This window comes from Amycolatopsis acididurans (assembly GCF_012328925.1).
Taxonomy (GTDB): domain Bacteria; phylum Actinomycetota; class Actinomycetes; order Mycobacteriales; family Pseudonocardiaceae; genus Amycolatopsis_E; species Amycolatopsis_E acididurans.
In genome coordinates this window covers 168,926-224,831 of the sequence record NZ_JAAXLS010000005.1, presented here as the reverse complement: position 1 = coordinate 224,831, position 55,906 = coordinate 168,926, and the positions used below count along the sequence as shown (strand labels likewise).

The 55,906-nt window shown below is 69.8% G+C and carries 55 protein-coding genes and 1 tRNA gene (2 of these 56 cut by a window edge); 21 read left to right on the top strand and 35 right to left on the bottom strand.

Going from position 1 to position 55,906, the window contains the following annotated elements:
* Positions 1 to 1,059, bottom strand: partial view of an FUSC family protein gene (locus HFP15_RS11215; RefSeq protein WP_312871537.1) — the 5' portion only. The gene continues 6 nt to the left of window position 1, outside the view; the window shows 1,059 of its 1,065 coding nt (coding positions 1-1,059); the start codon lies at positions 1,057 to 1,059; the stop codon falls past the left edge of the window.
* A gap of 43 nt (positions 1,060 to 1,102) precedes the next feature.
* Between HFP15_RS11215 and HFP15_RS11210 the strand changes: the two genes are divergently transcribed.
* Entirely contained in the window at positions 1,103 to 1,591 is a 489-nt protein-coding gene (locus HFP15_RS11210; protein ID WP_312871536.1) for a MarR family winged helix-turn-helix transcriptional regulator, read from the top strand.
* Here HFP15_RS11210 and HFP15_RS11205 read toward each other — a convergent pair.
* Genes HFP15_RS11205 through HFP15_RS11185 form a run of 5 tightly spaced genes read right to left on the bottom strand, consistent with a single transcriptional unit; the run spans position 1,581 to position 5,803 of the window.
* Complete coding sequence (locus tag HFP15_RS11205; RefSeq protein ID WP_168514361.1) at positions 1,581 to 2,585, bottom strand: ABC transporter substrate-binding protein; 1,005 nt, start codon at positions 2,583 to 2,585, stop codon at positions 1,581 to 1,583. The two genes, HFP15_RS11210 and HFP15_RS11205, sit on opposite strands and share 11 nt — an antisense overlap.
* Positions 2,578 to 3,405 carry an ABC transporter permease gene (locus tag HFP15_RS11200; protein ID WP_168514359.1) on the bottom strand — a complete coding sequence of 276 codons (828 nt, stop codon included), beginning with the start codon at positions 3,403 to 3,405 and terminating at the stop codon, positions 2,578 to 2,580. Before HFP15_RS11200 ends, HFP15_RS11205 begins: the two co-directional genes overlap by 8 nt.
* Positions 3,402 to 4,166 carry an ABC transporter ATP-binding protein gene (locus HFP15_RS11195; protein ID WP_168514357.1) on the bottom strand — a complete coding sequence of 255 codons (765 nt, stop codon included), beginning with the start codon at positions 4,164 to 4,166 and terminating at the stop codon, positions 3,402 to 3,404. The genes HFP15_RS11200 and HFP15_RS11195 overlap by 4 nt, the downstream gene beginning before the upstream one ends.
* The gene (locus HFP15_RS11190) at positions 4,163 to 5,101 is read right to left on the bottom strand and encodes a DUF6282 family protein (protein WP_168514355.1); all 939 of its coding nucleotides are present in this window, start codon (positions 5,099 to 5,101) and stop codon (positions 4,163 to 4,165) included. The genes HFP15_RS11195 and HFP15_RS11190 overlap by 4 nt, the downstream gene beginning before the upstream one ends.
* A 57-nt stretch (positions 5,102 to 5,158) precedes the next feature.
* Positions 5,159 to 5,803 carry a GntR family transcriptional regulator gene (locus HFP15_RS11185; protein ID WP_312871535.1) on the bottom strand — a complete coding sequence of 215 codons (645 nt, stop codon included), beginning with the start codon at positions 5,801 to 5,803 and terminating at the stop codon, positions 5,159 to 5,161.
* A gap of 81 nt (positions 5,804 to 5,884) precedes the next feature.
* Between HFP15_RS11185 and HFP15_RS11180 the strand changes: the two genes are divergently transcribed.
* A complete protein-coding gene (locus HFP15_RS11180) occupies positions 5,885 to 6,655 on the top strand; it encodes a DUF1932 domain-containing protein (RefSeq protein WP_168514353.1) in 771 nt (256 codons plus the stop codon).
* Here the strand turns inward: HFP15_RS11180 and HFP15_RS11175 are convergent.
* The 4 genes from HFP15_RS11175 to HFP15_RS11160 form a co-directional block, all read right to left on the bottom strand.
* Complete coding sequence (locus tag HFP15_RS11175) at positions 6,622 to 7,794, bottom strand: GAF domain-containing sensor histidine kinase (RefSeq protein ID WP_168514351.1); 1,173 nt, start codon at positions 7,792 to 7,794, stop codon at positions 6,622 to 6,624. The two genes, HFP15_RS11180 and HFP15_RS11175, sit on opposite strands and share 34 nt — an antisense overlap.
* 8 nt (positions 7,795 to 7,802) lie before the next feature.
* A complete protein-coding gene (gene cydD / locus HFP15_RS11170; protein ID WP_168514349.1) occupies positions 7,803 to 10,979 on the bottom strand; it encodes a thiol reductant ABC exporter subunit CydD in 3,177 nt (1,058 codons plus the stop codon).
* Positions 10,976 to 11,983 carry a cytochrome d ubiquinol oxidase subunit II gene (cydB, locus tag HFP15_RS11165; RefSeq protein ID WP_168514347.1) on the bottom strand — a complete coding sequence of 336 codons (1,008 nt, stop codon included), beginning with the start codon at positions 11,981 to 11,983 and terminating at the stop codon, positions 10,976 to 10,978. Before cydB ends, cydD begins: the two co-directional genes overlap by 4 nt.
* Positions 11,984 to 12,046: 63 nt before the next feature.
* Positions 12,047 to 13,528, bottom strand: a complete 1,482-nt coding sequence (locus HFP15_RS11160; RefSeq protein ID WP_168514345.1) for a cytochrome ubiquinol oxidase subunit I — start codon at positions 13,526 to 13,528, stop codon at positions 12,047 to 12,049.
* Between the two features lie 151 nt (positions 13,529 to 13,679).
* Between HFP15_RS11160 and HFP15_RS11155 the strand changes: the two genes are divergently transcribed.
* Complete coding sequence (locus HFP15_RS11155) at positions 13,680 to 14,507, top strand: NmrA family NAD(P)-binding protein (protein ID WP_168514343.1); 828 nt, start codon at positions 13,680 to 13,682, stop codon at positions 14,505 to 14,507.
* 123 nt (positions 14,508 to 14,630) lie between these two features.
* Positions 14,631 to 15,233 carry a TMEM165/GDT1 family protein gene (locus HFP15_RS11150; protein WP_168514341.1) on the top strand — a complete coding sequence of 201 codons (603 nt, stop codon included), beginning with the start codon at positions 14,631 to 14,633 and terminating at the stop codon, positions 15,231 to 15,233.
* A 3-nt stretch (positions 15,234 to 15,236) separates the two neighbouring features.
* Here HFP15_RS11150 and HFP15_RS11145 read toward each other — a convergent pair whose 3' ends face one another.
* Positions 15,237 to 15,863 carry an IclR family transcriptional regulator gene (locus HFP15_RS11145; protein ID WP_168514339.1) on the bottom strand — a complete coding sequence of 209 codons (627 nt, stop codon included), beginning with the start codon at positions 15,861 to 15,863 and terminating at the stop codon, positions 15,237 to 15,239.
* Complete coding sequence (locus HFP15_RS11140; RefSeq protein ID WP_168514552.1) at positions 15,860 to 16,714, bottom strand: hypothetical protein; 855 nt, start codon at positions 16,712 to 16,714, stop codon at positions 15,860 to 15,862. Before HFP15_RS11140 ends, HFP15_RS11145 begins: the two co-directional genes overlap by 4 nt.
* Positions 16,715 to 16,867: 153 nt before the next feature.
* Here HFP15_RS11140 and HFP15_RS11135 point away from each other — a divergent pair, with 153 nt between their 5' ends.
* Positions 16,868 to 17,632 (top strand): DUF2470 domain-containing protein, encoded by a 765-nt coding sequence (locus tag HFP15_RS11135; RefSeq protein ID WP_312871534.1) that lies wholly within the window; start codon positions 16,868 to 16,870, stop codon positions 17,630 to 17,632.
* Positions 17,633 to 17,860: 228 nt separating this feature from the next.
* Here HFP15_RS11135 and HFP15_RS11130 read toward each other — a convergent pair whose 3' ends face one another.
* Positions 17,861 to 18,325, bottom strand: a complete 465-nt coding sequence (locus tag HFP15_RS11130; RefSeq protein ID WP_168514337.1) for a PPOX class F420-dependent oxidoreductase — start codon at positions 18,323 to 18,325, stop codon at positions 17,861 to 17,863.
* Between the two features lie 23 nt (positions 18,326 to 18,348).
* On the opposite strand from HFP15_RS11130, the gene HFP15_RS11125 reads away from it, so the two are divergent.
* On the top strand, positions 18,349 to 19,155 hold the full coding sequence (locus HFP15_RS11125) for a CPBP family intramembrane glutamic endopeptidase (protein WP_168514335.1): 807 nt from the start codon (positions 18,349 to 18,351) through the stop codon (positions 19,153 to 19,155).
* Between the two features lie 9 nt (positions 19,156 to 19,164).
* The gene (gene arcA / locus HFP15_RS11120) at positions 19,165 to 20,370 is read left to right on the top strand and encodes an arginine deiminase (protein ID WP_210717035.1); all 1,206 of its coding nucleotides are present in this window, start codon (positions 19,165 to 19,167) and stop codon (positions 20,368 to 20,370) included.
* 21 nt (positions 20,371 to 20,391) lie between these two features.
* Here the strand turns inward: arcA and HFP15_RS11115 are convergent, their stop codons facing one another.
* Positions 20,392 to 21,624, bottom strand: a complete 1,233-nt coding sequence (locus HFP15_RS11115; RefSeq protein WP_246271590.1) for an alpha/beta hydrolase — start codon at positions 21,622 to 21,624, stop codon at positions 20,392 to 20,394.
* A 49-nt stretch (positions 21,625 to 21,673) separates the two neighbouring features.
* Here HFP15_RS11115 and HFP15_RS11110 point away from each other — a divergent pair, with 49 nt between their 5' ends.
* The 3 genes from HFP15_RS11110 to HFP15_RS11100 are packed head-to-tail and all read left to right on the top strand — an operon-like array spanning position 21,674 to position 23,144.
* Positions 21,674 to 21,985 (top strand): PadR family transcriptional regulator, encoded by a 312-nt coding sequence (locus HFP15_RS11110; RefSeq protein WP_168514333.1) that lies wholly within the window; start codon positions 21,674 to 21,676, stop codon positions 21,983 to 21,985.
* A complete protein-coding gene (locus HFP15_RS11105) occupies positions 21,982 to 22,578 on the top strand; it encodes a hypothetical protein (protein ID WP_210717034.1) in 597 nt (198 codons plus the stop codon). Before HFP15_RS11110 ends, HFP15_RS11105 begins: the two co-directional genes overlap by 4 nt.
* 17 nt (positions 22,579 to 22,595) lie before the next feature.
* Complete coding sequence (locus HFP15_RS11100) at positions 22,596 to 23,144, top strand: ferritin (RefSeq protein WP_168514548.1); 549 nt, start codon at positions 22,596 to 22,598, stop codon at positions 23,142 to 23,144.
* A gap of 66 nt (positions 23,145 to 23,210) precedes the next feature.
* Here the strand turns inward: HFP15_RS11100 and HFP15_RS11095 are convergent, their stop codons facing one another.
* The 4 genes from HFP15_RS11095 to HFP15_RS11080 form a co-directional block, all read right to left on the bottom strand.
* Entirely contained in the window at positions 23,211 to 24,038 is an 828-nt protein-coding gene (locus HFP15_RS11095) for a hypothetical protein (RefSeq protein WP_168514331.1), read from the bottom strand.
* Entirely contained in the window at positions 24,035 to 24,529 is a 495-nt protein-coding gene (locus HFP15_RS11090) for a SigE family RNA polymerase sigma factor (protein ID WP_168514328.1), read from the bottom strand. Before HFP15_RS11090 ends, HFP15_RS11095 begins: the two co-directional genes overlap by 4 nt.
* A gap of 189 nt (positions 24,530 to 24,718) precedes the next feature.
* A complete protein-coding gene (locus HFP15_RS11085; protein WP_168514326.1) occupies positions 24,719 to 25,060 on the bottom strand; it encodes a DUF952 domain-containing protein in 342 nt (113 codons plus the stop codon).
* Complete coding sequence (locus HFP15_RS11080) at positions 25,057 to 25,917, bottom strand: DUF5926 family protein (RefSeq protein ID WP_168514324.1); 861 nt, start codon at positions 25,915 to 25,917, stop codon at positions 25,057 to 25,059. The genes HFP15_RS11085 and HFP15_RS11080 overlap by 4 nt, the downstream gene beginning before the upstream one ends.
* A 45-nt stretch (positions 25,918 to 25,962) precedes the next feature.
* Here HFP15_RS11080 and HFP15_RS11075 point away from each other — a divergent pair, with 45 nt between their 5' ends.
* Positions 25,963 to 27,111: a cytochrome P450 gene (locus tag HFP15_RS11075; protein ID WP_168514322.1), complete on the top strand. Its 1,149-nt coding sequence runs from the start codon at positions 25,963 to 25,965 to the stop codon at positions 27,109 to 27,111.
* Here HFP15_RS11075 and HFP15_RS11070 read toward each other — a convergent pair.
* From HFP15_RS11070 to HFP15_RS11030, 9 genes are all read right to left on the bottom strand, one after another.
* Positions 27,103 to 27,984 (bottom strand): DUF4328 domain-containing protein, encoded by an 882-nt coding sequence (locus tag HFP15_RS11070; RefSeq protein ID WP_168514320.1) that lies wholly within the window; start codon positions 27,982 to 27,984, stop codon positions 27,103 to 27,105. The genes HFP15_RS11075 and HFP15_RS11070 overlap by 9 nt on opposite strands.
* Before the next feature lie 33 nt (positions 27,985 to 28,017).
* Entirely contained in the window at positions 28,018 to 28,359 is a 342-nt protein-coding gene (locus tag HFP15_RS11065; protein WP_168514318.1) for a rhodanese-like domain-containing protein, read from the bottom strand.
* A 91-nt stretch (positions 28,360 to 28,450) separates the two neighbouring features.
* Positions 28,451 to 30,067 carry a monocarboxylic acid transporter gene (locus HFP15_RS11060; RefSeq protein WP_168514316.1) on the bottom strand — a complete coding sequence of 539 codons (1,617 nt, stop codon included), beginning with the start codon at positions 30,065 to 30,067 and terminating at the stop codon, positions 28,451 to 28,453.
* Positions 30,064 to 30,414, bottom strand: coding sequence for a DUF485 domain-containing protein (locus HFP15_RS11055; protein ID WP_168514314.1), 351 nt, complete (start codon positions 30,412 to 30,414; stop codon positions 30,064 to 30,066). Before HFP15_RS11055 ends, HFP15_RS11060 begins: the two co-directional genes overlap by 4 nt.
* Before the next feature lie 235 nt (positions 30,415 to 30,649).
* On the bottom strand, positions 30,650 to 32,437 hold the full coding sequence (locus HFP15_RS11050) for a sodium/solute symporter (RefSeq protein ID WP_168514312.1): 1,788 nt from the start codon (positions 32,435 to 32,437) through the stop codon (positions 30,650 to 30,652).
* Between the two features lie 47 nt (positions 32,438 to 32,484).
* Positions 32,485 to 32,988, bottom strand: coding sequence for a hypothetical protein (locus tag HFP15_RS11045; protein WP_168514310.1), 504 nt, complete (start codon positions 32,986 to 32,988; stop codon positions 32,485 to 32,487).
* The gene (locus HFP15_RS11040) at positions 32,985 to 33,806 is read right to left on the bottom strand and encodes a LytR/AlgR family response regulator transcription factor (protein ID WP_168514308.1); all 822 of its coding nucleotides are present in this window, start codon (positions 33,804 to 33,806) and stop codon (positions 32,985 to 32,987) included. Before HFP15_RS11040 ends, HFP15_RS11045 begins: the two co-directional genes overlap by 4 nt.
* 48 nt (positions 33,807 to 33,854) lie before the next feature.
* Positions 33,855 to 34,706 (bottom strand): S49 family peptidase, encoded by an 852-nt coding sequence (locus tag HFP15_RS11035; RefSeq protein WP_168514306.1) that lies wholly within the window; start codon positions 34,704 to 34,706, stop codon positions 33,855 to 33,857.
* 9 nt (positions 34,707 to 34,715) lie between these two features.
* Positions 34,716 to 35,990, bottom strand: a complete 1,275-nt coding sequence (locus HFP15_RS11030; RefSeq protein WP_168514547.1) for a histidine kinase — start codon at positions 35,988 to 35,990, stop codon at positions 34,716 to 34,718.
* A gap of 142 nt (positions 35,991 to 36,132) precedes the next feature.
* Here HFP15_RS11030 and HFP15_RS11025 point away from each other — a divergent pair, with 142 nt between their 5' ends.
* Positions 36,133 to 37,041: a serine hydrolase domain-containing protein gene (locus HFP15_RS11025; RefSeq protein WP_312871533.1), complete on the top strand. Its 909-nt coding sequence runs from the start codon at positions 36,133 to 36,135 to the stop codon at positions 37,039 to 37,041.
* On the opposite strand, the gene HFP15_RS11020 is transcribed toward HFP15_RS11025, so the two are convergent.
* From HFP15_RS11020 to HFP15_RS11010, 3 genes are all read right to left on the bottom strand, one after another.
* Positions 37,034 to 37,885 carry an Fpg/Nei family DNA glycosylase gene (locus HFP15_RS11020; RefSeq protein WP_168514304.1) on the bottom strand — a complete coding sequence of 284 codons (852 nt, stop codon included), beginning with the start codon at positions 37,883 to 37,885 and terminating at the stop codon, positions 37,034 to 37,036. The genes HFP15_RS11025 and HFP15_RS11020 overlap by 8 nt on opposite strands.
* Before the next feature lie 4 nt (positions 37,886 to 37,889).
* Positions 37,890 to 38,330 (bottom strand): DUF983 domain-containing protein, encoded by a 441-nt coding sequence (locus tag HFP15_RS11015; protein ID WP_168514302.1) that lies wholly within the window; start codon positions 38,328 to 38,330, stop codon positions 37,890 to 37,892.
* Between the two features lie 95 nt (positions 38,331 to 38,425).
* Positions 38,426 to 39,943, bottom strand: coding sequence for a sigma-70 family RNA polymerase sigma factor (locus HFP15_RS11010; RefSeq protein ID WP_168514300.1), 1,518 nt, complete (start codon positions 39,941 to 39,943; stop codon positions 38,426 to 38,428).
* A 186-nt stretch (positions 39,944 to 40,129) separates the two neighbouring features.
* Here HFP15_RS11010 and HFP15_RS11005 point away from each other — a divergent pair.
* A tRNA-Gly gene (locus tag HFP15_RS11005) sits at positions 40,130 to 40,202 on the top strand.
* A 250-nt stretch (positions 40,203 to 40,452) separates the two neighbouring features.
* Here HFP15_RS11005 and HFP15_RS11000 read toward each other — a convergent pair.
* Positions 40,453 to 42,792, bottom strand: coding sequence for an oxidoreductase (locus HFP15_RS11000; protein WP_168514298.1), 2,340 nt, complete (start codon positions 42,790 to 42,792; stop codon positions 40,453 to 40,455).
* 106 nt (positions 42,793 to 42,898) lie between these two features.
* Between HFP15_RS11000 and HFP15_RS10995 the strand changes: the two genes are divergently transcribed.
* A complete protein-coding gene (locus HFP15_RS10995; protein ID WP_168514296.1) occupies positions 42,899 to 43,909 on the top strand; it encodes a hypothetical protein in 1,011 nt (336 codons plus the stop codon).
* On the opposite strand, the gene HFP15_RS10990 is transcribed toward HFP15_RS10995, so the two are convergent.
* From HFP15_RS10990 to HFP15_RS10975, 4 genes are all read right to left on the bottom strand, one after another.
* On the bottom strand, positions 43,893 to 44,666 hold the full coding sequence (locus HFP15_RS10990; protein WP_168514294.1) for an amino acid ABC transporter ATP-binding protein: 774 nt from the start codon (positions 44,664 to 44,666) through the stop codon (positions 43,893 to 43,895). The two genes, HFP15_RS10995 and HFP15_RS10990, sit on opposite strands and share 17 nt — an antisense overlap.
* Positions 44,663 to 45,592 (bottom strand): amino acid ABC transporter permease, encoded by a 930-nt coding sequence (locus HFP15_RS10985; RefSeq protein WP_168514292.1) that lies wholly within the window; start codon positions 45,590 to 45,592, stop codon positions 44,663 to 44,665. Before HFP15_RS10985 ends, HFP15_RS10990 begins: the two co-directional genes overlap by 4 nt.
* Before the next feature lie 3 nt (positions 45,593 to 45,595).
* Positions 45,596 to 46,519: an ABC transporter substrate-binding protein gene (locus HFP15_RS10980; RefSeq protein ID WP_312871532.1), complete on the bottom strand. Its 924-nt coding sequence runs from the start codon at positions 46,517 to 46,519 to the stop codon at positions 45,596 to 45,598.
* A gap of 202 nt (positions 46,520 to 46,721) precedes the next feature.
* Positions 46,722 to 48,149: a M20/M25/M40 family metallo-hydrolase gene (locus tag HFP15_RS10975; protein WP_168514290.1), complete on the bottom strand. Its 1,428-nt coding sequence runs from the start codon at positions 48,147 to 48,149 to the stop codon at positions 46,722 to 46,724.
* Positions 48,150 to 48,499: 350 nt separating this feature from the next.
* Between HFP15_RS10975 and pdhA the strand changes: the two genes are divergently transcribed.
* From pdhA to HFP15_RS10940, 7 genes are all read left to right on the top strand, one after another.
* Positions 48,500 to 49,708 (top strand): pyruvate dehydrogenase (acetyl-transferring) E1 component subunit alpha, encoded by a 1,209-nt coding sequence (pdhA, locus tag HFP15_RS10970; RefSeq protein WP_168514288.1) that lies wholly within the window; start codon positions 48,500 to 48,502, stop codon positions 49,706 to 49,708.
* Positions 49,708 to 50,733, top strand: coding sequence for an alpha-ketoacid dehydrogenase subunit beta (locus HFP15_RS10965; protein ID WP_168514286.1), 1,026 nt, complete (start codon positions 49,708 to 49,710; stop codon positions 50,731 to 50,733). The genes pdhA and HFP15_RS10965 overlap by 1 nt, the downstream gene beginning before the upstream one ends.
* Positions 50,734 to 50,736: 3 nt before the next feature.
* A complete protein-coding gene (locus HFP15_RS10960) occupies positions 50,737 to 51,999 on the top strand; it encodes a dihydrolipoamide acetyltransferase family protein (RefSeq protein WP_168514284.1) in 1,263 nt (420 codons plus the stop codon).
* Positions 52,000 to 52,122: 123 nt separating this feature from the next.
* On the top strand, positions 52,123 to 52,680 hold the full coding sequence (locus HFP15_RS10955) for a TetR/AcrR family transcriptional regulator (protein ID WP_168514544.1): 558 nt from the start codon (positions 52,123 to 52,125) through the stop codon (positions 52,678 to 52,680).
* Positions 52,680 to 54,626, top strand: coding sequence for an ABC transporter ATP-binding protein (locus HFP15_RS10950; RefSeq protein WP_246271606.1), 1,947 nt, complete (start codon positions 52,680 to 52,682; stop codon positions 54,624 to 54,626). The genes HFP15_RS10955 and HFP15_RS10950 overlap by 1 nt, the downstream gene beginning before the upstream one ends.
* A 16-nt stretch (positions 54,627 to 54,642) precedes the next feature.
* Positions 54,643 to 55,467 carry a DUF72 domain-containing protein gene (locus HFP15_RS10945; protein WP_168514282.1) on the top strand — a complete coding sequence of 275 codons (825 nt, stop codon included), beginning with the start codon at positions 54,643 to 54,645 and terminating at the stop codon, positions 55,465 to 55,467.
* Positions 55,468 to 55,540: 73 nt separating this feature from the next.
* Positions 55,541 to 55,906, top strand: the start of a protein-coding gene (locus HFP15_RS10940; RefSeq protein WP_168514280.1) for a hypothetical protein. Its footprint extends 672 nt past the window's final position; 366 of the gene's 1,038 nt are visible here — the first part of the coding sequence; its start codon is at positions 55,541 to 55,543; its stop codon lies off the right edge, out of view.

The window sequence follows — 55,906 nt, the reverse complement described above, 5'->3', positions numbered from 1 at the left end:
CGCCGCGAGCTGGTAGCCGCGGCCCGGCCGGATCAGCGCCACGCCCAGCCCGGCGACCGCGCCGAGCACCGTGTCCAGCAGCCGGTCCGACGCCATGCCCACCGCGCCGGCGTTGCTGATCAGCGAGCCGAGCAGCAATGTCAGCGGGGTCACGAACAGCATCGCGAGCGCGTAGTTGCGCACGACCGTGAGTTCGGCGCACAGCAGCGCGGCCACGATCATCGCGAGTTTGACCGGCATCGGCAGGTCCAGCCCCAGCAACAGCCACGCGATCACGACGCCCGCGAGCGTTCCGGTCACGCGCTGGATGGTGCGGTGCACGGTGTGCCGCAGGTGGGTCGACTGCAGCACGGCCGCCGCGGCGATCATCGCCCAGTACGGGTGGCCTAGGCCGCACAGGTCCGCGAGCAGGCCCGCGATCAGCACCGCGCCGCCGACCTTCGCCGCGCGCGGAAGTTCGTGCGACGAACGGGAGAACGCGGCACGGACCCCGGCGCGCCACGCGGTGGGCTGCTCGTGCCCGCTGCGGGAGAACAGCCAGCCGACGTGCGCGACGAACCATGCCGTGAGCGCGCCCGCCGCGGCCACCCCGACCTGCACACCCGCCGTTCCCCAGTCCGCGGGCAGCACCGCCGTGGTACCCGCGGCGAACACGAAGATCAGCCCGCCGGGCGGCCCCGACCGGATCGCGTCGGTCAGCAGCTTCGCGGCGGCGGCCACGCATGCGACGAGGAGCGTCCCCGGCAGCGGTCCCCATCCGGCCGCCGAGGCGAGGCTGCCGAGCGCGACGGCCAGCACGAGCCCGCCGCCGATCGCCGCGAGCATCCTGGCCCGCACCGGGTACGGCTCGAACCGGGCGTGGATCGCGGTCATGCCGCCGAACGCGGCCGCGGGCGCCAAGGCGGTATGCCCCGCGAGGACGACGGCGACGAGGACTATGTTCGCCCCGGTCATGGCCCGCAACGCCGAGATACCGACAGGCCCGCTCACCGGTCGCAGCCGCCACCACCCGTGGGGTGCGAGCGCCCGGCGGAGGTCATGACCATCCAGATATTTCACGAGTAAAATACTAACGAAACATCCCTCGCGAAGGAGCGACGTGGTGAGCGATCTCATCGACCGAGTGCGACGGCAGTGGGGGGAGGTGCGCCCCGAACTCGACACGACCGGCATGGCCGTGATCGGCCGCGTCCTGCGCCTGGCCTCGCTGATCAGGCGCGACACCGACGACCTGCTCGCCGGGCACGAGCTGACCAGGGCCGAGTTCGACGTGCTGTGCGCGCTGCGCCGCAACGGCGTGCTCAACCCGGGGCAGATCAGCCGCGAAATGCTGTCCTCGGGTGCGGCGATCACCAAGCGACTCGACCGGCTGGCCCGGCTCGACCTGATCTCCCGCGCCTCCAGCGAGCGCGACCGGCGCGTCGTGCAGGTGCGGCTCACCGACAAGGGCGTCGCGCTCATCGACGAGCTGCTGCCGAAGCAGCTCGAAGCCGAACGCGCCGCGCTGGCGAACCTGCCCGACGCGGAACGCGCTCAGCTCGCGAGCCTGCTCGGTGTCGTACTGCAGACCGTCGAGGGCATCAGCTCTTGACGAGTACCGCGGTGTAGTCCGGCGCCTTGCGCACCAGGTGACTGTCGAGATGGAAGGCGCGGGCCGTGTCGTAGGACGCGCGCTGCACCTCCGGCGTCACGGGCACCTCCTGGCGCAGGATCGGCACGAGCGCGTCGAGCGCCTTGCCGTCCGTGCCCTTCAGGTACTGCCCGAGCAGCTGACGCACCTGCGCGGGATCGCCGTGGATGTCCGACAGCGCTCTGGTCATCGCCCGCTGGAACGCGGCCAGCTCGTTCTTCTTGCGGTCGAGCAGTTTCTGCGTGCTGAACACCACGCCGTGCAATGCGCCGCGCAGGCTCGGCACGTCCCCGCGCGCGGGTGAGATGTAGGTCCTGCCCACGTTCGCCGCGGCCGCCTGCTGCGCGATCGGCTGGAAAAAGGACAACGCGTCCACCCGGTTCGCCTTGAGCGCACCGATCGCGGATGTCGTCGCGCTGCCGAGGTTGACCAGTGTCGCGTCGGTCGCCGCGTCCAGACCGATGCTGCTGAACAGGTAGTCGACCAGCGCCTCGGTGCCGCTACCCGGCCCGGTGATGCCGATATTCCTGCCCCGCAACGCTTTGATCTTGTCCTCGAGGCTCGCGGGTTCCGGAAACGAGGGCGGCACCACGATGTCCACGTAGTACTCGGTGACCAGGCTGCTCACGATCCGGGTGCCGTCGTCGATCTTGGCGAGGTTGAACGCGTCGGTGATGACGGCGGCGCCGAGGTCGATGCTGCCGGACTTCAGCGCCGCGGCCACCTTCGCACCGGTGCCCAGCCGCGGCCGTTCGCCGAGTTCGAGACCCTCGTCGGTGAAGTAGCCCTTCTTCTCCGCGATGAACAACGGGAAGAAGGCCACCGAATCACTGATCTGCCCGACGTTGAGCACCCCGGCGGGAGTGGTCGACTCGCGTGTCGCGCAGCCCGCCGTGGCGACCCCCAGTAACGGCGCCGCGGTAAGCGCTTTCAGAAACGTGCGACGGCTACTCATCGAGCGGCTTCCAGCGGTTGACGCGCTTGCCGATCAGTCCGACGACAACGTTGAGCAGACCGGCGATCACACTCAGCACGACCAGTGTCGCGAACACCCCGGCGGTGTCGAACTGCGCGGCCGCGTCGTTGATCAGGTAGCCGAGCCCACGGTTGGACGCGACCAGCTCACCGATCACGGCGCCGATCAACGCGTACGGGATCGCCACCTTGAGCCCGGTGAGCAGCCCGGTCATCGAGGCGGGCAGCACGACCTTCAGCGCGATGTCGCGGCGGCCGCCGCCCATCAGCCGCACCGCGTCGATCAGCCCGCGATCCACCTCGCGCACGCCGGCCGCGGTGTTGAGGAACACCAGGAAGAACACGGTGACCGCGGCGAGCAGCACCTTCATGTGCACGCCGATGCCGAACCACACGATGAACAGCGGCGCCAGCGCGACCTTCGGAATCGAGTACAGCGCCAGCATGAACGGGTCGAGCACCCGGTAGACGAGGTTCATCGAGGCGAGCACGAACCCGGCGAGCGCACCGGCCGCGGCGCCGAGCAGGAAGCCGTAGACGATCTCCTGCACGGTGATCCACGCGTTCGTCCACAATGTACCGTCGCCGCTCCACTCCGCGAGCCGCCGGACGATGTCGGACGGCTTGCTGGTGAACGTGCTGTCGATCCAGCGGTCGGCGGCGATCTGCCACAGCACGAGGATCACGGCGAGCAGGGCGAGCCGCGAGACCCACACGATCGTCGTGTTCCCGTGCCGCTGCCACCAGCTCCGGTCGAGGCCGACCCGGACCGGGCCCGCCTCCATCGCCGTCGCGGTCATGACGCGTCCCCCTTCAGGGAGGCGGAAAGTTCCCTGTGCAGCGCGACGAACTCGGGATCGACGCGCGATTCGTCGGCCGAGCGCGGACGGGACAGCCCGATCTTGCGGTCCAGCAGGATGCGGCCGAGCTTGCCGAGCACCACCACCCGGTCGCCGAGCAGCAGCGCCTCCTCGATGTCGTGCGTCACGAACACGACGGTCTGCCCGCTGCCCTGCCACAACCGCAGGAGCTCCTCCTGCAGTTCGGTGCGCAGCTGGGCGTCCAGCGCGCCGAACGGCTCGTCCATCAGCAGCGTTTCCGGGGCGCCGGCGAGCATTCTGGCGAGGCTCGCGCGGCGGCGCATCCCACCGGAAAGCTCGCGCGGGTAATGCTTTTCGAAGCCGCCGAGCCCGACGCGTTCGATGAGTTCCGCGGCGACGCGACGGCGTTCGGCGGCGGGCACGCCCTTGATCTCCAACGGCATCTCGACGTTGCGAAGCACATCCCGCCCCGGCATCAGGGTGTCGTGCTGGGTCAGGTACCCGATGCTGGTGTCCGGGCCGGACAACGTGCGGTCGCGGTAGCGGACCCGGCCGGTGCTCGGCGCGGTCAGCCCGGCGAGCATGTTGAGCAGCGTCGACTTGCCGCACCCGCTGCGGCCGAGCAGTGTGACGAAGCTGCCCTCTTCGATGTCGAGGTCGAACTCGCGCAGCGCGACGATCGCCTCGTCGTCCTTGGCGAACTGCTTGGTCACCGCGTCCGCGGTCAGTACGGCGGTCACCGCGCGTCGGCCAATGCCTCGGCACCCACCAGCCGACGGGTGTTGTGCACGGTCATCAGCCGCACCTCCTCGTCGCTGAAACCGGCCGCCAGCAACCGATCCGCGGCCAGCGCGAGCCCGTCCTCGACCGGCGGGTTGAACGGCTGGCCGAGGTCGCTGGAGATCACCGAGTGTTCCGGGCCGACCTCGCGGATGTTGTGCAGCCAGACATCCCAGGCGACCTTGCCGGTGTAGGGAGTGGTGAAGCACCGCTCCATCAGCGCGCCCTTCTCGGCGAGCGCACGCTGCCGTTCCACGCCGATGCGCTGCGAGGTGAACTCCGGATGGGTCACCACCATGCGGCGCACGCCCTCCTTCAGCGCGGCGTCGATGACCGCCGCGGACTCGTCCTGGTGCAGGTGCCCGGTCGCGAGCGTCATGTCGTGCTTGGCGATCAGCCGCAGCACCTTGCGGGCCAGTTCGCCGACCTTGCCGTCACCGTCGAGCACGTCCACCGGATCGGCGGCCATGCCCTCCTCGGCGAGTTCGGCCTGGATCCGGGCCCACATCGGCGGGGTCGCGCCCTCGGGTTCGGCCGCCTGGCAGGCCCGCTGGTTCGCACTGTCCACTGTGGGCAGCCAGACGAAACGCGCGCCGCCGCGTGCGGCGATCTCGACCGCGATCGGATTGAGGCCGCCCACGGAGGCGTTCAGCGTGATCGCGCCCAGCGCGTCGATGTCCGGGTGCACCCTGCGGACCACTTCGGCGCGTTCGGCCGTTGGGGCGTAGTGCGATTTCAGGACGAACCCCGCCATGCCGACGGCGGTGAACCGCTGGGCGAGGGTCACGTCGTCGATGCGTCGCCGCATGACGTCCGGGGCGACATGAATGTGCACGTCGTAGGCGCCGCGGACGAGCTCACGCGCATGGTCGGACGGCTGCGGATGGTCGGTCATGTCGCTCCCTTGCGCCATTTTTTCCGACCAAATTGTTAACAATCTTGGCGACGGGCGTCAAGGCGCGGTCTCGCGTAAGGCCTCGATGACGCTCGCCAGGTGCGCCCGCACCGCCGACTGTGCGGCCTCGGGATCGTGGGCGCAGATACCGTCGATGATCGCCAGATGCTCGGGCAGGGAGACCGACGGGCGACCGGGGCGCATCGCCAGCCGGAACTGGTGCCGCACGCTCTGCCCACGCAGCCGTTCGAGCAGTTGCTCCGCGGTGCGCTGCCCGCTGATCTCGCGGACTCGCCGGTGCAGTTCCTGATTCAGCCCCGAGTACCCGATGACGTCGCCGCCCGCGACGGCCTTGCGCATCGCCTTGCCGAGCGCCTTGAGTTCCTTCACCTCGGCGTCGGTGATCCGCTCCGCGGCCTTCGCCGCGCACAGCGACTCCAGCATCATGCGAACCTCGGAGATCTCGACCGCCTCGTCGATCGAGACCGCCCGGACGCGCGCGCCGCGGTTCTGCACACGCTCGACCAGGCCTTCGTTGGTCAGTTCGATGAGCGCGGCGCGGACGTTCGCGCGGCTCGCGCCGAACTGTGCCGACAGATCGGACTCCACGAGCCGCTGGTTCGGCACGAATTCCCCGTGCATGATCGCGTCCCGGATCGCGACGACCACCGGCTTGCCGAGTTCGGCCTGGCTCTCGGTCACGGCTACCCCTGCTTTGTTGACAATTTTGTTGAGTACATCGTCTACTCAAGACTAATACCCGCATTTCGATGGGAGTCTGCTATGCCGGAAACGATCGCGATACTCGGCCTCGGCGAGGCGGGCGGCCACCTGGCCCGTGACCTTGTCGCGGCGGGTGCCGTGGTTCGTGGCTACGACCCGGCCGTCACCGCCGGCGACGGTGTGCTCGACACGGATTCCGAGGCCGAGGCCGCGCGGGGCGCGGACCTGGTACTCAGCGTGAACAGCGCGTCAGTGTCGGTCGACGCACTGCGTGCGGGACTGGCGGGTGCCTCCGGCGCCGTCTGGGCGGATCTGAACACGTCTTCCCCCGGACGGAAGCGCGAACTGGCGGCCATCGCCGCGGAGCACGGGGTGCCCTTCGCGGACGTCGCGATCATGGCGCCGGTACCGGGCCGCGGGTTGAAGGTGCCGCTGCTCGCGACCGGCGTCGCGGCCGCGGACGTGGCACGGATCCTGACCTCGTTCGGTGCGTCGGTCGAGGTCATGGCGGGTGCGGCCGGTCTGGCCGCCGAGCGCAAGCTCCTGCGCAGCGTGTTCTTCAAGGGCATGTCGGCGGCGGTGGTCGAGGCGCTGGAAGCCGCCCGCGCCGCGGGGTGCGAGGACTGGCTGCGCCAGGTCATCGTCACCGAACTGACCTCGGCGAACGAGTCCACTGTGGACCGATTGGAGAGCGGTTCGCGCAAGCACGCCGTGCGGCGCAGTTCGGAGATGGCCGCGGCCGCCGAAATGCTCGCCGAGCTGGGCGTGCCGTCGGAGGTGGCGGCCGCATCCCGCGATCAGTTGACCCGGCTGGCCGCGCTTCGTTCCTGAGCGGGCGGGTTGAGCGGCAGATCGAACGCGACGAGCGTGCCGAGGCTCGGTGAGGAGTTGATGTAGAACTTCCCGCCCGCACTCTTGGCACGTTCGGCGAGGTGGCGCAGACCCCTGGTGGCGACGCCGTGCGGGACGCCGGCCCCGTTGTCCCGGACCCGCAGCCGGATCTCGTGGGCGTCCCGGTGCAGGGTCACCCTCGTCTCGCTCGCCCCCGAATGCCTGACCACATTGGACAGTGCCTCGCGCAGTGCGGCGCGGATGTGGTCCGCGCGCTCGGCGGGAATGTCGGCGAACTCGCCGGAAAGCTCCAGCGTGGGCGGGTAGCCGAGCAGCTCCTCGGCGATGCGCACCTCGTCGCGCGCGGACTGCGCCAGATCCGTCGCCGGGTTCGACTCGGGCTCCGGCGCCGGGGACCGCAGGCCGCGCACGGTCGCGCGGATCTCCTCGATCGTCTGGTCGAGCTGGTCGATCGCCTCGCCCAGCTTCACCGCGTCCGTGCCGGCGAACCGCTTGCGCATCCGGCGCCGCACCCGGTCCAGCTGCATCCCCGCCGCGTACAGCCGCTGCACGATCACGTCGTGCAGTTCGCGGGCGATGCGTTCCCGTTCCTGGTACAGCGTCACCTCGTGCCGCGCGGTCGCGCCCTCCGCGAGCGCCAGCACCACGCCGACCTGCGCCGCGAACGCGGTCAGTACGTCGATCGTCTCCGGCAAGAAGCCCGGTTGCCCCTTGAGCCGGTACACGGCCAGCGAGCCCAGCACCCGGCCGCCGGCGCCGAACGGGGTGGCCGCGAAGGGGCCGTAGCCGCTGAGTTCGTCCGGGACGTACGGCGCGGTGCGCGGGTCGATGGTGAAGTCGTCGGCGACGATGGCTTCGCCGCCGCGCGCGACCGTGCCCGCGGCCGAATCGGGTGGCAGCAGTAGTCCGCGCACGTCGGCCTTCGTGCCGTACCCGGCCTCGACCGACACGCTGCCGTCCTCGGCGCGGACCATCACCAGGCCGAGGTCCGCCTCGGCCATCTCCGCCGCCTTGCGCACCACGGACGCGAGTACGGCGGACGGTTCGTCGCCGGACAGCGCGGCCGTCGTGATCTCGGTGGCCGCGGACAACGCGTGGGCGGCAAGGGTCGGTTCCATGAGCGATATCAAGGGTAGACGCCCTCCCGGACCAGCACGCGGCCGTCGCGCACTTCCAGCACCACGTCGGCGTCGGCGGCCTCCTCCGGATGGTGCGTCACGTGCACGACCGTCCGCCCGGCGAGCGCCTCGCGCAGGTTGTCCCTGATCTTGCGAGCGGTCGGCTCGTCCAGATGCGCGGTCGGCTCGTCGAGCAGCACGAGTTCGGCGTCGGCGAGCAGCGCGCGGGCGAGCGCGAGGCGCTGCGCCTGGCCGCCGGATAGACCGCTGCCCCCGCTGGTGAGCACCGTGTCCAGGCTCAGGTCAAGGCAGGCGAGCCTGAGCGCCTCGGCCATGCGCTCCTCGGAGGCGTGCGGATCGGCGAGTCGCAGGTTCTCGGCGACCGTGGTCGACACGAGCCGCGGATCCTGTGGCGCCCACGCCACCTCGGCGGGCACCCGCACGCTCCCCCGCGCCGGGTCCAGAAAGCCGAGCAGGCCGGCGAGCAGCGTCGACTTGCCGGCACCCGAGGGTCCGGTCACGGCGACGTGCGTGCCCTTGGGAACGGCCAGGTTCACGCCGCGCAGCACGGGTTCGGTGTCCGGCCAGCCCAGGTCGGCGTCGTGCAACGCGAGCTCGCCGTGCTCGACGCGTGGCGCGGGGACCTCGGGCAGTTCGAGCCGGGCGCGGGCGTGCCGCAACGTGTCCCAGTGCTGGGCGACCGGCGGCAGCATCCCGAGCACCTCGGCCAGCGCGAGCGGTACGAGCGCGAGGACGGGGGCGAGCGTGGGCTCGACGCGACCGGCCGCGAGCCACACCCCGGCCGCCGCGGCGACGCCGGTGACCAGCGCGATCAGCCCGTCCGCGGCGCCCGCGCCGAACGCCTGCCGACGGGCCTGCGCGACGAGCTCGGCATCGGTGCGGGCCAAGTCCTCGCGGCGGGCGCGGTAGCCGTCGAAGGCCAGCAGTTCGGCCGCGCCCTCGAACAGTTCCAGCACCTTCGCGTTGACCGAACGGCGTCCTTCCGCCAGCGCCGAGGTGGCGCGGCGCTCGAACCGCAACGCGAGCGCGGGTCCGGCGAGCGCGCCGATCAGCACGGCCCCGGCGAGCACCAGCCCGGCCGCGGGCAGTACGGCCGCCTGCACCGCGACGGCGCACACCAGCACGATCGCCGCGACCAGCGGCGGGGTGAGCACGCGTGGGAGCAGATCGCGCACTGTATCGACGTCCGCGACGAGCCGCCGCTGTCCCTCGCCGTGCCGCAGCCCGCGCGCCGGTCCCTGCCGGACCAGCCCGCGCCACAGCTCGACCCGCAGCCTGCCCGCGGTGCGGAAGGCGGCGTCGTGCGTGACCAGCCGTTCCGCGTAGCGCAGCCCGGCGCGCCCGAGACCGAACGCCCGCACGCCCACGACGGCGACGGTCAGGGTGAGGATCGGCGGCTGCTGGGACGCCTTCGCGATCAGCCAGCCCGAGGTGGCGGTCAGCGCGAGCCCCGAGACGAGCGCGAGCGCGCCCAGCGCCGCGCCCGCGAGGAAGCGGCGGTCGAGGCGGAGCTTGCGGCTCTTGCCCTGGGCCGGCGGCACCGTCTCGCGTGGCGGCTCGGCCGACGCGGGCACGGTCACGGCGGCGGGCCGGTCGTGCGCGGCGATGACCACCGCGGCTCCGCGCCTGCGCGCGTCCTCGACGGCCAGCATGACCAGGGCCGCGTTCGCGGCGTCGAGATGCGCGGTCGGTTCGTCGAGCAGCAGGAGCCAGGCTCCCTCGCGCAGCCGCAACAACGCCCGCGCGACCGCCACCCGCTGTCGCTGCCCCAGCGAGAGCTTGTGCACCGGCCGGTCCTCGATACCGGTGAGGTTCAGCGAGGCCAGCACCTCACCGGCGTCGTCCGGCAGCTCGTCCCGGACGGTGCCGCCCGCGAAGCCCGGTGACTGCGGCACCCACGCGATGCTCCGCCTGAATGTCGACATATCGATATCGGTCACACCGTCGACGCTGATCACGCCGGAGGCGGGCCGGACGAATCCGAGCAGCGCCGCGAGCGTGGTCGACTTGCCTGCCCCACTCGGGGACCGGAGCCAGACCGCCTCGCCCGGCCGGACGGAGAAGGACTCCCCGTCGGGCGCGAACCCGCCGCGCCGCGCGACGCGCAGGTTCTCCACGCGGACCTCGCCACGGCCGGGCACCTGCGTGCCGTCGGCGGCGACCGGTTCGGCGAGCAACTCGCTGACCCGGCGAACGGCCTCGACGCCGTCCTCGCTCGCGTGGAACGCGGCCCCGACCGAGCGCAGCGGCTGGTAGCACTCGGGCGCGAGGATCAGCACCCCGAGCCCGATCACCAGCGGCAGATCGCCGGCGACCAGCCGCACCCCGATGACCACCGCGACGAGCGCCACCGACAAGGTGGCCGCCAGTTCCAGTACGAACGCCGACGAGAACGCCACACGCAGGGTCTTCATGGTCGCGCGGCGGTGTTTGTCCGACACCAGCCGCACCGTCCGCGCCTGGGCGTCGGCCCGCCGGAACGCGGCGAGCACCGGCAGTGCGCGCACGAGTTCCAGCAACTGCCCGGACATCCGGTGCATCGCGTCGGTCGCGGCGGCGGTCCTGGTGGCGGTGTAGCGGCCGACGAGGATCGCGAACATCGGCAGCAGCGGCACGGTCAGCGCGATGATCACGGCGGACGGCCAGTCCGTGAACAGCACCGCGGCACCGGCGCCGAGCGGCACCACCGCGGCGGTCACCAGCGCGGGCAGGTAGTCGGTGAAGTAGGCGTCGAGCGCGTCCAGGCCTCTGGTCGTCAGCGCGGTCAGCTCCGCGGGGCCCCGCGCGGCGATCCACTCGGGACCGAGCCGCATCGCGTGGTCGACCGCCTTCGCGCGCAGTTCCTCCTTGGCTCCGGCGGCCGCGCGGGCGGCGACCACGCGCATCGACCAGGTGACCAGCGACCGCGCGAGCACGACGCCCAGCAGCGGCGCGAACCCGTCGGGCCCACGCCCGTCGACGATCGCGGCGCACGCCGATGCGAGCAGAAATGCCTGCGCCACCAAGGCCGCCGCGTTGATCAGCGACAGCAATGCGGCGAGAACGAGCGCCCGGCGCGCCGCCGCGGAGAGAACCGGCAGCGCGCCGAGCGGTCCCTTTCCCAGGCGCCCCGTGTCCGTTGTGGACACATCTGCGGGAAGGGTGGAACGTCCGGGAAAGCTCATGGGGTGTGCACCGGCGGAATGTGACCGGCGCTGATGCGCTTGCGGAACACCCAGTAGGTCCAGCCCTGGTAGACCAGCACGGCCGGAGCGCCGAACGCGCCGACCCAGGTGATCACCTTCAGCGTGTACGGACTGGATGCCGCGCCCGCGACCGTCAGCGAGTTGGCAGGGTCCACAGTAGAGGGAAGTACGTCGGGATACAGCGCGCCGAAAAGGGTGACCATGGCGGCCGCGATCGTCACACCCAGCGCCGCGAACGCCTGTCCGTCCCGGTCCACGACGAGCTTGCGCCACGCGATCGCCGCCGCGACCACGGTCACGACGAGCGGCACGACCGTCCACAATGCACCTTCGCGCCACTGGACCAGCAGCAGCAGCGCCATGAGCGGCACCAGCGCGACCGGCAGTGCCCGGACCGCCAGCGACCTCGCGCGCTCCCGAAGCTCACCGCCGGTCTTGAGGGCGAGGAAGGCCGCGCCGTGCACGAACGAGAATCCGACCACGGCGAGCGCGCCGAGCAGCGTGTCCCAGCGAATCGCTTCGAAGGCCGATCCGACACGGTTGCCGTGCGCGTCCAGTGGCAGCCCGAGCACCGTGGTGGTGAGCACGAGGCCGACGCCCAGCGGCGGGATCCACGAGCCGATCATGATCACGCGGTCCCAGGTGCGGCGCCACCGCCGCGAGTCGACCTTGCCGCGGTACTCGAACGCGACGCCCCGGCCGATCAGCGCGAGCAGGACCAGCAGCAGCGGCAGGTAGGCGCTGGAGAACAGCGACGCGTACCAGCCGGGGAACGCCGCGAACATCGCCCCGGCCGCGACGATGAGCCACACCTCGTTGCCGTCCCACACCGGACCGATCGTGTTGATCAGGACGCGCCGCTCGGTGTCGTTCCGGCCGAGGATCGGCAGCAGCATGCCCACCCCGAAGTCGAAGCCCTCGAGGAAGAGGTAGCCGAGCCAGAAGATCACGATGATGCAGAACCACACGGTTTCCAGGCTCATCGCGCTACCTCCTCACGGTTATCCACAAAGTTGTGCACAGATTCCTCAGTTGTCCACAGGCTGTTAGTAGGCGAAGGCGAGGGCATCGTCGTCATCCCGTTTCGGGTCCTTCGGCGGCGGGAGCACCCCGTCGATCCCGCCGCGGACGTACTTGCGCATCAGGAACAACTCGACCACGCCGAGCGCGAGATACAACGTGGTGAGCGAGATCAGCGAGGTCCACACCTCGCCGGTCGTCACGTTCGACACGGCCTGCGCGGTGAACATCCACACCCCGTCCACCCCCGACGGGTTGGGCACGACGACGAACGGCTGACGGCCCATCTCGGTGAAGATCCAGCCGGCGCTGTTGCCGATGAACGGTGTCGCGATGCCCAGCAGCGCGATGCGCGGGAACCACTTCGTGTCCGGGATCCGCCCGCGCCTGGTGAACCACAGGGCCAGCACGCCGATCCCGGCCGAGATCGCGCCGAACCCGATCATGATCCGGAAGCCCCAGTAGGTCACCGGCAGGCTCGGCACGTAGTCGATCGGCTTGCCCGCCAGCTCGCCGAGCGCCGGGTCGTTCGGGTAGTTGGTCCCGTACTTCGCCTGGTACTCGGTGACCAGGTCCTCCACGCCCTTGACCTGCGTCGAGAAGTCGTTGTGCGCCAGGAAGCTCAGCAGCGCCGGCACGTTGAACGTCTTGACGTCCTCGCAGTTCTGCCTGGCCACGTCGCCGATCGCGATGATCGAGAAGCTCGCGGGCTGCTCGGTGTGGCACAGGGCCTCCGCCGAGGCCATCTTCATCGGCTGCTGCTGGAACATCAGCTTGCCCTGGGTGTCACCGGTGATCGCGAGCACCGCGAAGGCCACGACACCCACCCAGCCGCCGAGCCGCAGCGAGGACCGCCAGGCCGTGCGGTGCTCGTCGTCGGTCTTGCGCTTGCGCCACAGGTGCCACGCCGCGACGCCGACGATGAACGCGGCCGCGACCGAGAAGGCACCGGCGATCGTGTGCGGGATCGCGGCGAGCGCCGTGTTGTTCGTCAGCACCGCCCAGATCGAGTTCATCGTCGGCTTGCCGTTGACGAACTCCACCCCGACCGGATGCTGCATCCACGAGTTCGCGGCCAGGATGAAGTACGCCGAGGCCACGGTCGCGAGGGAGAACGCCCAGGCGCAGGCGAGGTGCACCTTCTTGGGCAGCCGGTCCCAGCCGAAGATCCACAGGCCGAGGAACGTCGACTCGACGAAGAACGCGACGAGGCCCTCCATCGCCAGCGGTGCCCCGAACACGTCCCCGACGAAGCGGGAGTAGGCGTTCCAGTTCATCCCGAACTGGAACTCCTGCACGATGCCGGTCACCACGCCCATCGCGAAGTTGACCAGCAGCAGCTTGCCCCAGAACTTCGTCATCTTGTAGTACCGCTGCTCACCGGTGCGCACCCACGCGGTCTGCATGCCGGCGACGAGCACGGAAAGGCCGATGGTCAACGGGACCATCAGGAAGTGGTAGACGGTCGTGATTCCGAACTGCCACCTGGCGAGTTCCAGTACATCCACGCTGATCAGTCTTGTCGCGCGGGCGCGCGGGCAGCAGGTGCCGGGGTCCCGATCTTGACAGGACCAAGGTCCTGCCACCTCTTTTGACAACCGGGGCGATCGTTCCGTATCGTCGAAAGCGGAACTGATAACCCGGTTATTGGAGGACCCCATGCTCGCGTTCGTCACCGGCGCCACCGGACAGCAGGGCGGCGCGGTCGCCAGACGGTTGCTCGCCGACAGCGTGCCGGTGAGAGCCATGACCCGCGATCCGGCCAAGGCACAGGGGCTCGCCGGCGCCGAGATCGTCGCCGGCGGTCTAGGCGACCGGAACGCGATCAAGGAGCACGTACGCGGCGCCGACGTGGTGTTCTTCGTGCACCCGGGACCGCTGGCCCCGGACGAGGACGAGTCGCAGGCCGCGCGGGACATCGCCGACGCGGCACTCGAGCACGGCGTCCGGCACCTCGTGTACAGCTCGGGCATGGGCGCGCTCGGTGCGAAGGCGGACGCGGAGCGGATCATCGCCGGGTCCGGCGTCTCGGCGACCGTGCTGCGGCCCGCGTCGTTCATGGAGAACTACCTCAACCCGCTGTTCGGCCTGCACAACGGCGCCTTGCGCGCCGCGCTCGAACCCGACACCTTGGTCGAACTCATCGCCGTCGACGACATCGCCGCACTGGCGGCCCTCGCCTTCGCCGACCCGGCGCGATTCCGCGGCCGGACCATCGAACTCGCCGGCGACGCGCTCCGGCCCGGCGAGATCGCGGCCGCGATCAGCGCGGCCCTCGGCCGGACCGTTCCCTACGAGCAAATGCCCATCGACGAACTGGCTTCGATCAACGAGCGATTCGCACAGGGCTACCGGCTGCTGAACCAGATCAAGACGCCGACGATCGACGTCGCCGCGCTCCGTGAGACCCATCCCGACCTGCTGACTTTCGCCGGATGGCTCGACAAGGGCGGGGCGGCGAAAATAGCCCGGATCCTCGACAAATAATTCTTTTCGGCACGCCGAAGAAAATTTGGTCGCGGCCCTGAACAGGCAATTCGCGATTCCCATCTGCTGGTTTTCTGACTCGATCCCCTTTATCGTGTAAGTGAAAGGGGTGGAAAAACCGCGATGAGCACCGCGTTCCTGGCGCTGGCCAGCACGTTCGCACTCGTACTTGCCGTCGAACTGCCGGACAAGACGCTGATCGCCACCCTCGTTCTCACCACTCGCTTCCGCGGCTGGCCGGTGTTCGCCGGAGTGGCCGTCGCGTTCGCCGTGCAATGCGTTATCGCTGTTTTGTTCGGACACGCGCTGACGATGCTGCCGGACGGGGTGGTGGCCGCCGTGGTCGCCGCGCTGTTCGGGTTCGGTGCGTTCATGCTGCTGCGCGAGGGCTTCTCGGTGGAACGGGAGGCGGGCGAGGACGCGGCCCGCACCGGCCCCGGCCCGGTGTCGTTTCTGCGCGCGGCGATGACCTCGTTCGGAGTGCTGTTCGCCGCCGAGTGGGGCGACGCGTCGCAGCTGGCCACGGCCGGTCTCACGGTGCGCTACGGCCAGCCCCTCGCGGTCGGCGCCGGTGCGTTCCTCGCGCTGCTGGTCGTGGCGGCGGTCGCGGTGTTCGTCGGGCACAAGGTGCGCGCTCGCATCCGGCCCAAGATCCTGCAGCGCGTCGCCGGGTTCGCCTTCGCCGCGTTCGCCGCGCTCGCGGTCGTGCAGGCCTTCGTCGGCTGACGCCTACTTCAGCACTTCGGCGAGTCGCCCGGCGGCGGTCATCACCTGCGGGCCGACGGTGTCGCCGCGGATCGGCCCGAAGTACACGACGCCGACGCTCGCCCGCAGCCCGGGAACGCCCCGTACCGGCGCCGCGAGGCCGCTCACGCCGCGGCGCGGCTCCCCGCTGGAGGCGACCCAGCCCCGGCCGCTCTGCCGCAGCGCCAGCGCCTTTCCCGCCGCGGCCACCCCGATCGGATGCCGGGCGCCGACGCGGTAGGCGACGTGGAAGTCCGTCCACGAGGGCTCGACGACGGCGACACACTCCATCTGGTCGCCCTGCGCGATGGACAGGTGCGCCGTGGCACCGACGAGATCGGCCAGTTCCCGCAGCACCGGGCGCGCGGCCTCGCGCACCTGGGGAAGGACCTGCTGGCCGAGTCGCAGCACGCCGACGCCGAGCCGCACCTTGTTGTCGTCGCGGCGCACCAGGCCGCGTTCGGACAGCGGCACCAGCAGCCGGTAGATCGCCGCCCTGCTGGCACCGATCGCGACCGCCAGTTCGGAAATCGTCGCCGCCTCGCCGTCGGCGTCGGCCACCGCCTGGAGCAACGCGAGGCCGCGGTCGAGCGTGAGCGACCCCTCGCTCACAGCAGGTCGAGCGCCTCGAGGTCGGCGACGGGCTCGTCGAAGCTCGCCGACGCGTAGGAGGCGAACAGCGCGCGCACGGCCTTACAGGCCTGCTCGGACAGTTCGCGCGCCTCCTTGGCGAGCGCCTCGCCGTCGGTGCTCGACAGCGCCTCGCGCACGTTGCCGCCGGACAGGCAGCGGGCGACGGCGACCAGCAGGTTCAGGAAACCGTGGTGCATGATGCCGGTCTCCGGGTCCTCGTGCCGCACCGCGCGGTGCAGGCTGTTGGTCGCCTTGAACGACGCCCCGGAGAAACTGCTGACCACGGACAGGAAGTCGGCGACCTCGTCGATACTGGGGAAGTTCTCGCTGGACACGCCGCCGCACCGGATCTTCGGCCAGCTGCCGTGCTCGATCACCTTGCGCACGCCGTCGAGCCAGCCGACGCCACGGCGTGGCTCGACGACCCTGATCACGTCCTCGGGCACGAACTCCGAGACCCGCTCCAGCCACACTTCGTCCACATCGGACGGTGCGGGCATCTCCACCATGCGCAGCGACAACAGCTCGCTGCGGGACTCGACGATCGAGATCGCCTTCGGAACGCCGCCGAGTCCGGTGTCGATGATGAGCGAGAGCGGCAGTGGCTGCTTCGGCTTCACCTTGATCAGCTCGGTGATCAGTTCCGGCAGGCGGGAGGCCTGGCACAGGAACACCCCCAGCAGCCCCGAGCGATCCCCTTCGCGCGTGGCGAAATGCGCACGCAGCGCCTCGGGCATGGTCGCGGTACCCGGCGGAAACAGCGCCGAGTCGTCTACGAGCCGCGCGAACAGGGGAGGAATTCCACGGGGGCCGGGGGGCGTGAGTTCCACAGCGCTTGACACAAGGGACACGCTAGTAGCGTACGACAGCCGGACAAACGGGTCCGCAGGGCGGACACTTGACCATTCCGCCAGTCGGCCCAATCGAATATCTTCCGCTTTTCCCGAAGGCAGGTTAGGCTCACCTAAGTAGGAGGTGGGCCAGTGACCGAGACAACCCTGCGCCGCCCGCCGGCGCCGACCGCGGCGGAACGCGCGAAGACGATCGCGTCCCGCGACTGTCCAGGAAACGTCATGCCGACAGGCGGGCACGGCGGTGAGCGCGTCGTGCCGCATCTGCATCATGTGCATGCCAGCGGCAGCGTCAGCCTGCTGCTGGCGGACGGGCACCCGCTGGTCGAACGGGCCACCGAGGCCGAGGTCGCGGTGATGTTCGAGCTCGCCGACTGCGCCCCGATCGATCTCCGCGAACCCGTGCGCGGGCTGCTGTGGATCACCGGCTGGCTGCGCCCGCTGACGCTGGCCGCGGCACGCGCCCGGGCCGTCGCGATCAGCGAGACGCGTACGGACCCTCGGCTGCTCGACCTCGGGCACGGGATGACCCTGCTGCGGCTCACGCCGGCCTCGCTCGTGCTCGCCGACGCCGAGGGTACGCAGTCGTTGCGGCCGTACATGTTCAGCGCCGCCTCGCCCGACCCGTTCCACAGTTACGAGCGGAACTGGCTGCGCCATCTGGAATCCGACCACCCGGACGTGGTCGAACAACTCGCGCGGCACGTCCCCGAGGAGCTGCGCGGCGGGAAGATCCGGCCGCTCGGGCTCGACCGGTTCGGGCTGCGGCTGCGCGTGGAGGCGGAGTCCGGCGACCACGACGTGCGGCTGGCCTTCGCCAAACCAGTGCACAGCCCGCCACAGCTCGCCGCCGAACTCCGCCGCCTACTGGGCTGCCCCTTCTTGCGGGGCCGCTGACGGCGCGTGGAAGCCTCGTTTCGGGCGCACGCAAAGCCCCGACTCAGGCGCACGCAAAGCCCGACTCGCGCGCACCGAAGGCCCAACTCACGCACACGGGAAGCCCGACTCGGGCGCCCGCAAGCCTCAACTCGCGCACACACAAACCCCGACTCGCGCACGCACGCAAAGCCCGACTCGGGCACACGCAAGCCCCGACTCGGGCGCACGGAAGTCCCGACTCGCGGGTTAGTTGGGGAGATCTGGGGGGAAGCCGCCGGTGGCGATGGGGCCCCAGTGCTCGATGGTGACGCGGATGATGCTCTTGTTCTGCCTGCGCATCGCCTCGCGGTACTCGTCCCAGTCCGGGTGCTCGCCGGAGATGCAGCGGAAGTAGTCCACCAGCGGCTCCAGCGCCTCGGGCATGTCGAGCACCTCGGCCTGCCCGTCGACCTGGACCCACGCGTCGTTCCACTCGTCGGAGAGCACGCAGACCGACACGGCCGGGTTGCGCTTGGCGTTGGCGGTCTTCGCGCGCTTCGGGTAGGTCGAGGCGACAAGCCGGCCCTCTGGGTCGATGCCGCAGGTGAGCGGGGAGAGCTGCGGGCGCCCGTCGGAGCGGGTGGTCATCAGGATGGCGCGGTGCCGGGGGCGAAGGAACTCGAGCAGTTCCTCGCGGCCGACCCGGTCCGCGGTCGCGATCTTCGGTGCCATGCTGCAGACGGTAGCGTGCGTACGTGACGTCCCTCGCCCGCGACTGGCTGCGCCCGGACCGGCCCGAGCGGCCCGAACCGGTCCTCGAGGACGACGAGCGCCGCCGGATCAGGATCGAGATCTGGATCGTCTTCGGCATCACCCTCGGCCTCTCCGGCGCACGCAGCCTCGTCTCGCTCATCGACTCGCTCGTCCGGCCGGAGCCGCTGAGCCGGCAGCACGTGGCGCTCAACGCGCCGCAGGCCGCCGCCGACCTCCTCGATCTGCTCGCCCAGCTGCTGAGCGCGCTGCAGCTGCTCGGCTGGGGTGCGCTCGGCGGCTACCTGCTCGTGCGCGCCGGCATCCGGCTCACCTCGGTCGGGCTCGGCTGGCGGCGGCGCGACGTCCTGTGGGGCGTCGGGCTGACGGCACTGATCGGCATCCCCGGGCTCGCGCTCTACTTCGCCGCCTGGAAGCTCGGCTTCAACCTCGCCGTGCAGCCGTCCACATTGGACGACACGTGGTGGCGGCCGGTCGCGCTCGTGCTCTCGGCGTTCGGCAACGCCTTCGCCGAGGAGATGCTGGTGATCGGCTACATGCTGACCCGGCTTCGGCAACTGTCCTTCCGCGAGAACTCCGGGCTGCTCGCCGCGGCCGTGCTGCGTGGTTCCTACCACCTCTACCAGGGCTTCGGCGGGTTCGTCGGCAACGTCGTCATGGGCCTTGTCTTCGGGCGGGTGTGGCAGAAGACGAACCGGCTGTGGCCGTTGATCGTCGCGCACACCCTGCTCGACGTGTGCTCGTTCGTCGGCTACTCGCTGCTGAAGGGACACCTCTCGTTCCTGCCCTAAGCTGCGGGAATGACCACGAAACCCAGGGTGGACAGCGAGGTCGGGCCGCTGCGGACCGTTCTGCTGCACCGGCCGGGCAACGAGCTCAAGAGGCTCACCCCGCGCAACAACGACCAGCTCCTGTTCGACTCGATCCCCTGGGTCGACCGTGCCCAGCAGGAGCACGACGCGTTCGCCGAAGTGCTGCGCGGCCGCGGCGTCGAGGTCCTGCTGCTGACCGACGTGCTCACCGAGGCACTGGCCGACGCCCGCGCGCACGCCGCCGGGGTGCATGCGGCGGTCAACGATCTGCGGCTCGGCGAGAACCTCGCCGACTCGCTGCGCTCGTACCTGTCCCGCGTGGACCCGCCCACCCTCACCGAGGTGCTCACCGGCGGGATGACCTTCGAGGAACTGCCCGCTGCCGAGGGCCCGTCGCTGGTGCGCAAGATGCACCATCCGCACGACTTCGCGGTGGATCCGCTGCCGAACCTGCTGTTCACCCGTGACTCGTCGGTGTGGATCGCCGACCGGGTGGCCATCTCGTCGCTGGCCATGCCCGCGCGGCGCCGGGAGACCGCGCTGCTGGACCTGATCTACGCCTATCACCCGCGGTTCCGGCACGCCGCCCGTGCCTACGGCGCGCATTCGGCCCCGGTCGAAGGCGGGGACGTCATGCTGCTCGCGCCGGGCGTGCTGGCCGTCGGCGTCGGCGAGCGGACCACACCGGCGGGCGCGGAATCGCTGGCCCGATCCGTGTTCGCGGACGACCTCGCGCACACCGTGCTTGCCGTGCCCATCGAGCAGGAGCGCGCCACGATGCACCTGGACACCGTGTGCACGATGGTGGACAGCGACGCCGTGGTGATGTACCCGCTGGCTCGGGACTCGCTCGTCGCGTATCCGATGCGGCCGGGCGACGACGGCTCCGTGCGGGTCGACGGTCCGGAGCCGTTCCTGCACGCCGCCGCGGAGGCCATGGGGATCGAGAAACTGCGGGTGATCGACACCGGCCTCGATCCGGTGACCGCCGAGCGCGAACAGTGGGACGACGGCAACAACACGCTCGCGCTCGCGCCCGGCGTGGTGGTCGGCTACGAGCGCAACGTCGAGACCAACGCGCGCCTGGAAGAAGCCGGGATCGAGGTGCTGGCGATCGCCGGTTCCGAGCTGGGCTCGGGCCGCGGCGGACCGCGATGCATGTCCTGCCCGATCGTGCGATCCCCCGCGGATTGAGTGTGGTGCGCACCGTGCTGGTCAGCCGGTGTGCTGGACGTGGACCTGGGGATAGGGTGTGGGGCCGGTCAGCAGCGGTTCGGGACGGCCCTGGGTCACGTGGTCGGTGAACGCGGCGAGGTAGGTGCCTGCGATGGTGAGCGCTTCGGTGCCGTCGATGGGACCGAGCGGGACCTGAGACCGGATCGGTGCGGCGAGGTAGTAGCCGCCGTAGTCGCTGAAATTGAAGTGCTCGGCTCCGGTGATCTGGTAGCACCAGGCGCCCCCGGTGCTGGCGGCCAGCAGGGTCCGGGCGGAGTCCTGGCCGGCCTGTTCGCCGGCGTCGGCCGGCTGGCAGGTGCCGGTGATACAGGAGTTCTGGCTGCCGATGAGCATCATCGGTTTGGCAAGCCCGGTATGGACGACCGTGCCGTACTGGGTGCCGTCGAGGTCGGCCGCGCCTGCGCATTGGGGGTCGGTGCGGCACGCCTCCAACGCTGCGGCGCCGCCGAAGGAATGACCGGCATAGACGATCGCGCCCGCGTTGATGTGCCCGGCGAAACGGCCACTGGTGCTCAGTGCCGTGACCTCCGTGGCCGCGAATCGGGCATCGTCCGCCCAGACGCCGACCAGTCGGTCACCGTCGGCCTGGGCCTGACCCGCGTGCTCGTTCGCGGCGTCGGTCGCCGCCGGTTTACCGGCTTCCGTGGCGGATACGGTCTGTCCGTTGAGGACGGTGAGGTTCGCGCTGTAGGTGGGGGTGACGCCGGCGACCAGGTAGCCGTGACTGGCCAGGTCTTCCGCGAGCGCGGTGTATTGCGGCGCGGCGAGGCCCATGCCTGGTTCCAGCACGACGACGGGGAACCTGCCGGTGGCGATCGGAACGTCGGCGAACGAGTGGCCGCGAACCTCGGTGAAGCCGGTCTCGCCGAGCCTGGCCGGGCCGCTCAGATGCAGTCCCGCCCAGGCGCCCGGGGTGTAGGGCGCGCGCTGCGCGCCGGGAGCGGGGACACCCGGATACCACAGCCAGACCGAAAGCTCCCGCGGCTTACCCGGTTGCGGGGCAAGCGGATCGGTACGGGTGCTGTCGGTCCATTCGACGATGGTTCGGCCGACCTGGTAGGGACCGGTCGGAGCGGGCAGCGTGACCGGCTGCGCGGCTCGGATCGCGACGTAGCCGACGTAACCGCTGAGTACGACAACGAGTGTGAGCGCGATCCAGAGAACCCACCGCGGCCACCGGCGTTGCTGCTTACCCTGTGCGCCTTCACCCATGCCGGAATAGTACGCGACGCGTAGCATCGAGTCGCGTACTATTCGACGCATGCACAGCAACGACGCGCAGATGCTGGTGCTCACCGCGCTCGCGGGCGGCCCGCTGCACGGGTATGCGATCAACACCGCGATCGAGAAGCTGACCGGGGCCCGGCTCGGCCCGGGCAGCCTGTACGGCGCGCTCGCCCGCCTCGAGGCACGGCACCTGATCGAACCCGTCACGGGCCGCGCCGACGCGCGGGACAGGCAGCGCACCGTCCGCATCACCGCGGCCGGGCGGGAGACCTTGCGCGCGGAACTGGAACAGATGACCCGGGTCGCACAGGCGGGGCTTCGCGCATTGGGGGTCACACCGGCATGAACGTGCCCGCGCTTCTGCCGCGGCTCTACCCGCCCGGGATCCGCGAGCGATGGGGCAGCGAGATCGTGCGCGAGGCTCGACTGGCCGGGCCTCGCGCCTGGTTCGATACAGCCGCCGGGGCCGCGAAACTGTGGCTGCACCCCAGCGACTGGCCGGAAACCGCGAGCGGGCAGACCACCCGCGTCCTGGCCACCACGTTCGTCGCGGTCACCACCGCAGCCGCACTGCTGGTGCGCGCGGCAGGCTCCGACGTGCTCACCGCGAGCGTCGACCGTCCCGCCACCAGCGCGTGGCTCGCACCGATCCTGGCCGGGGTGGCGCTCGCCGCACCATTGCCGCCGCCACACTGGGCCGCGCTCGGGCGCCTGGCGGCCGCGGCGGCCCGCACTCTCATCGCACCCGGCCTCGCGTTCGGCATTCTGTTCCTAATCGCGCACAGCGGATCATCACCGGCCTCGACCGCCGCGGTATCACACGGCGATCCCCGCGAACTAATTAGGAAAGCCTTACCGAAACAATTCCCAACAGGTATTGGTAAGGCTACCCAAATAGGGTGGAGATCACCAGACCCAGGTGGAGAACCGAATCGATGATCTTTATTCTTGAGGGCATGGCCACGAAGAAGCGAGAACCGCGATCCAAGTTCTATGAGCTGCTGCAACAGCAGGTGCAGAACGAGTTCAACGCATCCCAGCAATACATCGCGGTGGCGGTTTGGTTCGACAACGAGGACCTTCCCCAGCTCGCCAAGCGCTTTTACCAGCAGGCCGTCGAGGAACGCAATCACGCCCTCGCGATCGTGCAGTACCTGATGGACACCGACCACCCTGTGGAAATTCCCGCGACCGGGGAAATCCGCAATGAATTCTCCGAGGTGACCGAGCTCATCGAGCTGGCGCTGGAGCAGGAGAAGGGCGTTTCCGCCGACATCCAGACGCTCGCGAGGGCCGCCCGGGACGAGGACGACTACCAGGGCGAACAGTTCATGCAGTGGTTCCTCAAGGAACAGGTCGAAGAGGTCGCTCAGATGACCACGCTGCTGAACGTCGTGCGCCGCGCGAACGGCAACCTGTTCGACGTGGAGAACTTCCTGGCGAGGGAGTCGGTCGCCGAGGACGCGGACCCCTCGATGCCTCCGGTTGCCGGCGGCAAGCTGTAACCCCGTGACCACGAGAAGCCCGGACCGTCCCCCTGGATCGGCCCGGGCTTTCTCATGCGGCCGGACCTAGCAGGAGCCCGATCCGACAAGTTGCAGGCCGACCACCTTGTTGCCGTCGACCCCGAACACGTAGGTGCCACCGCTGCCCGATGCGGCGCTGTAGCCGCTTCCGCTGCTCGACGCGTTCGGATACGCCGCTTCGAGCTGGTCGGTCGTCGAGCCGATCTTGATCTTCTCCGGGGTGCGCGCGCCGGTGGCGTCGAAGCCGACGATCCCGTAGGTCGAGGAGATCCGCACGTCGTTCAGCGCCGCCGACCCCTCGGCCAGCTTGTAGTCGGCGCAGCCCTGCGGCGCGGTGTCGGTGCCGGTGAGCATTCCGGTCGCCTTGGCGTTCTCGAACGTCATGCCCAGCTGCAGCTTGCCGTAGCCGCTGGGGCCGAGCACGGGGCCGGTGGCCTGCGGGATCGACTCCACGCGCGGGGTCGTGGTAGCCGACGGCGTCGGGGTGCGGGTGGTGCGGCCGGACGTGGACGGGGCCGTCGAATCGGACGTGCCGCCGACGGTGGCCGTGTCACTCGACGGGACGGCCGGGGGCGGGACCTGTGGCGCGGGCGCGATCGTGGACGGTGAGCTGGACAGGCTCAGCAGGGTCTGGGGCGAGGGCGCGGCGGCCTGCTCGGGACCCGACCGCATATCGGAGACGACGAGCCCACCGCCGACGAGCAGCAACGCGGTGAGGGCACCGCCGGTGGCGGTCAGCGCGGTGCGGCGCCGCCGGATGCGCTGTGCACCGGTGAGGATGTCGGACTCGACACCCTCGCGCGGGGAGAGGTCCAGCCGATCGTCGCCGAACAACCTGCGCAGTTCGCGGTCCAGGTCGTCGTCCTGCGTCAACCCACTTCCCTCCCTCCGGTGATCTTGCCGCGCAGCGAGGCGATCGCCTTGCTGGCCTGGCTCTTCACGGTGCCCGTGCTGATGCCGAGCGACTGTGCGATTTCCTGTTCGGACAGTCCCTCGTAGTAACGCAGCACGATGACGGCGCGTTGCCTCGGCGGCAATTCCCGTAAGGCCTGCCACAACGGCTCGTGCTCGAACGGGTCGGGCGGGCTGACCGAACCGCCCTCGGGGACGTCGGCGACCAGCGTCTCGCGCCGCGTCCGGCGCCACCGGCTGACGTGCGCATTGGCCATCGACCTGCGGATATACGCCAGCGGGTCACCCGTCTTGCGCTGCACGTGGGTCCAGCGGGAGCCGATTTTCTCCAGTACGGACTGGACGAGGTCGGCGGCGTCGTGCGGGTTGCCGGTGAGCGCGTGGCCGTAGCGCAGGAGCCCAGGCAGGCTCGCCCGGACGAAGTCCTCGAAGTCCGCGAGCTCACCTGCCATCGGCGACCCCCTCCCAACCGGCCAGGTCGCAATGGCCGGAACGGTCGTGGTCACCGTAGCGTCTCCCTCCTCCGCGCGTCTTTCCGCCACATCGCCTTCGCTGCATGCACCACGCACCGCGGCTCCCCCAGGTTGTCTCGACCGGCTACCCGTATTGGGGACGCCTGTCCGGGGGCGGAGTTGACTCGATTACCGATTCGCGACAGCGGCGGGTAGCCGGAACACCCCATCGGGGCCGGGTGGGAAGGGATGCACCGCGACGACGGCCTCCGGCCGGATGGGGCCGTAGACGTGCGGGAACCAGACGCCGCTCGGATGCGGTGGGTCGCCTTCCTCCCAGCGCACGGGCACGTCGAGGCGGGACGGGTCGATCTCCAGCAGCACGAGATCACCGCGGCCGCGGTAGAGCGCGTTCGCGGGCAGGTGGGTGGTACCGGGATCGGAACAGTGGATGAACCCGGCCTCGGCGAGGGACGGGGCGCGATACTCGGCGCCCGTCCAGTCCGCCTCCGCGCAGATGTGCAGGATCACCGCAGGGTGAGCTGGCGCCCGATCAGGCCGTCGCGGGCACGCCGTTCGCCGGCGTCCAGCGGGGTGTCCTCCAGCGACGCGAGCGCCTCGTCGAGGCGGGCGCCGAGCTGCTTGGCGGGCTCTTCCCACTCGCGGGCGTGGGCCTCGGTGTCGAGGTCCCAGACCGGCACGAGCAGCCCGTGCGCACGGAACGAACCGGCGTAGCGGGAGCCCTCGCCGAGCCCGAGCTGACCGGCCGCCGACAGCCGCGCAAGCGCTTGCAGCAGGGCGTTCTCCGGTTCGGGTCGCACCCAGCGCAGGTGTGCCTTCTCGCCGGCGAGCACCCAGTACGAACCGGGGCCGAGGCGTTCGGTGGGCATGATCGCCTCGTTGGCGCGTTCCAGCGACAGCTTCACGTCGCTGCCCGGCTCGGTGTCCTCGGGCAGCCACCAGTCGAAGTTCTCGTGCATCGTGACGTCGAGTTCGGCGTCGGCGACGAGGAGGTCCTGCAGACGCTCACCCTCGGTGGACGGGGAGGTGGTGTCCGGAACCGAGAGCACGTCGCCGGGCTTGGCGTCGAGGGCCCAGCGCAGCGCGCGGCCGAGGTCGCGGCTGATGTCGGAGGAGCGGGTCTGCACCTGCAGGCCGAGGAACACCTCGCCGTCGGTGCGAACGAACGCGGCGGCGGCCATCGGCAGCACGGTGGCGAGCGTGACGTCGCGGTCACCGTCCACAAGCGACAGTTTCGCGGTGGCCGACGGGACGAACTCGCGCAGCGCGATCAGCTCGGGTTCGGCGGCGAGCCCTTCGAACGGCTGCGCCACGAACTTCTCCCGCACCTTCGGCGGCTTGTTCTTCTTACGCGAGGCCTTGCCCATGCGGACAGACGCTACCGAACCGGAGGTCACGCTAGGGTCGCAGGGGTGTTCGATCCCGCCGATCCGGATTTCCTCGCCGACCCCTATCCCCGGTTCGCCGAATTGCGCGCCGCCGGCGAAGTGCACCGGCACGACGGGCTGGGGCTCGCGGTCGCGGTGTCGCACGCCGCGGCCTCGGCCGTGCTCCGGCATCGCGGGCTCGGCCGGACCTGGCACGACGCGCAGCCGGCGGAACAGTTCGTATCGTTCAACATGCTGCACCGGAATTCCTTGCTGGAGAACGAGCCTCCCGCACACACCCGGCTCCGCCGTGTCATCTCCGGTGCGTTCAACCGCGGGCACGTCGAACGCCTCCGGCCGACGGTGGCGGCGCTCGCGGACGGCATGGTCGAGCGGCTTTCCGGCGGCGGCGACCTGCTCGAGCACCTCGCCCAGCCGTTGCCCGTCGCGGTGATCGCGGAACTGCTCGACATTCCCGAGGCCGATCGCTCACGGCTGGTGCCGTGGTCGAACGCGATCGTGAAGATGTACGAGTACGGCCTGCCGCCCGCGGCCCGCAAGGCCGCCGAACAGGCCGCGAGCGAGTTCTCCGGCTATCTGGCCGACATCGCCGAATCCCGCCGCCGCACCCCCCGCGAGGACCTCGTGAGCGATCTCGTCTCCGCCGAACTGACCGGCGACGAGGTGGTCGCGACCGCCGTGCTGCTGCTGATGGCCGGGCACGAGGCCACGGTCAACGTCATCGGCAACGGTGTCCGGGCGCTGCTGCGGCATCCGGACCAGTGGCGGCGGCTGCTCGACGAACCCGCTGTCGTCGAACCCGCCGTCGAGGAGCTCATCCGGTTCGACTCGCCGCTCCAGCTGTTCGAGCGCACCGCCACCGAGGACGTCGAGATCGCGGGATTTCCCGTGCGCGAAGGCGAAAAGATCGCCGCGCTGCTCGGCGCCGCCGCGCGGGACCCGGAGGTCTTCGACCGGCCCGACGTGCTCGACGTCGGCCGCTCCCCCAATCCGCACATCGGCTTCGGCGCCGGGATCCACTACTGCGTCGGCGCGCCGCTGGCCCGCATCGAGATCGCCGCGGCGTTGCGTGCGCTCACCGCGCGGATGCCGGGATTGCATCTGACCGGGGAGCCCGAACGACGGCCCGAGTTCGTCATCCGGGGGCTGCGGACGCTGCCGGTTTCAGCGTGAGGCGCTCGCCGGGCGCGGCGGCCTGCCCGTGAATTCCGGAGCACCCTTGACCGCGACCACCCGGCGCAGCCGCAACCGGTCGAGCGAAACGGGTGCCAGCAGTGTCGTCAGCCGGTGCACCACGACCGCGGTCAGTCCCGCCAGCACCGCGGCCGAAACGTTCAGCCATCCGCTCAGCAGCACCCCGTCCGCTTGCGCCTGCACGCCGTCCCGGAACCGCCACACGATGACGAGGATCATCAGCACCTCGTTGAGCGCCCAGGCGGCCCACCAGGCCAGCACCAGCCGCGACGGCCGGGGCCGGCGATCGGCGGGGCGGCGCAGGACCGCGTGCTCGACCTCGGCGAGGATCGAGCCCGCCATCGCCAGGTTCAGGACCGGCACCAGCACGCCGACGACCACCTGCCACGACGCCCGCGCCGGCTCCTGGCCGGACTCCGCGGCAGCGGCCTGCCTCGCGATCAACAACCACCACACCACGGAGCCGACCGCCATCAGCCCGAACACGACGCTGAGCAGCGAGGCGATGACCTCCAGCGCGTCCGACATCATCACCACGTCGGTGTCCAGCGCCGAGGTCCGGCTGATCACCAGCAGCGCGTAGCGCCAGAACTCCGCGACCGCCGCCACCGCGGACAGGCCGACCAGGAACCACAGGATCGTGACCGCGTTGCGGGACAGCATCCGCATCCGCTCGACCGGCGTGGGCAAGCTCGACGGCGTGCCCGGCACGGTCGTCGGCGGCCGCCAGGTCAGGTTCGGGAAACCCCAGCGCGGCGGCGCCGGGTACGCGGGCGGGCCGGTGTAGCGCTCGGGCGGCCGCACGGGCCGGGGGCCGGACACGCCCGGCGGCGGTGCGGCGACCCACCGCACGCGGGGACGGAAGTTGTACCGGCCGGGCTGCACTTAGAGGATTTCCGGTTCCGCGCCGGGTCGTTCGGCCACGACGGAACGGCCTTCGGTGTGCCAGGACTTCATGCCGCCCGCCACGTTGACCGCGTCCCAGCCGCTCGCGTTGAGCCAGGCCGTCGCGCGTGCGGAGCGCCCGCCGGTGCGGCAGACGACGTACAGCGGGTTGTCGTCGGACAGCTTCGCCAGCTCCTCGACGCGCGCGGGCAGCTCGCCCAGCGGGATGTGCACGGCGTCGGGCGCGTGGCCCGCGTCCCATTCGTCGTGCTCACGCACATCGATCAGCGTCAGCCCCTCCGCGGGCAGGTCGGACACCGAGGCCGTAGGCACTCCACCCATATCCACGTCCGCCATCCTGCCATTTCGCGCCGTGGATACGCAGTGAAGGGCGCCGCCACGATCGTGGCGGCGCCCTTCGACCTGCTGCTTTTCAGTGCGCGGAGGCCTTCTCGGCGTGGGCCCCGGTCAGTGCCCTGACCTCCATCTCCGCGTACTTCTCCGCCGTCCGCTCCTTCGAGGAGATCGTGCCGAGCCAGCCGAGCAGGAACGAGGCCGGGATCGACACCAGGCCCGGGTTCTGCAGCGGGAACCAGGCGAAGTCCGCGCCCTTGATCATCGCGCTCGACGAGCCCGAGACCGCCGGGCTGAAGATGATGAGCACGATGCAGACGAGCAGACCGCCGTACATCGAGAACAGCGCGCCGGTCGTGTTGAACCGCTTCCAGAACAACGAGTACAGCAGCGTCGGCAGGTTCGCCGAGGCCGCGACCGCGAACGCCAGCGCGACCAGGAACGCGACGTTCTGGCTCTTGGCGAGGATGCCGCCGACGATGGCCAGCGCGCCGATCACGAGCGCGGTGATCCTGGCGACCCGCACCTCCGCGTTCTTGCTGTCGACCTTGCCCTTCTTGATCACGTTGGCGTACACGTCGTGCGCGAACGACGCGGACGCGGTGATCGTGAGCCCGGCGACCACGGCGAGGATCGTCGCGAACGCGACGGCGGCGATGAACCCGAGCAGCACCGGGCCACCGAGTTCGAGCGCGAGCAGCGGGGCCGCCGAGTTCGTCGTGCCGGGTGCCTTGCTGATCGTCTCCGGCCCGACCAGCGCGCCCGCGCCGTAGCCGAGCACCAGCGTGAACAGGTAGAAGATGCCGATCAGGGCGATCGCCCACACCACCGACTTCCGCGCTTCCCGTGCGGTCGGCACGGTGTAGAAGCGCATCAGCACGTGCGGCAGGCCCGCGGTGCCGAGCACGAGCGCGATCGCCAGTGACAGGAAGTCGAGCTTGGTGGTGCCGCTCTTGCCGTACTGCTTGCCCGGTCCGAGCAGCGCATCGCCCTTGGCGCCGCCGCCTGCCCGGTCCACCGCACCCTGCAGCAGGCTGGAGAAGTTGAAGCCGTACTTGCCGAGCACCCACAACGTCATCGCGAGCGCGCCGATGATGAGCAGCACCGCCTTGATGATCTGCACCCACGTGGTGCCCTTCATCCCGCCGATCAGCACGTACAGCACCATGATCACGCCGACGACGGCGATGACCACGTCCTGGCCGACCTCGCCGCTGACCCCCAGCAGCAGGTTGACCAGACCACCGGCACCGGTCATCTGCGCGAGCAGGTAGAAGAACGACACGGCCAGGGTCGAGACCGCGGCGGCGGCCCGCACCGGACGTTGTTTCATCCGGAACGCCAGCACGTCGCCCATCGTGAACTTGCCGGTGTTGCGCAGCAGTTCCGCGATGAGCAGCAGCGCGACGAGCCACGCGACGAGGAAGCCGATCGAGTACAGGAACCCGTCGTAGCCGTTGACCGCGATGGCGCCGGCTATGCCGAGGAACGAGGCCGCGGACAGGTAGTCGCCCGAGATCGCGATCCCGTTCTGCGGACCGGTGAACGCGCGCCCGGCGGCGTAGTAGTCCGACGCCGTCCTGGTGTTGCGGCTCGCCCAGAACACGATCACCAGGGTGATCACCACGAAAGCCGCGAAGATGATGATGTTGAGCGTCGGGTTGCCGCCCTCGACGCCGGCGGCCAGGTGCCTCACTGGTCGTCTCCTTCGACTTCCGCGCGGATCTTGTCGGCGATCGGGTCGAGCTTGCGGTTGGCGTAGCGGACGTAGGCCCACGTGATCAGGAACGTGGTCACGAACTGGAGGAGGCCGATGAGCAGGCCGACGTTGAAGTTGCCCGCCAGCTTGGTCGACATGAAGCCCTTCGCGTAGTCGGCCAGCAGGACGTAGACCAGGTACCACACGAGGAACAGGACCGTCATCGGGAACACGAAGACGCGCAGCCTTCTGCGCAACCGCGCGAACTTCGCACTCTCCTGCACGGTCCGCCATTCGCCGTGCGGGCCGGTCCCTTCTTCGACGCTTTCGTCTGTCGTGCTCACGGGACGACCTCCCTATCCATGCTCGATGTCTCGGCCTGCCCAAGACGGGTAGATCTTGCCCTTAATAAGCCTTTGCGTTGTTAATACTTTTGGGTGGTGACTACACGCAGTGCGTGAAGAAATTTCGTACGAGATGCCGTTATTGCCGTTTTTGTCACCTCGGATCCCAAGATCGCTTGAAATCCAGGTAAAGGAACCGCCAAATGGGTGAGCGATACGTAAAGTGCCGGAAGTGTTACTTACGGTGCCGGCCGCGGCCTGCGCGTTGTTTGCTCGTGTCGATCTGGCCGAACCTGGCCACCGCGCGATCGCGCATGAAACCCAGTGGATCGGGCGCGTGCAGGCGCAGCATCACCGAGTTGACGTCCACCGGCCGTCCGGCGGGGGTGGCGAGGCTGACCAGCACCGTCACGGCGAACGCGACGGGCACGGTCACCAGCGCGGGCTGGTCGGCCAGCCACGGCGCCCAGCCACCCGTGTAGCGACTGGCGGTGTTCGTGGCGAGCGCGCCGATGACCAGCACGCCCCCGACGATCATCCCCGCCATCGCACCCGGCCAGGTCAGCCCGCGCCACCAGATGCCGAGCACCAGCACCGGCGAGAACACCGAAGCGGCGAGGGCGAAGGACATCCCGACGCTCAACGACAGATCGGTCGGCCGCATGAGCACCGCGAACGCCAGTGCGAGCACGCCGACGACCAGGCTGGCCCAGCGGAAGTCGCTCACCCGGCCGCGGCCGAACACGTCGGTCGAGACCACCCCGGCCACGCTCACCAGCAGCCCCGACGACGTGGACAGAAACGCCGCGAACGCGCCCGCCATCACGACCGCCGTGAGCACCTGGCCGATCAACCCCGGCACCATCGCGTGCGGCAAGGCCAGCACCGCGGCGTCGGTCTGGCCGGTGACCAGCAGCTGCGGCACGTACATCCGCGACATCGCCCCGAGCAGCGTCGGGAAGAGGTAGAACAGCCCGAGCAGCAGCAGCACGTGCACGGCGGTGCGGCGGGCCGCCTTGCCGTCGGGGTTGGTGTAGAAGCGCACCAGTACGTGCGGCAGGCCCATCGTGCCCAGAAAGGTCGCGATGAGCAGCGAGTAGGTCTGCAGCAGATCGGTGAGCCCCTTGCCGGGGCTGAGCCAGTCCGAGTTGGCCGACACCGCGTCGCTGACGGTCGGGACCTGGGTGCCGGCCGGGAACGTGAGTTTCGTGCCCGCCGCGACCTGCTCGGTCGCGCTGCCCGCCCAGACCACGGTGCGGTCGGTGTCCGAACCCGGTTCGCGCACGCCGACCGGCGTCACCTCGTCGACGTGCAGCCGCACGTCCGTCTGAATGTCCACAGTGGTCTGCTGGGGAAACATCGGCGGCGCCGGCGAACCGAGCGCACCGGCGGAAGCGGCCGGATTGCCGGTCACGAAAACCGCGCACAGCACGAACGCGGGAACGGCGATCGCGAACAGTTTGAGCCAGTACTGGAAGGCCTGCACCAGCGTGATCGCGCGCATGCCGCCGCCGAGCACGTTGGCCACCACGATCACGGTCACGACCGCGGCGCCGATCACCGGCGGCGCGGCGGGCAGCACGGTTTTCAGCGCCAGGCCCGCACCCTGCAACTGAGGCACCAGGTAGAGGATGCCGACGACCACCACGAACCAGGTCGCGCAGCGGCGCAGCGCCACCGAACCGAGCCGTGCCTCGAGGAAGTCCGGCAGCGTGTAGGCACCGGACCGGCGCAGCGGCGCGGCGACGAACAGCATCATCGCGAGATAGCCGCCGGTGAACCCGATCGGGTACCACAGGCCGTCGGCGCCGTCCTTGAGCACGATCCCGGCGACGCCGAGGAACGACGCCGCGGAGAGGTACTCGCCGGAGATGGCGGCGGCGTTGCGACGGGAGCGCACGGTGCGCCGCGCGACGAGGAAGTCATGCGTGGAATTGGCGAACCGGGACGAGCGACGACCCAGGTAAAAGGTCACCGCGGCGACCAGCACCACGCCGGTCAACGTCCACGGGCTCAACTGCACTCCGGGATTGTCTCAGGACCGTGCGCGAATAGTTCCCGTGCCGCCCTTCAACTCTCGATCATGTCGACGAAGTCGCGTTCGTGGCGCTCGGCCAGACGGTTGTACGCCAGACCCACCAGCAGGAGCAACGGGAACGGCAACACGCCCAGCAGCAGCCAGGCCAGCGGCACGCCGATGACGCGCACCGCCGCGAACCCCGGGGCGAGGTAGAACGCCAGCGGCAGGCCGCCGAGCAGGACCAGCACCAGCGCCGCCAGTCCGATACCGGTGCGGAACTGGTGTTTGACCAGGTCGTTGATGAGCGCGGTGCCCCAGCTCGTCTGCTCCTCGAGTTCGACGCGGGCACGCAGCATCGGCGTCGACTTCGTGCGCGGGTCGGCCAGCACCACGCGCTGCCGTTTCGGCGGTTTCGCCGCCGGTTCGGCCGCGTGCTCGTCCGGTGCCGGCGGCACCCGCTCGACCTTCGCGGGCTCGTGCGGGACGTACCCCTTGCCGAGGGTGGGATCCGGTTCCCGTACCCCGTCGACCCGGCGGTAGACGTCGTCGTTCATCGTCCGGTCAGTCGGTCTTTGAGTTCACGGGTGTGCCGCCGCGACACCGGCAGCAGCTTGTCCTCGTTGCCGATCACCACCTGGTAGCCGCCCTGCCCCATGCGCAGTTCGGTGATCAGGTTCAGCGCGACCAGGAACGAGCGGTGGATGCGCACGAAACCCGCACCGGCCCAGCGCTCTTCGAGCTGGGTCAACGGGATCCGCACCAGGTGACTGTTGCCGTCGGTGGTGAACAGCCGCGCGTAGTCGCCCTGCGCCTCGACCCAGCGCACGGTGGAGCGCGGCACCAGCTTCGTGGTCCCGGCCAGCTCGACCGGGATCACCTCGTCGTCGTCCGGCTTCGCCTGCTCCGGGGCGGCGCCCGCGGGCGCCGCCGTGGTGCGCAGCTTCTCCAGCACTCGCTCCACGGCACGGTCGAGCCTGCTCTGGTTGCACGGTTTGAGCAGGTAGTCGACGGCGCCGAGGTCGAACGCGTTGACCGCCTCGTGCGCGTGCCCGGTCACGAACACCAGCACCGGGGCGGGACTGAGCGCGGAGAACACGCGGGCCATCTCCATCCCGGACAGGCCCGGCATCTGCAGGTCCGCGAACACCGCGTCGATCGTGGGCAGCCCCTGCGCCTTGCGCGACGCCAGCTCGCTGTCGTCGGACGCGAGCAGCCGCAGCGCCTCCGAAGCGTCGACCGCGGTGAAGACCCGGCCTATGTGGGGGTTGTTCTGGAGACTCTCCACCAGCAGGTCGAGCCCGTGTGGTTCGTCGTCGACCGCCAGCACGACGAGTCGTCGAGTTTCAGTTTGCGCACTCACAGTGACTCGCATCCTCCCCACTGTCCGTCGGGATGTCCATACCGCGCATGGGCGATCGCGTTACAGCCCGAACCGGGACCACGCGGCACGGTGCGCGACGGCGTCCAGCATCGCGCTCGCGGCAGCGGGCGCGCCGAGGCCGAGCCTGGCCAGCAACGGCTTTTTCGGCTCTGCGACGGTGATTTCCGCACTGGGAAAGCGTTCCGCGATCACCTCGCGCAGGTTGCCGACCCCGTCGACCAGGCCCAGTTCGACGGCCTTGCCGCCGAGCCACACGTCACCGCTGAACAGGTTCTCCGACTCCGACAGCTTGCCGCCGCGCCGCTGCTTGACCCAGTCCACGAACAGCTCGTGCAGCTGGGTGTGCATCTTCTTGAGCCATTCGACGTCTTCGGGCTTTTCCGGGCTGAACGGGTCCAACCTGGACTTGTTCTCGCCGGCGGTGTGCAGGCGCCGTTCGATGCCGAAGCGCTCCAGCAGACCGGTGAAGCCGAACCCGCCGCTGATCACGCCGATGGAGCCGACCAGCGAGGTGCGGTGCGCGTAGATCTCGTCGGCGGCGCAGGCCAGCCAGTAGCCGCCGGACGCGGCGACGTCCTCGCAGAACGCGAGCACCGGCACCGCGGGCTTCTTCGCCGCAAGCTGGCGGATGCGTTCCGCGACGAGCCCGGACTGGGTCGGCGCCCCGCCCGGCGAGTTGATCAACAGCGCGACGGCCTTGAGCCGGTCGTGGTCGAAGGCCCTGGTCAGCGCCGTTTCGACGGCGGCGAGGTTGATCGTGCCGCGGGCCAGCGGCGACGGGGTCGGGGTGATGACGCCGTGCAGTTTGACCACGGCGACGACGTCGGTGCGGTCGCCGCGGTCGCCGATGCGGGGAATTCTGCTGGTCACCTTGTCGGTCAGGCTGGTCATGCCGCGAGATTACGTACCTTTTCGCGCGTGCGCAGGCGAGCCGTTGCGGGACTGCTGCGGCGGCACGTTGGCGGTGTAGTCGGGCAGTTCGGTGCGTACGCCGGGAGCGAACTTCGGCACCCGCAGGGTCACCTTCATGCCGGCGCCCGGCGCGGTCTCCACCATCAGCGCGTACTCGTCGCCGAACAGCTGCCGCATCCGCGCGTTGATGTTGCCGAGCCCGACGTGCGCGCCGGTGCGGTGCGAGTTGCGCAGGTCCGACAGCCGCGCCGGGTCCATGCCGATACCGTCGTCCTCGACGCTGATCAGCGCCTCGGTGCCGTAGTCCTGCGCGGTGACCGTGACCATGCCGCCGCTGGGCTTGTTGGCGAGGCCGTGCTGGACGGCGTTCTCCACGAGCGGCTGGATGATCAGGAACGGCACCACGACCGACAGCACCTCGGGCGCGATCTTGAGCCGCACCTCGAGCCTGCCGCCGAAGCGGGCGCGTTCGATGGTCAGGTAGCGGTCGATGTTGCGCAGTTCGTCGGCGAGCGAGGTGAACATGCCGGACGTGCGGAACGAGTAGCGGGTGAAGTCGGCGAACTCCTGCAGCAGTTCGCGCGCCTCCTCGGGGTCGGTGCGGATCAGCGAGGAGATCGTGTTGAGCGCGTTGTAGATGAAGTGCGGCGAGATCTGCGCGCGCAGTGCCTTGATCTCGGCCTGCTGCAACTGCAGTTTCTGCTCGTCGAGGCGGGCCAGTTCGAACTGGGTGCAGACGAACTGGGCGACCGCGTCGGCCATCTGGATGAGCCGCTTGCCCCTGGTCCGCCCGACGACGATGAGCGCGGCCTCGACCTCGCCCTCGACGATGAGCGGCACGATCACGGCCGTCTTCATCTTGCAGGTGCCGCGGTGGTCGCACGGAATGTCGTCGTGCGCGACCACCTCACGGCGGTGTTTGCGGATGGCCAGCCCGACGGAGGGCTCGAGGTCGACGTAGTGGTCGTTGGCCTCGCCGTCCCAGGAGTTCAGCGTGCCCTCGGGGTCGGTGACCCCGACCGCGACACACTTGAGCAGCTCCAGCAGCTGGGAGGTGATCCGGTCGGCGGAGGCCTCGTCGAAGCCCTCGCGCAGATCCGGGGTGGCCTTCGACATGTGGTAGACGGCTTCGAGCACGGCGTCATCGACGAAACTGCTCGGTTTGCGCGAGCGCGCGATCAGCACGATGACGGCGATCAGCAGCAGCCCTGCGACACTCCAGGGAACGATCTGCTCGATCGGCAAGGCGGACACGGCGTTAATGCTCTGCGTTCGGCCGTTCGGTGGCAAGCCTTCGGGGGCACTTTCTGTGTATCAACCAACACCCAGGGGTAGGGCCAACCTTACCGAAAGCGAGTGGACAGCCTCATCGACGGGTGGACGGTCCTGATTAGAGGCTGAACGGGTGAAGTTGCGACGTAAACGCCATTACCGAACGTGCCTCGTCGTTCTGACCGCCGCCGCGCTCGCCGCCGCGACGGTTCCCGCGGCCGCCACCCCGCGCGACCCGGTCGACGCGACCCTGCACGATCTTGTCGCACAAGGCTTTCCCGGCGCCGTCGCTGACGTCCGGGACGGTCAGCGGGTGCGGCGCTACGTCGCCGGGGTCGCCGACACCCGGACCGGCGAACCCGCCCGGCACTGGCAGCGGTTCCGGATCGCGAGCAACACGAAGGCCTTCGTGGCCACCGTCGTGCTGCGTCTCGCGGGCGAAGGTGTGCTGTCGCTGGACGACGACGTCGAACGGTGGCTGCCGGGCCTGGTGCGCGGCCCCGGCTACGACGCCACCGGAAACGGTGTGGTCGCCGAGATCGACCGCCGGATCCTCACCCCGCTCGGTCTTCGCGACACCTACTTTCCCGTCACGGACCCGTATCTGCGCGGCCCGCACTTGCACGGTTACGACCGCACCGGACAGGACCTGTCGGTGTTCAGCCCGTCCTACGACTGGACGGCGGGCGCCATGGTGTCCACTGTGGACGATCTGGCGAAGTTCCACCGCGCACTCTTCGACGGTGAGCTGCTCGCCCCGGCACAGCAACGGGAACCGCTGGCCGCGGTGCCGGTCAACGAGCGGCAGGCCTACGGGCTCGGCGTCGAACGGCTCACGCTCCCGTGCCCCGGCGGCGACCGCGAACTGTGGGGCAACACGGGTGCGGGTCCGGGCTACTACAGCCTGTCCTTCACCAGCGGCGAGCGGCAGCTCGTGACCGTGCTGACCGCCTACGACCTCGGTGCGGAACTGCGCGGCGAACAGCCGTGGCCGGCCGGCCCGATCCCGGTGCTGATGACGACGTTCTGCGGGACTACTTGAGCAGCCGCGACATCCGGCGGTCGGCGAGCGGTTTACCGCCGGTCTGGCACGTCGGGCAGTACTGGAAAGACTTGTCGGCGAAGGAAATCTCGCGCACCGTGTCGCCGCAGACCGGGCAGGGCAGGCCCGTGCGCGCGTGCACCCGCAGCCCCGAGCGCTTCTCCCCCTTCAGCCGGGCCGCGTCCTGGCCGACCGAACGCTCCACCGCACCGGTGAGCACCTCGTGCATGGCCGCGGCGAGCCGGTCCAGCGCCTCGCCGGAGAGCTTGCCCGGCGTGGCGTACGGCGACAGCTTCGCCACGTGCATGATCTCGTCGGAGTAGGCGTTGCCGATCCCGGCGATCAGCGACTGGTCGGTCAGCGCCGTCTTCAGCCGCTCGGTGCGGCCCGCGAACAACTCGCCCAGCTTCGCGCGGTCGACCTCCAACGCGTCGGGGCCCAGCCGCGCGATGCTCGGCACCTCGTTGGGATCGTGCACGATCCACACCGCGAGCCCCTTCTTCGTGCCCGCCTCGGTGAGATCGAATCCGGGCCCGCCGAGGTGCACGCGCAACGCCAACGGGCCCTTGCCCGGTTTCGGCGGGGCCGGCGAGAGCGAGTCCGACCAGCGCAGCCAGCCCGCCCGCGCGAGGTGGATGACCAGGTGAATGCCGCCGCAGTCGAGATCGAGATGCTTGCCGTGCCTGCCCGCGGCGGTGACCTCGCGGCCGTGCAACTCCGTCCACCGCGGGCGCACGGTCTTGAGCACCGACAGCGACGCCACGTCGACACGGGTCACCGTGCGGCCCACCGCGTGCTCGCGCAGGTGGTGGGCCAGCGCCTCGACCTCCGGTAGCTCCGGCACAGGTTCACTCCATCGGATGCAGGGGGCCGTCGAAGTCCGGCAGCGATTCGCGGTGAATGGTCTTGACGAGCTTCGAGACCTCGTTGCGCACCTTGAACATCCCGGACACGATGCCGACCCAGCGCTCGGGCGGCCGGTCGCTCACCACGTCGCCCTCGGTTTCCGCGACGACCGTCCACGGGCGGTTGAGCACCCAGCGCAGCGGGAAGAACAACGCGATCAGCAACAGGCCCCAGATGACCCAGGGCGGCACCACGACCCCGTCGGGTAGCCAGGCCACCAGGATAATCGCGAGCAGCACGGTGACCGCCAGCATCGCGATGCCCGGGGTGTGGCTGCCCGCGACGTCGTGCTCGAAGTTCTCAGCCGTGACCGGACGGCGCCACTCCATCTGCGCCCTGACGACCCATTCCCGGCCGTCACCGCCCTGCACCAGCCGGTTCATCTGTGTGGCCTCCCGAGGCACGCCCGATCGTTCGTGAGCGTGGTCAACGGTAGCGTGGCCGGGCGGCGCAGCGCGAGGTCCGGGCCAAGATCGAACTAACCGGATGAAGAGGACGTGGACGTGGCCGGCGTCGTCGTATCGCTGGTCGTATCGCTGGTCGTGCCGCTGTTCGTACTCTGGTTCGTGGTCGGCGTCGAGAAGAACCAGCGGAACAGCGCGCTGTTCGGGTTCGCGTTGTTGTGCGCCTGATCGCTGGCCTGCTGATCCGAACGCGACTTGCCCTGGCTCTTCGAACCGTGGTTGCCGTTGTCCGACTTCGTCATGTACGTCGGCTGGCTGTCGCTGCTGCCGGTGTCGACACGCGGATTCACCGACGACGAACCACCCGTGTCGGGCGCGTCCGCCCGGCCCTGGCCCTGGCTCTGGCCCTGCGGCTGATCGGTCTGAGGCGCGGGCGGCGGGGCGGGCGGGGCAACGGGAGCACCGTTGGCATTACCCGATCCGCCGGGCAGCCCACCGCGCCACGGCGTCGTGTCGGCCGGGCCCGGGTAGTTCAGCGTCGCCTCGTCGGGCGCGACGACGTCACCGGGCGGCGGGCTGATCAGCGACGGCTCCATCGGCGAGATCTGCAGCTCGATACCGCCCTGCGGCAGGTTGATCGCCTGCGTGTGATCGGGATTGAGCAACGCGGGCCCGACCGTCGCACCGACCACGCCGGCCGCTGCGGTGGAGGCGACCGCGATGCCGATCTTGAGCTTCGACAGCAGTACGCCCTTGACCGCGGCCAGCGTGCCCGAACCCGACGTGGCGCCGGCACCCACAGCCGTCGCCGTCGCGGGCACCAGGAACGCCAGCACGCCGGCGTGCGAACGCAGCGAGGAGCACACGTCGGTCAGCTCGTCGTGCATCGACTGGCAGGACGAGCACCCCCGCAGATGGGTACGGATCCGGGCCGCCTCCGACCCGGTCACGCTGCCCGCCGTGTAGCCACCCAGCTTCTCGATCACGCCGCGGCAGCTGACGTCGGAAGTGCGGTTCATCGCCAGATGCGCCTGCAGATAAGCCGCGCGCAAACCCTGCCGGGCACGGCGGGCCAGCGCAGCCGTCGCGTTGGCGGAAAGGCCGAAATGCGGCGCCACCACCGCGGGCTGCTCACCCTCGACCTCGGTCTGCCACAACACCGAACGCCAGCGCTCGGGCAGACTCGTGAAAGCCGTCGCGATCAGGCTGTGCTCCGCTGTGCGGGCATGCGCGTCCGCACCGGCGCCCGCGCGCACGGTCAACTCGTCGTCGGTGACCGGAACGTCCCGCCGGGCACCGTGCCACTCCCAGGACACGCGCCGCGCGACGGTCAGTAGGTAGGCGCGCACGTGGTCGCGAGGACCGGAGCCGCGGCGCAGTGCCTGCAGAACGCGAAAGAAGGTCTCGGCGGTGATGTCCTCCGCCTCGGAAGCGTCGTTGGCGATACCGCGGGCGAGCCTGCGTACGGCGGCCGCGTGCAGCTCGAAAAGCTCGCTGAACGCCTTGTCTTCGCCCGCTCGGAGGCGCCGCAGAAGCACCTGCTCATCCGCCGATACCGTCCGCTGCTCCGGCACCGTCGCTTCTTCCGTCATCCGGCTAGGCACCTCCTCCCCGGGGCGGGACTAACCCGTTCGGTTGAATGGAGCCACCATACGGAGCGAAACGCTTGCCGTCACCCCTTGTACTCCGGGAGTGACGAGGTTACCTCCGTATGGGTGCCTGTCACGCGCCCGAAGGGCAGGGTATAGAGTGTGCATCGTCCCGGTGAACCGGGGCTTGCGGATGTAGCGCAGCTGGTAGCGCATCACCTTGCCAAGGTGAGGGTCGCGGGTTCGAATCCCGTCATCCGCTCGTATCTGGGCCAACCATGCCCACGGAAAGCGTGGACCGGGATACTCGCCGTTGTTTTTGGGGGTCGGACCCCCAAACCCCCCGCCAGGTGGGGCTCCGCCCCCCTGGACCCCCGGTCGCTCTGGCGCTGGGGCGCCTTCGCGAAATCCTGTGGTCGCTTTGGTGAGTTGTTGCGGGCCGGCGGCCGGACGGCAGAAGATCACCGGCGTCACCGAGACCGGCATCTCCGGCCGGTGCCGCGCACCGGCCGTCACCTGGCGTCCCGGCGGATCATCCGGCCTGCGCCCGCGGCGACCGTCGTCGCGAAGACCCACCCCATCGCGATGAACCCGTCGCTGACCCACTTGTCCAGACCGTGCATGTACCAGTGGCCCTTGTTGCCGAAGTCCACGATGGGCACGAGCAGATCCGCCGTGTACCAGAACGGGTTCCACTCCAGCCCGGTCTCCTGCTGGTCCACCGTGCACCGGTCGCCACGCACCATGAAGTACTGGTTCGAATCCGGCGGGAACACCGCGTTGACGCACGAGTCGGTGCCGAGCCCGAAATACAGCGTGCCCACCACGAGCAGGCCGATCAGCCAGCCGAGCGCCCGCGCCGGCCGGTAGCCGTAGCCGACCATCCAGCGCTGCAACCAACTCCACAACCGCACGCCGGGCCCGAACACGCGATAGCCCTGAGCCAGCGCTTCATAGCGGTACTGCTGCTTGCGGAACAGCACCGTGTCCGCGTGCTCCTCGTTTCCGCTGCTGCGCAACATGGTCGCGAGCTGGTCGTACGGGCCGGGCCGGTAGCCGTCCATCGCCGTGCGCAGCTGTTCGATGCGCTGGTCCACCGCCCGGTCGTTCTTCATCCCGATCGGCCGGTGCAGCACGTCGTAGCGGAAATCCTCCAGCTCGATGCCGCCCTCGCTGGCCCAGAAAGCGTTGTTGTCGTCGAGTGTGCGGCAGTGCGCGTGCCGCAGCAGGATCCGGCCGCGCGGCACCGGGCCGGGCGTGAGCAGCAGTTCGTCGGCGCCCAGATCGCTCGCGTCGAGCGCGATGTCGTGGCCGGGCAGCGACTCGAGGATCGCGTTGCTCAGATCGACGCGCCGCGCCGCCGTCGCGCCGTCGAGGTTCGCGCCGCCGACCGCGCGGAACGGCCGGTCCGCGGAGGCGGTGAGGCTGATGTTGCGGCCGACGCGCACCGTGCGCAGGTCCACCGAATAACTGGTCTGCGCGCGCACCGTCGGCGCGACCACGTCGGTGCCGTAGAGCTCGATGCTCCCGCCGACCTCGGCACCCTGCAGCCGCAGCGTTCCTTCCACGGTGGCGTCGGACAGTTGCAGATTCCCGGCGACCTTCATCCGGCGGGCGGAGAGCACGTCGCGACCGCCGTGCTGCAGATGCACCCGCGCGGCCAGCACGTTCCCACCGACCTTGACGTCGGCCATCCGAACCTGACCGACGGGTACGCGCAGGCCGGTGGCCTCCAGATCCCCGCTGATCTCGGAGCCGTCGAGGTGCACCGCACGGTCGTAGTAGGGCTCCAGCTTGCCGCGCTTGACCTTCACGCGCGCCCGCGCGAGCCGCAGCGTGCCGCCGATCCTGGCGTTGATCATGCGCAGGGTGCCGGTGGCGGACAGCCCGTCGGACAGTTCCAGGTTGCCGTCCACGCGCAGCCGGTCGGCGACCAGGGCGGGCCACGGATCGACGTAGGGATCGCTGGAGTCCCACGCGTCCACCGCGATCGGACCGCCCTGCGGACTGGCCAGATCGGCGCCGCGGAACACGATGTCGCCGTCGACGCGGGCGCTGGGCAGGTGCAGGATCCCGCGTGAGGTGAACGCCTGCCGCTGCGTGACGCCGCCATAGGTGTCGACCTCGCACAGCAGGCTGCCGCCGATGTGCACGCCGTTGCAGTCCAGCGAGAAACCCGTCGGGTTGTTCAGCGTGGCCCCGGAGAAGTTCACGTTGCCACCGGTGCGCATGCCGGGCAGCCGCACCTGCCCGTCCGCGGTGAGCCGGTAGGCGAGGAACGCCCCGCTGGTGATCAGCCGGTCGGCCTGCAGCGCACGGCCGTGCGTCGAGGCGATTCTGGTGCGTGTCAACACGATCGAGCCCTCGATCACGGCGTCGGTCAGGTTGATCGCCGCGTCCGGCACACCGCGTTCCCTCGTGTCGCCGCGCTGCACTGCGGTCTCGCCGTCCTCGGTGCCGCCGGGGAAGGGCTGGACCACGCTGCGGATGAGCCGCACGTCGTTGCGGCTGCGCAGATTCCGCGCCTTCAGCCCGGGCAGGTAGCAGCGCCGGAACACCAGGCCGAGCAGTTTCGCCTCGCGCACGTCCGGCGGGTACTCGAAGCGGCAGTTCTCGAACCGGAACAGGCAGTCGAGGTCCGCGCCACGCAGATCGAGCGTGCCGGTGATGTAGACGTTCTCGACCGGCACGATCGGCGCGTTCCCGGAGGAGCGGCGCAGCCGCAGCAGCCCACCGCCGCCCGGCTCCAGCAACGGCTTGAGCAGTTCGCTCGCCGCGAGGTGGTAGCGGGCGTCCGGTACCCCGGCGAAGGGGTCGAGTGGGGGCAGTTCACGCTCGACCGGTCCCGCCATTCGCCGTCCTCTCGTTGTCACCGACGCCGCCAACCTTAGTAAGACGGTTACTCCGGACGTGCAGTTCCGCTGAACAGCAGGATTAACGCGGTTATCGTCGGTAGGTATGGAGGCCCTCGCGGAGCTGAGAGGGGTCACCGATGCGGTGACTTACGGTGAGCTGGCCACCTTGCGGCGGAAGCTGTGGGCCGACGAGGACGACGCCTACCGGTGGTTCGGCCAGTACCTTCCCGCCGCGCCGGAGCAGCGGCACGAGATCGAGGCCGAGTTCGAGGCGAACGTGCGGCACGTCATCGACAGCGGGGGCCCGCTCGGGCAATGGTGCGCGAAGCTGCGCGAGCTGATCGCCCCGGTGATGCCGCTGGAACGGCTGCTGGCGACCTGTCCAGCGCTGGAGCATCCGGTCATCTCGCCGAACGTCGCGGCCTGGCGGGTGCTGGCCCGCTTCGGCGGCGTGTTCGAGGTCGACCACGGCTGGGCCGCGGTGCCGGACCTCGCGACCGCGGTGGCCACCACACGCGAGGCGATCGGCGGGCTCGCCGAGTCGCTCACCGCGACCGCCCCCGCCGAAACGCTGGCCGCGCACGGGTTCAGGCTGACCGACGACGAGCTCGTCCGGTGGCTGTGGCACTGCGGCTACCGCGCCACCGAGCCCGAACTGCATCAGCCGCGCCGCAGCCTGCACCGCGCGTTCGACCGGATGTCGGCGGGAAAGCGGACCACCAGGGGCCCGACGGCCACCGACTCCGTCGCCGAACTGCTCGCCGCGTCGGGAACGCCGCTGCATCTGGACGAGATCCTGCGAAGGCTCGAACGCCGCTACAGCAGGGGCCCGCTGTACAACCGGCTCAACGCCGACGCGCGGTTCGTGCGGGTCGCGCCGAGCACGTTCGCGCTCGCGAGCTGGAACGTCGAGCCCTACTCCGGCCCGGGCGGATCGAGCACCGAGAACGCGGTCCGGCTCATCGAAGCCGAAGGCAGGCCCTTGCATCTGGACGAGATCAGGGCCCGCCTCGACAAGGCCATCACGCGTGAGGGTCTGCGCAACGCGCTCAACGCCACCTCGAAACTCGTGCGCGTCGCGCCGTCCACCTACACGGTCAGGCGTTCGGATTGAGCACTCGCGCCAGGAACTCGCGCGTGCGCTCATGCCTCGGCTCGACGATGACCTGGTCCGGCCTGCCCTCCTCGACGACGACCCCGTCGTCCATGAACGCGACCTTGTCCGCGACCTCACGCGCGAACTGCATCTCGTGCGTGACCACGATCATCGTCATGCCGTCCGCGGCCAGCCGGCGCATCACCCCGAGCACCTCACCGACCAGTTCCGGGTCCAGCGCCGAGGTCGGCTCGTCGAACAGCATCAGCTTCGGCCGCATCGCCAGTGCCCGCGCGATCGCCACCCGCTGCTGCTGCCCGCCGGAAAGCTGGGCCGGATAGGACTTCTCCTTGTCCGCCAAGCCGACCCGGTCCAGCAGCTCGCGTGCCCACTCCCGCGCCGCGGTCCTGCTTTCGCGGCGCACCTGCACCGGCGCCTCCATGACGTTCTCCAGCGCCGTCATGTGCGGGAACAGGTTGAACCTCTGGAACACCATGCCGATGTCCTTGCGCTGCACCGCGATCTCCCGGTCGCGCATCTCGTACAGCTTGTCGCCACGCTGCCGGTAGCCGACCAGCTGACCGTCCACGTACAGCCGCCCGGCGTTGATCTTCTCCAGGTGGTTGATGCACCGCAGCAGCGTCGACTTGCCGGAACCGGACGGGCCGATGAGGCACGCGACCTCACGTTCGTTGACCTCGAAATCGATGCCCTTGAGCACTTCGAGTCGGCCGAAACTCTTGTGGATCCCTTGCGCCTGAACGATGGGAGTCACCGCGTCGCACCTCCCCCCTTACCGAACCGGAAACCGAGCATCCGGCTCGCCCACGTCGTGCGCTCCGCCGCAGCCCGCGAAGTGCCGCGCGCGAACCGTTTCTCGATCTGCATCTGGATCAACGTCAGCACCGAGGTCATGAACAGGTACCACAGCACCGCGACGATCAGCAGCGGCGCGATCCGGTAGTTCTGTGCGTAGATCTGCTGCACCGAGGTCATCAGCTCGAAGTAACCGATGACGACCACCAGCGACGTGGTCTTGAGCATCGCGATGGTCTCGTTGCCGGTCGGCGGGATGATCACGCGCATCGCCTGCGGCAACACGATGCGCCGCAACGTCTTCGTGCGTGACATGCCGAGCGCGCTGGCCGCTTCGAGCTGCCCGGCGTCCACCGACAGGATGCCGCCGCGCACGATCTCCGCCATGTACGCGGCCTCGTTGAGCCCCAGCCCGAGCAGCGCCGCGGTGAACGGCGAGATCAGGCTGTTGGTGTCGGCGGCGACGAACTCGGGCCCGAACGGGATGCCGAGGCCCAGCCGTGGGTAGAACAGCGCGAGGAAGTTCCAGAACACCAGCTGCGTGATCAGCGGGGTGCCGCGGAACAGCCAGATGTAGACACCCGCCGCACCCGAGGCCAGCGGGTTCGGCGACATCCGCATCACCGCGAGCAGGATGCCGCCGACCACGCCGATCACCATGGAGATCACGGTGAGGATGAGCGTGTTCTGCAGGCCGCGCAGGACGCGGTCGTCGAACAGGTAGTCGCCGACCACGCCCCACTGCATGTTCGAGTTCGTGATCACGCTGCGGATCACGAGTACCGCGACGAAGGTGATGACGACCCCGGCGACCCAGCGGCCGTAGTGCCGGACCGGAACCGCCTTGATCTCCTCGGCGCGGGTCTGGTGCTGTGTCTCGGTCATGGATCAGCTGGCCGGGTTGATTTCCGCCTTGGCGATCGCGCCCGAGGTGGACAGACCCCACTTGGCGAGGATCTTGGCGTAGGTCCCGTCGTCGATCAGCGCCTGCACCGCTCCCTGGACGGCCTGCGCGTAGGTGCCCTGGCCCTTCTTCAGCGCGATGCCGTACGGGGCGGTGTCGTAGGGCTGGCCGACGGTTTCGACGGCGCCGTTGGTCTGCTTGATCGCGTAGTCCACGACCGGCGAGTCGGCCAGCATCGCCTGGCTGCGCTTGGTCTGGACCTGCAGGTTCACGTCGGTCTGCTGCTGGAACTGCTGCATGTTGATGGCCGGCTTGCCCGCCTTGGTGCAGTCCGCCGACTTCGCGGTCAGATCGTCCACCTGCACCGTGCCCTGCTGCACGGCGACGTTCTTGCCGCACAGGTCGTCGAGGCTGATCTTGTCCGGGTTGCCCTTCGGCACGGCCAGCGACGTGCCCGCCGAGTAGTAGGTGACCATGTCGACGGTCTGCAGGCGCTCGGGGTTGACCGAGAACGACGACATCGCCAGCTCGTACTGGCCGGAGCCGAGACCGGCGAGAATGCCCGAGAAGGCGGCGTTCTGGTACTCCATCTGCAGGCCGAGCTTCTGCCCGATCGCGTTGCCGAGGTCCACGTCGAACCCGGTGACCTTGCCGCTGGAATCGACGAATTCGTTGGGCGCGTAGCTCTGGTCCTGCCCAACGACGATCTTGCCGTCGGCGGCGATCGCCGGCGGCACCATGGCCGCCAGTTTCGCGTCCTTGCTCACGGAAGGCACCTCGGGGGCGGCGCTGCTGCTGGGCTGGCTGCCGCCCGAGCCGTTGCCACCCGCGCCACAGGCCACCGACAGGCCCGCCAGCGCGAAGGCCGGAAGCAGGGCAAGCGCCTTGATGTGTGTTGCACGCGCCACGTTCGTCACTCCTAGTAGGTCATACCGTGTGAGTCCACGCATACTGCCACTCGGACGGGACCTCTCGCAGCATCAGGGAGGTCACGGCGTGATGTCGGACTACCTGGAACGCCCGGGTAACGAGCGGCTAACACGACGGTTACCGCGACGGCGCCGCCGAAACTCCACCGTCCGAATTGGACATCAGGGAGCTTCGGGCGTCTCAGCCGTTCGCGTGGGCGTCCAGTACGTGGGCGACCGCCTCGGTGAGCCGCTGCGCCTGCCCGAGGTGCAGCCACTCGTCCGGCACATGCGCGTTCGAGTCGGGACCGAGCGCGCCGGTGACCAGGAACTGCGCCTGCGGGTACTTCTCCGCCAGCAGCCCCATGAACGGGATGGAGCCGCCGAGGCCGGTCGAACGCCACGGGGCGCCGAAGACCTCCTCGCTCACCTGCTCCAGCACCGCCGACAGCCACGGCGCCGGGTCGGGCGCGTTCCATCCGTTCGCGTGCTCGACGCCCGAGAGCTCGACCGTCGCGCCGTAGGGGACATCCGTGGTCAGTGCCTTCTCCACCGAGTTGAGCGCCGCCGCCGAATCGGCCGTGGGCGGGAGGCGGAAGCTCAGCGCGAGCGTCGTCGAATCGCGCAGCACGTTGCCGGCGTCGGCGGGCAGCGGGAAACCGGCCGCACCGATCACCGACAGCGTCGGCCGCCAGCTGTTGTTGAGCGTCAGCTCCAGCTCGTCCTCCGACACCGGGCGCATGCCGCCGTACAGCGGGAAAGCCGACTTGACCGCGCCGGGCGCGACCTCCACCGTCGCCGCCGCTTCGGCCCGGCGGTTCTCCGGGATCTCGACGTTCAGCTCGGCCAGCTTGATCTCGCCGGTATCGGCGTCCTCGAGCCGGTCGAGCAGCTGCCGCAGGATCCGGAACGAGCTGGGCACGATCCCGCTCGCGAGTCCCGAATGCTGAGCCGAGTCCAGCACCCGCACCGTCACGTGCGCCTGCGCCAGCCCGCGCAGGCTCGTGGTCAGCCACAGCCGTTCGTAGTCGTTGCCGCCCGAGTCCAGGCAGATCACCAGCGACACCTCGCCGAGCCTGCCCGCCAGATGCTCCAGGTACCGCGGCAGATCCGGGCTGCCGGACTCCTCGCCCGTCTCCAGCAGGATCACCGACCGCGCGTGTGTGCCACCGGCGGCGTGAATCGCCTCAAGGCTCGCCACCGCCGCGTAGCCCGCGTACCCGTCGTCGGCCGAACCGCGGCCGAACAGCTTGCCGTCGCGCAGCACCGGCGTCCACGGGCCGAGCCCCTCCGACCAGCCGCCGACCGGGGGCTGCTTGTCGAGGTGTCCGTAGAGCAGAACCGTGCCACGGTCCTCGGCGCCGGGCGAGGCGGGCACGTCGATCAGCAGCACCGGGCTGCGGTCCTCGAGCCGCACCACGTCGATCGTCGCGCCCGGCAGGCGCCGGCCCGCGATCCAGCCCCGCACGTGCTCGACAGCCGCGTTCAGATGCCCGTTCTCCGCCCAGTCCTGGTCGAACGCCTGGGACAGCGCCGGGATCCTGACCAGGTCGGACAGGCTGGGCAGGACCTCGTTCCGCCACAGGCTGGACACGGTTTCGCGCACGGTTGTCTGTTCCACGGCCGCCATTCTGCCAGCGCGCCGATGTGGCGCAGGTCACGCCCGATGAGCATCTCCCGGACCGGGGCCGGTACGCGCGGCACAACCGGCTGGTCACACCGCGTGTGCATGCCCGACTCTCGGCACCCCCACCTTCGGTAGTCCTACGGTTTTCGCAGCTCAACGACGGTTTCCGGACAACAAATCCGGAGTCGTGACTCACCGGAGAGGGCCCGTTCGTGTCAGGATTACGACGTAAGCCGTCACGGCCGACGGTTACCCCGAGCGCTTCGGACCCGATGCGCGGGTGGCCGCCGGTCCCAGCCGGTGAAGTCGCCACAAGCGACCTCCCGGCGCTGACACGTCAGGAGAACACGCGCATGTCGTCCCCAGAACAGTGGACGCACCCGGAGCCCGGGGAAGGACCGGCCGCACGAGCGGCACAACCATCCCGGGAGCAGGTGATCGCTGGTTTGCGAGCTACGAGCGAAGGTGGCGCTGAGCTGACTCAGCTGCTGACCCCCGAAGGCGAACGAGTCCCCGCCCCCCTCTTCGACAGCTACGTCGAGGATATCGACGGCACGGCACTACGCGGGCTCTACCGCGACATGGTGCTGGTGCGCCGTGCCGACCGCGAGTCCAACGCCATGCAGCGCCAGGGCCAGCTGGGCATCTGGGTTCCGCTGCTGGGCCAGGAGGCCGCGCAGATCGGTTCCGGCAGGGCACTGAAACCGCAGGACATGGCCTTCCCCAGCTACCGCGAGCACGGCGTGGCCTACACCCGCGGCGTGGACTTCCGCGAGCTGCTGGGCATTTTCCGCTGCACCGACCACGGCGGCTGGGACTTCAAGGCCCACGGCTTCCACCCCTACACGATCGTCATCGGCAACCAGGTGCTCAACGCGGCCGGGTACGCGATGGGCCAGAAGTTCGAGGGCAAGGTCGGGGATGACGACGGTGAGGCCACCATCGTCTACTTCGGCGACGGCGCCACCAGCCAGGGCGACGTGCACGAGGGCTTCGTGTGGGCCGCGGTGTACGACGCGCCGCTGGTGTTCTTCTGCCAGAACAACCAGTGGGCGATCTCCGAACCGACCGAGCGCCAGTCGCGGCTTCCGCTGTACCAGCGCGCGCGTGGCTACGGTTTCCCCGGCATCCGGGTGGACGGCAACGACGTGCTGGCCTGTCTCGCGGTGACCCGCTGGGCACTGGAGGAATGCCGGCACGGCAACGGTCCCGTGCTGATCGAGGCCTACACCTATCGCATGGACGCGCACACCACGACCGACGATCCGACCCGCTACCGGCTCTCCGACGAGCTGGAGGCGTGGAAGCTCAAGGACCCGATCGAGCGCGTGCGCGTGCATCTTGCCCGTAACGGACTGGCCGACCAGTCCTACTTCGACCAGGTGCAGGCCGAGGCCGACGCCTTCGCCGCGGACCTGCGCGAGTTCACGTTCAACATGCCCGAACCGCCGCCGGACCGGGTTTTCGACAACGTCTATGCCGAACCATCTCCCGTGCTGGAGGCACAGCGGGCCGAGTACCTGTCCTATCTGGACGGATTCGCGACGGCGGGTGAGCGATGATGGCCGCACCAGTGAAGTCCGAAATGGACGTACGGTCCCCGGTTCAGTCCCTGACCATCGGCAAGGCGCTCAACCTCGGGCTGCGCGCCGCGATGGAGGCCGACGACAAGGTCATCATCCTCGGTGAGGACGTCGGCAAGCTCGGCGGTGTCTTCCGTATCACCGACGGGCTGCAGAAGGACTTCGGCGAGCAGCGCGTACTCGACACCCCACTGGCCGAGTCCGGCATCATCGGCACCGCGGTGGGGCTGGCCGTGCGCGGGTTCCGCCCGGTGTGCGAGATCCAGTTCGAGGGATTCATCTTCCCCGGTTTCGACCAGATCTCCAGCCAGCTCGCGAAGCTGCACTACCGGTCGCAGGGCCGGGTCAAGGTGCCGGTCGTGGTGCGGGTGCCCTACGGCGGCGGGATCGGCGCGGTCGAGCATCACTCCGAATCGCCGGAGTCGCTGTTCGCGCACATCGCCGGGCTCAAGGTCGTCTCCTGCTCGAATCCGGCCGACGCGTACTGGATGATCCAGCAGGCCATCTCGTGTGACGATCCGGTGCTGTTCTTCGAGCCGAAACGGCTCTACCACAACGGACAGCTGAAGTCCGATGTGGACACCGCGAATCCGGTGGGCCCGCTGTTCGCCTCGCGGGTGCTGCGGCAGGGCAGCGACGCGACGCTGGTGGCGTACGGGCCTTCGGTGAAGGTGTGCCTGGACGCGGCCACCGCGGCAGCCGAGGAAGGCCGTTCGCTGGAGGTCATCGACCTGCGCACGATCTCGCCGCTGGACCTCGGCCCGGTGTTCGAGTCGGTGCGCCGCACCGGCAGGCTCATCGCGGTCAGCGAAGCGCCGTCGGAATCCTCGGTCACCTCGGAGATCGCGGCCCGTGTGCAGCAGGAATGCTTCTATTCGCTGGAATCGCCCGTGCTGCGGGTGACCGGCTTCGACACGCCGTATCCGCCGTCGAAGCTGGAGGAGCACTACCTGCCCGATCTCGACCGGGTGCTGCACGCCGTCGACCGATCACTGGGGTGGTGAGCGGTGCCGGACTTCAAACAGTTCCTGCTCGCCGACACCGCCGAGGGCCTCACCGAGGCCGAGATCCTCGGCTGGCGCGTCCAGCCGGGGGACGTCGTGTCGGTCAACCAGATCGTGGTCGAGGTGGAGACCGCGAAGGCCGCCGTCGAACTGCCGATCCCGTGGGCGGGCAAGGTCACCGAGCTGCTCGTGCAGCCGGGCCAGACGGTCGAGGTCGGCGCGCCGATCCTCACCATCGACGTCGATCCCTCGGGCGCCGCGCCGGCCATGAACGGTTCGGCGCCCGCCGCCGAGGACGAGGAGATGAAACCCCTCGTCGGCTACGGCTCGAAGACGGTCGCGGCGAAACGCCGCGCGCGTAAGGCGCCCGAGACACCCGCGCCGCAGGAGCCGGCCGTTCCGGCGGCGCGCGGCGGATACGTGCCGCTGGCGAAACCGCCGGTGCGCAAGCTCGCCAAGGACCTCGGGGTGGACCTGACCGCGCTCGCCGGATCGTCCGACGGCGTGATCACCCGCGAGGACGTCGAACGCGCGGCCGCCCCGCCGGCACCCGCACCGGTGAGCGGCGCACGCGAGCGGCGGGTGCCGATCAAGGGCGTGCGCAAGGCGACCGCGCAGGCGGTGGCGGCCAGTGCGTTCAGCGCGCCGCACGTCACGGAGTTCCTGACCATCGACGTCACACCGATGATGGAGTTCCGGGAGCGGCTCAAGAAGCACCCCGCCTTCGCCGGCCTGAAGCTGACCCCGCTGGTGTTCGCGGCGAAGGCCGTGTGCCTCGCCGCGAAGCGGACCCCGGACGTCAACGCGACCTGGGACGAGGCCGCGGGCGAGATCGTCTACAAGGACTACGTGCACCTCGGGGTCGCCGCGGCGACCCCGCGCGGGCTCGTGGTGCCCAAGATCCGGGACGCGGACGCGATGTCGCTGCGGGAGCTGGCGGTCGCGCTGGAGGAGCTGACGGCGACCGCCCGCGACGGCAAGACACCGCCCGCGGACATGCTGAACGGCACGATCACGATCACCAACGTGGGCGTGTTCGGCGTGGACACCGGCACCCCGATCATCAATCCCGGGGAGGCGGCGATCCTCGCGTTCGGCGCGATCAAGGACATGCCGTGGGTCGTCGACGGCGAGCTGGCCGTGCGCAAGGTGCTGCAGCTCGCACTGAGCTTCGACCACCGGCTGATCGACGGGCAGCAGGGTTCGCAGTTCCTGGCCGACGTCGGCGCGATTCTGGCCGATCCGGCGATGTCGATGACGTACTGAACCACGAGCGGGGAGTCCGGTGCGCGGGCTCCCCGCTCGTTTTTATCCGCTTGACGGAGTGAGAACTCACTCCGCATAGTGGTCGGTATGAACTCCACGGGGACCAAGCGGCGCGCGCCCGCGATGAGCCAGGAGCAGCGCCGCGAGATGATCGTCCGTGCCGTGCTCCCGCTGGTGGTCGAGCACGGCGCGGCCGTCACCACGGCGCAGATCGCGCGTGCCGCGGGCATCGGCGAGGGCACGATCTTCCGCGCGTTCAAGGACAAGGACGAACTCATCCAGGAGTGCGTGCTGGAGGCACTGCGCCCGGACGACGCGCTCGGGCTCATCACCGAGATCCCGCTGGAGGCGCGGCTGGAAACCAGGCTCGCCGAGGCCGCCGACGCATTGCGCGCCCACCTCGACCGGATGGGGGCGCTGATGGCGTCGCTGCACCAGTCCGGACAGGCGAACAACCTGCGCAAACGGCACCGCGGCGGGGACCGGGCGGCGTCGGTCACCGCGATGCGCGAAGCGGTCGCGGAGCTCTTCGAACCGGACAAGGACACGCTGCGCCTGTCGCCACAGCAGTCGGCCGCGATGTTCCTGGCGCTGCTGTTCAACCGGCCGCGCGACGAGCACACCCCGGACGTCGCGCAGCTGATCGACGTGTTCCTGCACGGGGCGGTGGTGGCCAGATGATGCACGGCGGCGGCATGCCGGGCACCGGCCTGCGCAAACGGCTGCGCAAGGCGAGCAGCACGGTACCGGACAGCGGGCTGACCGGCCCGATCGACATCCCGGACCCCAAGCAGGACGACCAGCCCAAGGATCTGCGTGCCAGATGGCACCGGCTGCGCACGAACGTCGCGGGCACGGTGCGCGGCCTGCCCAGGGTGATCAGCCTGACCTGGCGGGCGAGCCCGCCGATGACGATCCTCATCGCACTGTCCACTTTGATCAGCGGGTTGGTGCCGACGGTCACCGCCTACATCGCGAAACTGTTGCTGGACGCCGTCGTCGCGGCCGTGGCCGGGCACGGGTCGACGAACCGGATCGTCGAGATCACGCTGTTCCAGCTGGGCGTCTTCACGCTCACCGCGCTGAGCACCGCGCTGACGAACGTCGCGCAGCAACTGCTGCAGGAACGGATGACACTGACCATCCGGCACCAGGTGATGGCGCACGCCGCCAAGCTCGACCTGGAGTTCTTCGAGGGGTCGGAGTCCTATGACCTGCTGCGGCAGGCCTCGCAGGAGGCACCGTCGCGGCCGGTGTCGATGATGACCTCGGCGCTGAGCCTGGTCCGCACCGCGATCACGTTCGCGAGCATGGTGGCGCTGCTGGTGTCGGTGAACCCGCTGCTGGCCGCGGTGGCCCTGCTGGCGCCGATTCCGGCGTTCATCTCGCAGTCGAAGTACGGGTCGCGCGCGTTCATGCTGGCGCTGTACATCTCCCCGATCCGGCGGCGCATGGACTACCTGTCGTCGCTGGTCACCACGGACACCTACGCCAAGGAGACCAAGGTGTTCGGGCTCGGCGACTACCTGGTCGACCGGTTCCGGCGGCTCGGGCAGACCTACTACGCGCGGGAACGGAAGCTGACCACGACCCGCAACGTCGTCGGCACGGCGTGGGGGCTGCTCTCGACGCTGGCGGGTTCGGGGATCGCGCTGTACATCGCGCTGGAGGCGGTGGCGGGCAGGCTCACGATCGGTGACCTGGCCTTGTACACGAGCGCCGCGACGGCGGTGCAGACCTCGGTGCAGGGGCTGTTCAACGGGTTCACGGGGATGTACGAGAACAATCTCTATCTCGACACGTTGTATCAGTTCCTCGGGACGCGGCCGGGGATCACGGCGCCTTCGCGGCCGCGGGCGCTGCCCTCGCCGGTGCGGGGGCACGTCGAGTTCCGGGACGTGTCGTTCAGCTATCCCGGCGCGGACGAGGCGGCGCTGGACGGGGTGAGTTTCGAGATCCGGCCCGGCGAGACGGTGGCCGTGGTGGGCCGGAACGGGGCGGGCAAGTCGACGTTGATCAAACTGCTGTGCCGCCTGTACGACCCGACGGCGGGGCGGATCCTGCTGGACGGCACGGACATCCGCGAGTTCGACCCCGACGAGCTGCGGGCCCAGATCAGCGCGATGTTCCAGGACTACGTGACCTACCAGGGGACCGCGGCGGAGAACATCGGGCTCGGCCAGCTCAGCGGCCTCGACGATCGCGAGCGCATCGTGGACTCGGCGCGGCGGGCGGGCGCGGCCGAGCGGCTGGAGCGGCTGCCGAAGGGGTACGACAGCCCGCTGGGCCGGTGGTTCGACCAGGGCGTGAGCCTGTCCGGCGGGGAGTGGCAGAAGGTGGCGCTGGCGCGGGCCTTCATGCGGGACGCGCCGGTGCTGATCCTGGACGAGCCGACCTCGGCGCTGGACGCGCAGGCCGAGCACGACCTGTTCGCGCGCCTGCGGGCGCTGGCCGCCGGCCGCACCACGCTGTACATCTCGCACCGGTTCTCCACGGTCCGGCAGGCGGAGAAGATCCTGTTCCTGGAACGCGGGAAGCTGGTCGAACAGGGCACCCACGACGAGCTGATGGCGCTGGGCGGCCAGTACGCGGACCTGTTCACGCTGCAGGCGGCGGCGTACGCGTGAAGGTAGCCTCGCCGGCATGAATCTCCACGTCGGCTGCGCGATGTGGAGTCATCCGTCGTGGGAGAACCGGCCACTGGCGCCACGGGAGCGGCTTCGGGCGTATGCCTCCTGGTGCAACGCGGTCGAGGGCAACACGACCTTCTACGCCACCCCGTCCGCCGACACCGTCGCCTCGTGGGTGGAGCAGACCACGCCGGAGTTCCGGTTCCTGCTCAAGATCCCCAAGACCGTCACACACGAGCGGCGGCTGGTGGACGTCGCGCCGCGGATGCGCGCGTTCCTCGACGCCGTCGAACCGCTGGGGCAACGGGTGCATGCGCTGTGGGTCCAGCTGCCGCCGTCCTTCGGGCCCGCCGATCTGCCTGCCCTCGCGTCGTTCCTGCGCAGGTTGCCGCGGGACTACCGGCGGGTGGTCGAGGTGCGCCATCCGGCGTTCTTCGACGATCCGCGAGCGCTCGAAGCGACGCTCGACGGCGCGGAGTGGGTCACCTTCGACACCACCGTCCTGTTCGGACAGCCGCCGGTCACCGAGGCGGAACAGGAATCCTGGCAGAAGAAGCCGCGGCTGCCCCGCCGGGCCGAGGCGCTCACGGCCCATCCGGTGGTGCGCTACATCGGCCGCGACGATCCCGAGCGGACCGCGCTCGGCTGGCGGCCGTGGGTCGACACGGTCGTGACCTGGCTGCGCGAGGGCCGCTCCCCGACCGTGTTCATCCACACCCCGGACAACGCCGAGGCACCGTCGCTGGCCCGCCGTTTCCACGACGACGTGCGCGAACGCCTCCCCGGACTCGCGTCGCTTCCCGAGCCCGTGCCCACGCAGCCGCTGACCCTTTTCTGACTGTGCGTCCGCCCGGAACCACTCGTTCGCGCTAACGTATGGCCCGGGCCGGCAGACCACCAAGGAGCACCAGATGAGTTGGCAGGACGAGCTGCGCCGTCTGGATGCCGAACTGGCCGGCGGCAAGATCAGCCTGCACGAGCACCGCAAGCAGCGCGACGAGCTGCTCGCCGCCGCCTCCGGTGGATTCGCGCCGTCACCGGTGGCCGCGCCGCTCAATCCGCCGCCGAGCACGCCGCCTCCACCCGAGCCGCCGCGCAAGCGCGAACAAGAACAGAGCGCCTCCGCCGCGCTGCTGGCCACCACGCGGCCCACCACCGCGCCGAGCCCGGCCGACGAGCGCCCCACCGAGAAGATGCCGTACCCACGCATCCACGAGGCCCCCACCGTCGTGACCAGGGCGATCGGCCCGCTGCCCGGCCTCACCCCGCCCCGTCGG

What these genes read in the sequence shown, in the direction of transcription:
- HFP15_RS11205 (WP_168514361.1), bottom strand. Translation starts at nt 2,585, where the DNA reads ATGAGTAGCCGTCGCACGTTTCTGAAAGCGCTTACCGCGGCGCCGTTA.
- HFP15_RS11200 (WP_168514359.1), bottom strand. Translation starts at nt 3,405, where the DNA reads ATGACCGCGACGGCGATGGAGGCGGGCCCGGTCCGGGTCGGCCTCGAC.
- HFP15_RS11190 (WP_168514355.1), bottom strand. Translation starts at nt 5,101, where the DNA reads ATGACCGACCATCCGCAGCCGTCCGACCATGCGCGTGAGCTCGTCCGC.
- HFP15_RS11180 (WP_168514353.1), top strand. Translation starts at nt 5,885, where the DNA reads ATGCCGGAAACGATCGCGATACTCGGCCTCGGCGAGGCGGGCGGCCAC.
- HFP15_RS11175 (WP_168514351.1), bottom strand. Translation starts at nt 7,794, where the DNA reads ATGGAACCGACCCTTGCCGCCCACGCGTTGTCCGCGGCCACCGAGATC.
- cydD (WP_168514349.1), bottom strand. Translation starts at nt 10,979, where the DNA reads ATGAGCTTTCCCGGACGTTCCACCCTTCCCGCAGATGTGTCCACAACG.
- cydB (WP_168514347.1), bottom strand. Translation starts at nt 11,983, where the DNA reads ATGAGCCTGGAAACCGTGTGGTTCTGCATCATCGTGATCTTCTGGCTC.
- HFP15_RS11155 (WP_168514343.1), top strand. Translation starts at nt 13,680, where the DNA reads ATGCTCGCGTTCGTCACCGGCGCCACCGGACAGCAGGGCGGCGCGGTC.
- HFP15_RS11150 (WP_168514341.1), top strand. Translation starts at nt 14,631, where the DNA reads ATGAGCACCGCGTTCCTGGCGCTGGCCAGCACGTTCGCACTCGTACTT.
- HFP15_RS11130 (WP_168514337.1), bottom strand. Translation starts at nt 18,325, where the DNA reads ATGGCACCGAAGATCGCGACCGCGGACCGGGTCGGCCGCGAGGAACTG.
- arcA (WP_210717035.1), top strand. Translation starts at nt 19,165, where the DNA reads ATGACCACGAAACCCAGGGTGGACAGCGAGGTCGGGCCGCTGCGGACC.
- HFP15_RS11115 (WP_246271590.1), bottom strand. Translation starts at nt 21,624, where the DNA reads ATGGGTGAAGGCGCACAGGGTAAGCAGCAACGCCGGTGGCCGCGGTGG.
- HFP15_RS11110 (WP_168514333.1), top strand. Translation starts at nt 21,674, where the DNA reads ATGCACAGCAACGACGCGCAGATGCTGGTGCTCACCGCGCTCGCGGGC.
- HFP15_RS11105 (WP_210717034.1), top strand. Translation starts at nt 21,982, where the DNA reads ATGAACGTGCCCGCGCTTCTGCCGCGGCTCTACCCGCCCGGGATCCGC.
- HFP15_RS11100 (WP_168514548.1), top strand. Translation starts at nt 22,596, where the DNA reads ATGGCCACGAAGAAGCGAGAACCGCGATCCAAGTTCTATGAGCTGCTG.
- HFP15_RS11090 (WP_168514328.1), bottom strand. Translation starts at nt 24,529, where the DNA reads ATGGCAGGTGAGCTCGCGGACTTCGAGGACTTCGTCCGGGCGAGCCTG.
- HFP15_RS11080 (WP_168514324.1), bottom strand. Translation starts at nt 25,917, where the DNA reads ATGGGCAAGGCCTCGCGTAAGAAGAACAAGCCGCCGAAGGTGCGGGAG.
- HFP15_RS11065 (WP_168514318.1), bottom strand. Translation starts at nt 28,359, where the DNA reads ATGGGTGGAGTGCCTACGGCCTCGGTGTCCGACCTGCCCGCGGAGGGG.
- HFP15_RS11045 (WP_168514310.1), bottom strand. Translation starts at nt 32,988, where the DNA reads ATGAACGACGACGTCTACCGCCGGGTCGACGGGGTACGGGAACCGGAT.
- HFP15_RS11040 (WP_168514308.1), bottom strand. Translation starts at nt 33,806, where the DNA reads ATGCGAGTCACTGTGAGTGCGCAAACTGAAACTCGACGACTCGTCGTG.
- HFP15_RS11035 (WP_168514306.1), bottom strand. Translation starts at nt 34,706, where the DNA reads ATGACCAGCCTGACCGACAAGGTGACCAGCAGAATTCCCCGCATCGGC.
- HFP15_RS11015 (WP_168514302.1), bottom strand. Translation starts at nt 38,330, where the DNA reads ATGAACCGGCTGGTGCAGGGCGGTGACGGCCGGGAATGGGTCGTCAGG.
- HFP15_RS11010 (WP_168514300.1), bottom strand. Translation starts at nt 39,943, where the DNA reads ATGACGGAAGAAGCGACGGTGCCGGAGCAGCGGACGGTATCGGCGGAT.
- HFP15_RS11000 (WP_168514298.1), bottom strand. Translation starts at nt 42,792, where the DNA reads ATGGCGGGACCGGTCGAGCGTGAACTGCCCCCACTCGACCCCTTCGCC.
- HFP15_RS10995 (WP_168514296.1), top strand. Translation starts at nt 42,899, where the DNA reads ATGGAGGCCCTCGCGGAGCTGAGAGGGGTCACCGATGCGGTGACTTAC.
- HFP15_RS10985 (WP_168514292.1), bottom strand. Translation starts at nt 45,592, where the DNA reads ATGACCGAGACACAGCACCAGACCCGCGCCGAGGAGATCAAGGCGGTT.
- HFP15_RS10975 (WP_168514290.1), bottom strand. Translation starts at nt 48,149, where the DNA reads ATGGCGGCCGTGGAACAGACAACCGTGCGCGAAACCGTGTCCAGCCTG.
- pdhA (WP_168514288.1), top strand. Translation starts at nt 48,500, where the DNA reads ATGTCGTCCCCAGAACAGTGGACGCACCCGGAGCCCGGGGAAGGACCG.
- HFP15_RS10965 (WP_168514286.1), top strand. Translation starts at nt 49,708, where the DNA reads ATGGCCGCACCAGTGAAGTCCGAAATGGACGTACGGTCCCCGGTTCAG.
- HFP15_RS10955 (WP_168514544.1), top strand. Translation starts at nt 52,123, where the DNA reads ATGAGCCAGGAGCAGCGCCGCGAGATGATCGTCCGTGCCGTGCTCCCG.
- HFP15_RS10950 (WP_246271606.1), top strand. Translation starts at nt 52,680, where the DNA reads ATGCACGGCGGCGGCATGCCGGGCACCGGCCTGCGCAAACGGCTGCGC.
- HFP15_RS10945 (WP_168514282.1), top strand. Translation starts at nt 54,643, where the DNA reads ATGAATCTCCACGTCGGCTGCGCGATGTGGAGTCATCCGTCGTGGGAG.